The organism is Arthrobacter dokdonellae (assembly GCF_003268655.1).
In the GTDB taxonomy this organism is placed as follows: domain Bacteria; phylum Actinomycetota; class Actinomycetes; order Actinomycetales; family Micrococcaceae; genus Specibacter; species Specibacter dokdonellae.
Genome location: NZ_CP029643.1, coordinates 1 through 57671, shown reverse-complemented (window position 1 = coordinate 57671; position 57671 = coordinate 1). Strand labels below are relative to the sequence as shown.

General features: G+C 62.7%; 50 protein-coding genes and 1 pseudogene (1 of these 51 running past the window's edge). 23 read left to right on the top strand and 28 right to left on the bottom strand.

Translation table 11 applies throughout. The features are described from left to right. Both DMB86_RS19700 and DMB86_RS19690 read left to right on the top strand, forming a co-directional pair. Nucleotides 1-345, top strand: the end of a protein-coding gene (locus DMB86_RS19700; protein ID WP_113719754.1) for a transglycosylase SLT domain-containing protein. Its footprint begins 741 nt before the window's first position; the window shows 345 of its 1086 coding nt (coding positions 742-1086); the start codon falls outside the window, past its left edge; it ends in the stop codon at nt 343-345. Nucleotides 346-1150: 805 nt separating this feature from the next. Further along, nucleotides 1151-1994 (top strand): IS5 family transposase gene (locus DMB86_RS19690; RefSeq protein WP_418202341.1). Its coding sequence is split into 2 segments (ribosomal slippage): nt 1151-1477 and nt 1479-1994, totalling 843 coding nucleotides; the frame shifts between segments, so codons are not numbered across the junction. A gap of 362 nt (nt 1995-2356) precedes the next feature. Here the strand turns inward: DMB86_RS19690 and DMB86_RS19685 are convergent. The 5 genes from DMB86_RS19685 to DMB86_RS19665 all read right to left on the bottom strand — a co-directional run bounded on the left by DMB86_RS19685 (nt 2357) and on the right by DMB86_RS19665 (nt 7209). Then, nucleotides 2357-3475 carry an NAD(P)/FAD-dependent oxidoreductase gene (locus tag DMB86_RS19685; RefSeq protein ID WP_113719752.1) on the bottom strand — a complete coding sequence of 373 codons (1119 nt, stop codon included), beginning with the start codon at nt 3473-3475 and terminating at the stop codon, nt 2357-2359. A 137-nt stretch (nt 3476-3612) separates the two neighbouring features. Beyond that, entirely contained in the window at nt 3613-4668 is a 1056-nt protein-coding gene (locus DMB86_RS19680; RefSeq protein WP_113719751.1) for a Gfo/Idh/MocA family protein, read from the bottom strand. Continuing rightward, nucleotides 4668-5438 carry an amino acid ABC transporter ATP-binding protein gene (locus DMB86_RS19675; protein ID WP_113719750.1) on the bottom strand — a complete coding sequence of 257 codons (771 nt, stop codon included), beginning with the start codon at nt 5436-5438 and terminating at the stop codon, nt 4668-4670. Before DMB86_RS19675 ends, DMB86_RS19680 begins: the two co-directional genes overlap by 1 nt. Continuing rightward, nucleotides 5435-6220, bottom strand: coding sequence for an amino acid ABC transporter permease (locus DMB86_RS19670; protein WP_113719749.1), 786 nt, complete (start codon nt 6218-6220; stop codon nt 5435-5437). Before DMB86_RS19670 ends, DMB86_RS19675 begins: the two co-directional genes overlap by 4 nt. A gap of 116 nt (nt 6221-6336) precedes the next feature. Beyond that, complete coding sequence (locus DMB86_RS19665) at nt 6337-7209, bottom strand: ABC transporter substrate-binding protein (protein ID WP_113719748.1); 873 nt, start codon at nt 7207-7209, stop codon at nt 6337-6339. Nucleotides 7210-7386: 177 nt separating this feature from the next. On the opposite strand from DMB86_RS19665, the gene DMB86_RS19660 reads away from it, so the two are divergent. Continuing rightward, entirely contained in the window at nt 7387-8493 is a 1107-nt protein-coding gene (locus DMB86_RS19660; RefSeq protein WP_113719747.1) for a LacI family DNA-binding transcriptional regulator, read from the top strand. Between the two features lie 354 nt (nt 8494-8847). On the opposite strand, the gene DMB86_RS19655 is transcribed toward DMB86_RS19660, so the two are convergent. Both DMB86_RS19655 and DMB86_RS19650 read right to left on the bottom strand, forming a co-directional pair. After that, on the bottom strand, nt 8848-9168 hold the full coding sequence (locus DMB86_RS19655) for a hypothetical protein (RefSeq protein WP_113719746.1): 321 nt from the start codon (nt 9166-9168) through the stop codon (nt 8848-8850). Nucleotides 9169-9319: 151 nt separating this feature from the next. Further along, nucleotides 9320-9649 carry a LapA family protein gene (locus tag DMB86_RS19650; protein WP_113719745.1) on the bottom strand — a complete coding sequence of 110 codons (330 nt, stop codon included), beginning with the start codon at nt 9647-9649 and terminating at the stop codon, nt 9320-9322. A gap of 319 nt (nt 9650-9968) precedes the next feature. Between DMB86_RS19650 and DMB86_RS19645 the strand changes: the two genes are divergently transcribed. Then, complete coding sequence (locus tag DMB86_RS19645) at nt 9969-10145, top strand: CsbD family protein (RefSeq protein WP_113719744.1); 177 nt, start codon at nt 9969-9971, stop codon at nt 10143-10145. A 490-nt stretch (nt 10146-10635) separates the two neighbouring features. Here the strand turns inward: DMB86_RS19645 and DMB86_RS19640 are convergent, their stop codons facing one another. The 4 genes from DMB86_RS19640 to mobF all read right to left on the bottom strand — a co-directional run bounded on the left by DMB86_RS19640 (nt 10636) and on the right by mobF (nt 16685). Next, the gene (locus DMB86_RS19640) at nt 10636-10857 is read right to left on the bottom strand and encodes a cold shock domain-containing protein (protein WP_113719743.1); all 222 of its coding nucleotides are present in this window, start codon (nt 10855-10857) and stop codon (nt 10636-10638) included. A 12-nt stretch (nt 10858-10869) separates the two neighbouring features. Further along, nucleotides 10870-11706, bottom strand: a complete 837-nt coding sequence (locus DMB86_RS20420) for a hypothetical protein (RefSeq protein ID WP_129545608.1) — start codon at nt 11704-11706, stop codon at nt 10870-10872. Nucleotides 11707-11832: 126 nt separating this feature from the next. Continuing rightward, on the bottom strand, nt 11833-12144 hold the full coding sequence (locus DMB86_RS19630) for a hypothetical protein (RefSeq protein ID WP_129545607.1): 312 nt from the start codon (nt 12142-12144) through the stop codon (nt 11833-11835). A gap of 50 nt (nt 12145-12194) precedes the next feature. Beyond that, nucleotides 12195-16685 (bottom strand): MobF family relaxase, encoded by a 4491-nt coding sequence (mobF, locus tag DMB86_RS19625; RefSeq protein ID WP_113719740.1) that lies wholly within the window; start codon nt 16683-16685, stop codon nt 12195-12197. 429 nt (nt 16686-17114) lie between these two features. On the opposite strand from mobF, the gene DMB86_RS19620 reads away from it, so the two are divergent. After that, entirely contained in the window at nt 17115-17513 is a 399-nt protein-coding gene (locus tag DMB86_RS19620; RefSeq protein ID WP_113719739.1) for a hypothetical protein, read from the top strand. Here DMB86_RS19620 and DMB86_RS19615 read toward each other — a convergent pair. From DMB86_RS19615 to DMB86_RS19595, 6 genes are all read right to left on the bottom strand, one after another. Continuing rightward, nucleotides 17510-17986 carry a hypothetical protein gene (locus DMB86_RS19615; protein WP_113719738.1) on the bottom strand — a complete coding sequence of 159 codons (477 nt, stop codon included), beginning with the start codon at nt 17984-17986 and terminating at the stop codon, nt 17510-17512. The genes DMB86_RS19620 and DMB86_RS19615 overlap by 4 nt on opposite strands. 2 nt (nt 17987-17988) lie before the next feature. Beyond that, on the bottom strand, nt 17989-18276 hold the full coding sequence (locus DMB86_RS19610) for a hypothetical protein (RefSeq protein ID WP_113719737.1): 288 nt from the start codon (nt 18274-18276) through the stop codon (nt 17989-17991). A 40-nt stretch (nt 18277-18316) separates the two neighbouring features. Then, nucleotides 18317-18541: a hypothetical protein gene (locus DMB86_RS19605; protein WP_113719736.1), complete on the bottom strand. Its 225-nt coding sequence runs from the start codon at nt 18539-18541 to the stop codon at nt 18317-18319. A 31-nt stretch (nt 18542-18572) separates the two neighbouring features. Then, complete coding sequence (locus tag DMB86_RS20690; RefSeq protein ID WP_171814621.1) at nt 18573-18731, bottom strand: hypothetical protein; 159 nt, start codon at nt 18729-18731, stop codon at nt 18573-18575. Between the two features lie 175 nt (nt 18732-18906). Further along, nucleotides 18907-19932 carry a DUF4192 domain-containing protein gene (locus DMB86_RS19600; RefSeq protein ID WP_113719735.1) on the bottom strand — a complete coding sequence of 342 codons (1026 nt, stop codon included), beginning with the start codon at nt 19930-19932 and terminating at the stop codon, nt 18907-18909. Nucleotides 19933-20426: 494 nt separating this feature from the next. Continuing rightward, nucleotides 20427-20855 (bottom strand): hypothetical protein, encoded by a 429-nt coding sequence (locus tag DMB86_RS19595; RefSeq protein ID WP_113719734.1) that lies wholly within the window; start codon nt 20853-20855, stop codon nt 20427-20429. A 712-nt stretch (nt 20856-21567) separates the two neighbouring features. On the opposite strand from DMB86_RS19595, the gene istA reads away from it, so the two are divergent. From istA to DMB86_RS19580, 3 genes are all read left to right on the top strand, one after another. Then, nucleotides 21568-23124: an IS21 family transposase gene (gene istA / locus DMB86_RS19590; RefSeq protein WP_113718971.1), complete on the top strand. Its 1557-nt coding sequence runs from the start codon at nt 21568-21570 to the stop codon at nt 23122-23124. Then, nucleotides 23121-23912 (top strand): ATP-binding protein, encoded by a 792-nt coding sequence (locus tag DMB86_RS19585; RefSeq protein WP_113718970.1) that lies wholly within the window; start codon nt 23121-23123, stop codon nt 23910-23912. The genes istA and DMB86_RS19585 overlap by 4 nt, the downstream gene beginning before the upstream one ends. A 681-nt stretch (nt 23913-24593) precedes the next feature. Continuing rightward, on the top strand, nt 24594-25247 hold the full coding sequence (locus tag DMB86_RS19580; protein WP_129545606.1) for a hypothetical protein: 654 nt from the start codon (nt 24594-24596) through the stop codon (nt 25245-25247). Between the two features lie 1335 nt (nt 25248-26582). Here the strand turns inward: DMB86_RS19580 and pntB are convergent. The 7 genes from pntB to DMB86_RS19540 all read right to left on the bottom strand — a co-directional run bounded on the left by pntB (nt 26583) and on the right by DMB86_RS19540 (nt 35256). Further along, nucleotides 26583-28070 (bottom strand): Re/Si-specific NAD(P)(+) transhydrogenase subunit beta, encoded by a 1488-nt coding sequence (gene pntB / locus DMB86_RS19570; protein WP_418202340.1) that lies wholly within the window; start codon nt 28068-28070, stop codon nt 26583-26585. Next, nucleotides 28067-29626, bottom strand: coding sequence for a Re/Si-specific NAD(P)(+) transhydrogenase subunit alpha (locus DMB86_RS19565; RefSeq protein ID WP_113719732.1), 1560 nt, complete (start codon nt 29624-29626; stop codon nt 28067-28069). The genes pntB and DMB86_RS19565 overlap by 4 nt, the downstream gene beginning before the upstream one ends. 339 nt (nt 29627-29965) lie before the next feature. After that, nucleotides 29966-30913 (bottom strand): 1,4-dihydroxy-2-naphthoyl-CoA synthase, encoded by a 948-nt coding sequence (locus tag DMB86_RS19560; protein WP_113719731.1) that lies wholly within the window; start codon nt 30911-30913, stop codon nt 29966-29968. Nucleotides 30914-31023: 110 nt separating this feature from the next. Then, on the bottom strand, nt 31024-31908 hold the full coding sequence (panC, locus tag DMB86_RS19555) for a pantoate--beta-alanine ligase (RefSeq protein WP_113719730.1): 885 nt from the start codon (nt 31906-31908) through the stop codon (nt 31024-31026). Between the two features lie 262 nt (nt 31909-32170). Further along, the gene (locus DMB86_RS19550) at nt 32171-32944 is read right to left on the bottom strand and encodes a FadR/GntR family transcriptional regulator (protein WP_113719729.1); all 774 of its coding nucleotides are present in this window, start codon (nt 32942-32944) and stop codon (nt 32171-32173) included. A 63-nt stretch (nt 32945-33007) separates the two neighbouring features. Next, on the bottom strand, nt 33008-33790 hold the full coding sequence (locus tag DMB86_RS19545; RefSeq protein WP_113719728.1) for an SDR family NAD(P)-dependent oxidoreductase: 783 nt from the start codon (nt 33788-33790) through the stop codon (nt 33008-33010). Then, the gene (locus tag DMB86_RS19540; protein ID WP_113719727.1) at nt 33787-35256 is read right to left on the bottom strand and encodes an aldehyde dehydrogenase family protein; all 1470 of its coding nucleotides are present in this window, start codon (nt 35254-35256) and stop codon (nt 33787-33789) included. Before DMB86_RS19540 ends, DMB86_RS19545 begins: the two co-directional genes overlap by 4 nt. Before the next feature lie 397 nt (nt 35257-35653). On the opposite strand from DMB86_RS19540, the gene DMB86_RS19535 reads away from it, so the two are divergent. Further along, nucleotides 35654-36772 (top strand): 3-isopropylmalate dehydrogenase, encoded by a 1119-nt coding sequence (locus DMB86_RS19535; protein ID WP_113719726.1) that lies wholly within the window; start codon nt 35654-35656, stop codon nt 36770-36772. A 128-nt stretch (nt 36773-36900) separates the two neighbouring features. Here DMB86_RS19535 and DMB86_RS19530 read toward each other — a convergent pair whose 3' ends face one another. Further along, on the bottom strand, nt 36901-37557 hold the full coding sequence (locus DMB86_RS19530) for a GntR family transcriptional regulator (protein WP_113719819.1): 657 nt from the start codon (nt 37555-37557) through the stop codon (nt 36901-36903). A gap of 617 nt (nt 37558-38174) precedes the next feature. Between DMB86_RS19530 and DMB86_RS19525 the strand changes: the two genes are divergently transcribed. Beyond that, entirely contained in the window at nt 38175-39089 is a 915-nt protein-coding gene (locus DMB86_RS19525; protein WP_113719725.1) for a Rossmann-like and DUF2520 domain-containing protein, read from the top strand. Nucleotides 39090-39814: 725 nt separating this feature from the next. Here the strand turns inward: DMB86_RS19525 and DMB86_RS19520 are convergent. Further along, the gene (locus tag DMB86_RS19520) at nt 39815-40318 is read right to left on the bottom strand and encodes an Lrp/AsnC family transcriptional regulator (RefSeq protein WP_066281375.1); all 504 of its coding nucleotides are present in this window, start codon (nt 40316-40318) and stop codon (nt 39815-39817) included. 427 nt (nt 40319-40745) lie between these two features. Here DMB86_RS19520 and DMB86_RS19515 point away from each other — a divergent pair, with 427 nt between their 5' ends. From DMB86_RS19515 to DMB86_RS20685, 13 genes are all read left to right on the top strand, one after another. Beyond that, nucleotides 40746-42071, top strand: coding sequence for a dihydrolipoamide acetyltransferase family protein (locus DMB86_RS19515; protein ID WP_113719724.1), 1326 nt, complete (start codon nt 40746-40748; stop codon nt 42069-42071). Between the two features lie 339 nt (nt 42072-42410). Then, nucleotides 42411-43625: an acyl-CoA dehydrogenase family protein gene (locus DMB86_RS19510; protein ID WP_113719723.1), complete on the top strand. Its 1215-nt coding sequence runs from the start codon at nt 42411-42413 to the stop codon at nt 43623-43625. 87 nt (nt 43626-43712) lie between these two features. Continuing rightward, nucleotides 43713-44468 carry an SDR family NAD(P)-dependent oxidoreductase gene (locus DMB86_RS19505; protein ID WP_113719722.1) on the top strand — a complete coding sequence of 252 codons (756 nt, stop codon included), beginning with the start codon at nt 43713-43715 and terminating at the stop codon, nt 44466-44468. A gap of 35 nt (nt 44469-44503) precedes the next feature. After that, entirely contained in the window at nt 44504-45721 is a 1218-nt protein-coding gene (locus DMB86_RS19500) for an acetyl-CoA C-acetyltransferase (protein ID WP_113719721.1), read from the top strand. Between the two features lie 85 nt (nt 45722-45806). After that, the gene (locus DMB86_RS19495; protein WP_113719720.1) at nt 45807-47327 is read left to right on the top strand and encodes an MmgE/PrpD family protein; all 1521 of its coding nucleotides are present in this window, start codon (nt 45807-45809) and stop codon (nt 47325-47327) included. After that, nucleotides 47328-48233 carry a methylisocitrate lyase gene (gene prpB, locus DMB86_RS19490; RefSeq protein WP_113719719.1) on the top strand — a complete coding sequence of 302 codons (906 nt, stop codon included), beginning with the start codon at nt 47328-47330 and terminating at the stop codon, nt 48231-48233. Between the two features lie 28 nt (nt 48234-48261). After that, the gene (locus DMB86_RS19485) at nt 48262-49422 is read left to right on the top strand and encodes a bifunctional 2-methylcitrate synthase/citrate synthase (RefSeq protein WP_113719718.1); all 1161 of its coding nucleotides are present in this window, start codon (nt 48262-48264) and stop codon (nt 49420-49422) included. A gap of 31 nt (nt 49423-49453) precedes the next feature. Continuing rightward, nucleotides 49454-50227, top strand: a complete 774-nt coding sequence (locus DMB86_RS19480; RefSeq protein ID WP_227878808.1) for an enoyl-CoA hydratase — start codon at nt 49454-49456, stop codon at nt 50225-50227. Nucleotides 50228-52021: 1794 nt separating this feature from the next. After that, complete coding sequence (locus tag DMB86_RS21275; protein ID WP_227878807.1) at nt 52022-52300, top strand: hypothetical protein; 279 nt, start codon at nt 52022-52024, stop codon at nt 52298-52300. After that, entirely contained in the window at nt 52297-52479 is a 183-nt protein-coding gene (locus DMB86_RS21270) for a hypothetical protein (RefSeq protein WP_227878809.1), read from the top strand. The genes DMB86_RS21275 and DMB86_RS21270 overlap by 4 nt, the downstream gene beginning before the upstream one ends. Before the next feature lie 359 nt (nt 52480-52838). Next, nucleotides 52839-53372, top strand: a complete 534-nt coding sequence (locus DMB86_RS21715) for a transposase (protein WP_193926282.1) — start codon at nt 52839-52841, stop codon at nt 53370-53372. Nucleotides 53373-53689: 317 nt separating this feature from the next. Then, on the top strand, nt 53690-54019 hold the full coding sequence (locus DMB86_RS21265) for a transposase family protein (RefSeq protein ID WP_227878815.1): 330 nt from the start codon (nt 53690-53692) through the stop codon (nt 54017-54019). A 218-nt stretch (nt 54020-54237) separates the two neighbouring features. Further along, entirely contained in the window at nt 54238-54924 is a 687-nt protein-coding gene (locus DMB86_RS20685) for a transposase (RefSeq protein WP_171814620.1), read from the top strand. 389 nt (nt 54925-55313) lie between these two features. Here DMB86_RS20685 and DMB86_RS21560 read toward each other — a convergent pair. Next, nucleotides 55314-56414 (bottom strand): annotated as a pseudogene (locus DMB86_RS21560) (MFS transporter). Between the two features lie 193 nt (nt 56415-56607). Next, nucleotides 56608-57423, bottom strand: coding sequence for a hydroxymethylglutaryl-CoA lyase (locus DMB86_RS19455; RefSeq protein ID WP_236783395.1), 816 nt, complete (start codon nt 57421-57423; stop codon nt 56608-56610). Nucleotides 57424-57671: the final 248 nt, after the last annotated feature.

Here is a 57671-nt window from a genome sequence, read left to right as displayed (position 1 = left end):
TTCCGGTTCATGCAGCAGATCGGCACCCCGAAGCCGCCGTTCAAACTCGACGCTGCCGTGTTGCAGATGGGTTCTGCCGCGCAGTGGGGCCCGGCGTGGCAGAGGGCAGGTTGGCAGTCAGGTCACACACCAGTGGTCGGTGCGATCATTTGGTACCGCCCCGGGGCGGGAGGGGCCGGCAGTGACGGCCACGTCGCCGTCGTCAAGTCCATCTACCGTGATGGCTCCGTTCTCGAGGAAGGGTACAACATGTTCCCTAACGCCGATCATGCCTACTACACGCGACGGATCCTCGCCGCGTCCCCGTCGGCCTATCTATACATTCCAGGAGGCGCGAAGCCATGAGAAAACCATCAGCAATCGCCGCAGCCTCCCTGTTGGTCCTGGCCCTGGCCGGGTGTGCCAGCCAAGGTGCCGGAAGCATTCCGGCACCGGCCGCCACGACTTCAACGGCCGGCACCCTCCCGGCCACCGGTCTGGCCACCGCCTCGCCGTCATGTGTGCTCTCCTGCGGTGGCCAGGCCCAGTACAACGGACCTGCAGCGCTGCCCGCCCCGTCGTGGGCGCCAGGGGATAGGGCAGCGGCACTGGCCGCGGCCGTCGCAGTCATGGAAGCCTACATCCGGCCCGGAACGGACCACGCCACGTGGTTCACTGGCATCCGGCCACGGGTCACCGACCAGTTCGCGGCCGAACTGGGCAAGTTCGATCCCACCTATCTGACGGTCTCAAAAATGACGGGTCCGGCCACGGCGTCCCCCGACGCGAAGGATTCGTTTCAACTCGATGTCAGTGTCCCCACTGATGACGGCGTCTACCAGGTGACGATGCTCCGGGGCACGCAGTCCGCGCCCTGGCTGGCGAACTCAATCATCCCTCCCCTTCCCGGTGACAAGTATGGGCGGCATCATGTTCAGTCTCACTTGTCCTCTCGTGCTCGGCACGCCACGGATCGACCATGCGACCGATTGACATGCGACCGCCTGGATTATCTGGTGGTCGCTGACCGGCATCTCCGTGGCCTTGTACCTGGTCGGAGTCAACTAGGGCGTGTCTCCTAATGCCTGGTTCCGGGCTTTGACATAATTTTCGGGTGTCTTCTCGTTACTCTGTTTTGTCTGATGCCCAGTGGGAGTTCATTGCCCCGTTGATGCCGAGCTCGTCGGGGAAGGCTGGGCGGCCGTTCAATGACCACCGGCTCACGACGGAAGGCATCATTTACCGGTACCGGGCCGGGATTCCCTGGCGGGATCTGCCACCACATTTTGGTGCGTGGCAGTCGGTGTGGAAGCGTCACCGCCGCTACAGCCTGGACGGCACGTGGGACCAGGTCCTGGCCGCCTTGCTGACCCGTGCCGATGCGGTCGGGCTGATCAGCTGGGAAGTCTCGGTGGATTCCACGGTCAACCGCGCCCACCAGCACGGCACGAACCTGCCCCGCCACACAGGGGGACCTGTCGAATTACAAGAACCTGCTGGATGAGCCCGCCGACCATGCCATCGGCAAGTCCCGCGGCGGACTGACCACCAAGATCCACGCCTTGGTCGACGGCAACAAACGCCCGCTGGTGTTGCTGCTTGGCCCCGGCCAGGGCGGGGACGCGCCCATGTTTGAAAACCTCATGGAAGCGTTGAGAGTAGAGCGGGCAGGTCCCGGGCGGGCGCGAACCCGCCCGGACCGTGCCATGGCCGACAAGGCCTACTCCTCCAAAGGGATCCGCAGCTACCTGCGCACCCACGGCATCCAATGCGTGATCCCCGAGAAGGAAGACCAGAAAGCCAACCGCAAGCGCAAGGGATCCGTCGGCGGCCGGCCCGTCACCTACGACAAGGAAGCCTACAAACGCCGCAACGTCGTCGAGCGCAGCTTCAACACCCTGAAGCAATGGCGCGGACTGGCCACACGCTACGACAAACTCGCCCAAACCTACCGATCAGCCGCCGTCCTGCAAGCCGTCGTCATCTGGACCGCAGCATTAGGAGACACGCCCTAGGGGTGGCTTGTGAAAAAGTGAAATATCCGACGCTGGCGCGATACTTCACCCGAAACGATCAGCCGTGGTGGCCTGGCAACCGGGCCCGTTCGTCGCCACCAGGATGCGTTGGGCTTCACAGGCTTAGTTGTATCGCGAAGGGAGCTACCCGTTTCGTTGGTGCGTACGCGGCAACCGTTACACGACGAGCCCGTGTATTCCCTGGGTCGGAAAGAACCTCAAACGGTGTCTTACCAACGATCGTTATCCGATACTCCTAAAGGGGCCAAACAGCCTTAGCGCCAGTTTCCAGAGCATTGGTTCAAGACCCTTCCTGCCCGGAAAATCAAAGATCCCGGCCAGGAGGGTACCGTAACTTCGGGTCAGGAGAAGCGTTCGGGCCGGAAGGTGGCGAGCATTGGGTGCTTTTCTCGGGTGAGTATTTCGCCTGCCAGGAGTTCGCCGGCGATGAGTCCGAGGGTGGCGCCGGAGTGGGTGAAGGCGACGTAGCAGCCGGGGGCTTTGGTCAATTCTCCGAAGACGGGTTCGCCGTCGCCGGGGATGGGCTTGTAGCCGATCTTCCAGGAGGCGGGCTTGAGATTGGGGTTGCCGGTGAGGAGCTTGCTGGCTTCATCGGCGAGTTCCTGCACCACGTCGTCGAGGATGCTGAAGGTTCCGTCGGCGTGTTCGGTGATGCTGTCCTCATACCAGTCGTGGTCCAGGGCCAGGGTGTTGCCGGGGTTGGGGCGGATGGCGACGCGAGGGGTGTTCATGACCGCGGTGATACCGTGTTCCAGCGGTTTGGTGATGACGAGCATGGAGAGCGGGGAGGCATTGCCGATCTGGACGCCGAGCGGGGCGACGACGGCTGGGGTGGCGGCTCCGCAGGCGACCAAGACTGCGTCGGCGCTGTAAACCTTTCCTGACTCGTCGGTGACGCCGGTGGCGTGTCCATTGTCGAAGGCAACGGCGGCCTTGCCGGCGTTGAGTACCAGGCGTCCGCCGCGGTCGTGGAATTCCGCCATCAGGAACTCCACCAAGTCCGGCAGGCTGACCCAGCCCTCGGCGGGATTGAAGATCGCGGCGGGCGGGACGGTGCCCGCGTCGATGGATGGCGCCACGGCCGCCAGGGTTCCGGGCTCGAGGAGCTGTGAGTCGTAGCCGTGGGATTTCTCGTAGTCGTGGCGGGCACGAGTGTCGGCTTCTTTGCCGGCGGCGTTCCAGAAGATGCCGCCGCCGAACTGCAACCACTGGCGGGTGGGGTCGGCTGCGAAGAGGGTCCGGTACCGGTCGATGCCGGCCATCCGGAGCTCGTGGTAGGGGCCTGAGCGTTCCCCGGCGGAGTTCAGCCAGGACAGGGAGCGGCCGGTGGCTTCGCTGGCCAGCTGGGTTTCAGTCAGCAGGGTCACGGAGGCGCCTGCGCGCAGCAGGTGGACGGCGGTGGAGACGCCCATGATGCCGCCCCCGATGATGGCGACGTGCTTGGCGGGAACAATAGGCATGGTGTGCTCTCTTTCTCAATCAAATTTTTTGTTCGATGGAACCGCTGTCGCGCTTAGGCCAGTGGACAGCGTCCGGGCGCAAGCGCGCCTCGGGGATAGCCGGAATTGCGGGGATGGGGAATATCGAGGGGGGAGAATCAGGAGAGTTGGTGGATTGTCTCGATGATCTGCAGCACCTCGAGGGAGTCCGCCGGGTCGACGGGCAGTGAGGCTTCGCCGGTCAGGGTCCCGGATAGTTGCCGGTAGAAGTCGGGGTAGGCCCCGCGCTCGGCCGGGATCGCTGTCGTCGAGCCGTCAATGCCGACGCGCCCCCAGGTGCTTTCCGCTTCCACGCCGTAGGACGGGTCAGTGGGGAAGGTGCCGGCGTCAAGGGCGCTTTCCTGCCCGTCCAGTCCCCATTTGGTGTAGCCGGCGGTGGAGCCGAGCAGGTGGAAGCGGGGACCGAGCTGGGCCGCGGTGCCGTTCATCCACAGCCGTGAGCGGACGCCGCCCTCATGCAGCAGGGAGACGAAGGCCTCGGTGTCGGCTCCGTCCGGGTCCGGGCCGTTGTTGGCGGTTTCCCCGTAGCTTTCGGCTACCGGGCCGAAGAGCTGGATGGCCTGGTCGATCAGGTGCGCGCCGAGGTCGTGTAGGATCCCGCCGGCCTCCGTGATCGGGGTGGTGTCGCGCCAGTTGCCGAAGCCCTCCGGACGCCACCATTCAAAGCGTGACTCGAAGCTGCGCACCGCACCGAGCGCTCCTTCGCGGAGGAGTTTTTGGAGGGTCAGGAAGTCAGCGTCCCAGCGGCGGTTCTGAAAGACCGTCAGGCTGACACCTGATTGTGCGGCGAGGCGGATCAGCTCCCCGCCCTGCGCGGAGCTCGTGGCGAAAGGCTTGTCCACCACCAGGTGCAGTCCCGCGGCAATGGCGGCCGCGGCCAGTTCGAAGTGGGTCACCGGTGGGGTGCCCAGGACCACCAGGTCCAGGTTGGCAGCCAGTGCGAACAGGTCTTCCGGTGTGGGAACGATTCGGGTCCCGGGGTAGCGGGCAGCAGCCTCACGGGCCCGTTGCGGGTCCGAGGTGACGATGGCGTCCAGCGAATAGGCCGGGTCCGCGGCAATCAGCGGGGTGTGGAAGACGCGTCCGGAGATGCCGTAGCCGACGACGGCGGTGCGCAGCGGCGTGTACGGTGTGGCCGGGTTGGGGCGGGGCATCAGAGGACCTCGGAGAGGAAGCGCTGCAGGCGTTCGCTTTGCGGGTTGTCGAAGAGGTCTTCAGGCCGGCCGGATTCGATGACTTCTCCCTCGTCCATGAACACGACCTGGTCGGCGACTTTGCGGGCGAAGCCCATTTCGTGGGTGACCACGGCCATCGTCATTCCCCGTCCGGCCAGGCTGGCCATCAGGTTCAGCACGCCCTTGACGAGTTCGGGGTCCAGGGCGCTGGTGGCTTCGTCGAAGAGCATGACTTCGGGTTCCATGGCGAGGGCGCGGGCGATGGCGACGCGCTGCTGCTGTCCACCGGAGAGGTCCCGTGGCCGGTGGTCGGCCCGTTCGGCGAGGCCGACCTCGGCCAGGCGCCGGCGGGCGCGTTCAGTGGCTTCAGCCCGGGACATGCCCTTGACCCTGCGCAGGGACAGAGCAACGTTGTCCAGGGCGGTGTGGTCCGGGAAGAGGTTGAAGTGCTGGAAGACCATGCCGATGCGGCGGCGCAGGACGTCGGGTTTGAGTGCGAGGGCGCTTTCACCGTCCAGGATCACGTCACCGCTTTTGGGTTCGTGCAGGCGGTTGATACCGCGCAGCAGCGTGGACTTTCCGGACCCGGAAGGTCCGATGATACAAGTCGTGGTTCCCGGGGCGATGGCCAGGCTGACGTTGCGCAGGACCTCAATGTCTCCGAAGGCCATGGTGAGGTTCTTCAGCTGGAGGCTGGAGCCACGGAAGGTCTCGATATCTGCGGTTGGGCTGGTGGTGGTGGCGCTCATGTGTTGCTCCCGGTGATCAGCGGCGAGGCCGCGTCGAGTTCATTGACTTCGTTCAGCCCGCTGCTGGGGGCGGCGGGGCGCCGGCCGGTGCGGAAACGGTTGTCGAAGTAGTTCACCAGGTGGGTCAGGGGCACCGTGATGATGAGGTAGAAGACGCCAGCCATGACCAGCGGCGAGAGGTTGCCGGAGAGGACCGCTGCGTCCTGCCCGACCCGGAACAGCTCGCGTTCACCGACCAGCAGGCCCAGGAAGTACACCAGGGAGGAGTCCTTGACGATGGCGATGAACTGGTTTACTAGGGCAGGGAGCACCCGGCGGATGCCCTGCGGGACGACGACCAGGGCCATCCCCTTGGCGTAGCTCATGCCCAGGGCCCGGCACGCTTCGAGCTGGCCGCGTTCGACACTCATGATGCCGGCGCGGAAGATTTCCCCGATGTAGGAGCTGGCGATCAGGCTCAGTGCGATGATGCCCAGCGGGTAGGGTGAGGGTCCGAAAATGGACTGGCTGAGCCTGGCGAAGCCCTGGCCGATCAGCAGGATGGTCAAGATGGCGGGCAGGCCGCGGAACAGGTCGGTGTAGATGCGGGCGGGCAGGCGCAGCCATTTGGAGGGCGAGATGCCCATGACGGCGACGACCATGCCGAGCACGACGCCGATGATGGTGGCGGCGACGGAGATGATCAGGGTGTTCTTCAGGCCGACGGCAAGGAGCTGGGGGAGCACCTGGCCCATTGCCGGGAAGTCGAAGAAGGTGCGGATGATGGTGTTGAGCCAGTCCATGGGTTGCTCTCAGAGATAGGGGTTGTCGAATACGAAGGGGTGCGGGACAAGGGGTGCGCGGGCCGGTCCCGGGTTTGGTGCCGGCCCGCGCGGATGTCCCCTCGTGCGCGCCGATCCTACTGGGTTGGGGCTGCGCTGGGGGACGGGGCCGGGCTGGAGGTCTGCTCCGCCTTGGGCAGGTACTGCTCGGGCATCGGCGAGCCCGGGAACCACTTCTGGTACAGCTTCTTCCAGGTCCCGTCCTCCATCGCTGCGGCCAGGGCCTTGTTCAGGGCGGTCAGCAGGGCCGGCTTGTCCTTGGCGACGGCGAAACCGGCCGGGGCGTCAAAGGAGGGGATGTCCGCGGCGCTGACTAGACCAAATTGCTTCTCGTAGGTCTTGGCGGCCTCGTAGTCCAGGAAATGGGCATCCACGGATCCGCTGTTGACTGCCGAGATCGCCGTGTTGTTATCCGGAAAGCGGACCAGGTTCGCATTGGGGAAGTTCTTCACCGCATAGGCTTCCTGCAGTGATCCCTGCACCACACCCAAGCGCTTGCCGGCCAGGTCCTTGGCGCTCTTGATCCCCGAGGTCTTGGTGGTGATGACGGTCAGGTAGCCGGCCAGGTAGCCGTTGGAGAAATCCACCGTCTGCTTACGCGCGGGGGTGATGCCGATCGCGGCTACCCCGACGTCGAACTGCCCGTTCGCAACGGCAGGCAGGATGGAGGAGAAGTCCTGTCCGGTAAAGACGACCTTGTCCACGCCGGCGCGGTGTGCGACGTCTGTGAACAGTTCGACGTCGAAACCGGTGAAGTTCCCCTGCGCGTCGGTGAAGGTATAGGGCTTGGAGTCTCCCACACTGGCCACCCTGATGGTGCCCGGCTGGATCAGCCCATACGGGTTATTGCTGACGGCGGCAGAGGAGCCGCCGCAGGCCGAGAGGGCCAGGACCGCGGCAAGCGCAGCGCCCAGCAGGGCGGCGGGGCGGAGCCTGAAGGATTTTTTCACTTACGTGTTCCAATCGGGTGTGGGCGGCAAGGTGTCTGGGGTAGGGCCGCGTGTGAATTTGGGTGATTCTCTTGTGGAGTCCGGTCTCACAACCTATGATTGAGACCGGACTCACATCGATTGCTAGAACTGTAATTCATGACACACCCATCGGTCAAGAGCTAAAGAAAGTGGAAAATGAGCAATCCTTCAGCAAGGAGACGTGACGCGACGGTCGCCGATGTCGCAAGGGAAGCCCGTCTGTCGAAAGCACAGGCCGCCCGTGCGCTGGGCGGCTATGGCGCTGTCAGCGATGACGTCAGGGAACGGGTGCTCGCTGCCGCCGAGCTGTTGAACTACCGGCCCAACGAACTGGCCCGGACCATGAACACCGGCAAGTCCAACACCATCGGAGTGGTAGTGGGTGATATTGAAAATCCGCACTTCGGCCTCGCCATGCGTGGAATCTCCGACACGGCCAAGAAGAGCGGAGTCAATGTCATCCTGATCAACACCGACGAGGAAACGACCGCGGAAGTCGACGCCGTCCAGGTCCTTTTGGACAAAAGGGTGGACGGCCTCATCGTGGCCCCCGCATCGTCAGTGGAAACCGAACATTTACAGCGTGTTTACGACTCCGGCCGTCCTCTGGTCCTGCTGGACCGCAGGGCCGAGGGGCTCGCCGTTGAGACCATCGCGGCGGACATTACCGGCATTTCCTACGACTCCACCCTGTACCTGCTCGAAAGGGGGCACCGTCGGATCGCTTTCATCTCCACCCTGAAAGCCGACACCCCGTACATCGAAGGGGCGCAGCTGGATTCCTCGCAGATCATGGACCGCCTGGAGGGCATGCGGCGGGCGTTCTTGGAAACCGGATTGTACTTCCCTGAGGACCTGGTGCGGCTGAATGCCGGCAACGGCGAATCCATCAAGACCATCACGCGTGAAGTCCTCCTCATGTCCGACCCGGCCACCGCCGTCGTCGCCTCCGACGGACTCATCGCGCTCAGCGTCCTCGAGGGCATCCAGGAACTCGGCCTCTCCATCCCGGGGGACGTTTCGTTCCTTATGTACGACGACTTCGCGTGGACCCGCCTGACCACACCGCCACTGACGGTCATAGCCCAGCCCGTCTACGACATGGGCGTGGCAGCCGCCAATGCCCTCATCCGGCAGATTGAGGGACAGAAGCAGGAGGCCACAACACCGGCCTTTACGGCCAGCCTGGTCCGGCGGGGCTCCGTCGGTACGCCCCGCACCGCAGAGGACAAGCGGGAACGGAACCCTGGGGTTTACGTCTGACCAGATCGGTGTTGTTTTCGCCACGGGCGCGCTGAGACGGGGCGCACCATGCTTGGTGGGTGCCGTCTTGTGCCCACCACGCCCTTCCTTGAAGAGCTCGAGGGCAGCCAACCGCTGTGCAGCGGTCAAGGAACTTCGCGGATACATGGAAAGATCCTCGGAAGCATGGAACAGAATCAATCAGGCCAACGTCCGAGAAGCAGTTCAGGTTCCGCCGGAGCGTTCATCGTCGGGCTGACATGGTGGCCGTCATCGGTGACGGCGGCTTTTTCTCGCTGTTCTCGATGATCGCGGACTGGGCCGCGGAGAGGTCCACGATCCTGACAAAACCTTAGCGTCGCATATTTCACTTTTTCACAAGCCATCCCTAATAACGAGAGCGAGGGCGCCCAGGGGCTGAACAACCGTCAGCGGTGCCAGGTACAGGCTGAAAAGTTGCAAGAGGATGGCCACGCCGAGCATCAGCGTCCCAGCCAACCATGCGGGCCGGCGCACCAGGGTCAGTAGATCCTTGATGTTCAGCCCTGTTTTAGTGGCGTTCGTCTCGGCGGTTTCACCCTCTGACACCCCGCGGTGCTGGAACTGTGCGCCCAGGGCCAGGAAAACGGAACCGACAAGGGCCACCGGGATACCCAGGGCCTGCATTGGGGTCAGCGAGATCAGTTCGATGGCCATGGCGCCACATTACCGGTGGTGAGGGGCGCGGCGGTAGCGGTGGCCCGGGCAAGAGTCGGTCGATGATGTGATGGTGGGCGCGTCGGACACCGCAGCAGCGGGCCTCACCAATTCCTGGAAAGTTGGATGGTTTTCACGCAGGATGCCAGCCTCAGGGCCTGGGCTTGTTGCGGCGGACCCGGGTGCGCAGCTGGATGATTCGAACCGTGCCGGCAATGGCGACGATGATGCCGCCGCCTACCGCTCCAATGAACAGTCCCACGCCAATTGACACGGTGCCGTTGAGTCCGAAGTAGTGCAGCGTGACGGATTCCTGGTTCTGCAGGATAAAGATGATCAGGAGCACCAGAACCAGCAGGCCCGCGGCCGTCGCCACCCACATCATGCTCGCACGCGTCACGACGCTGTTGGTCGTGGGTCGTGCCGGGCCGCCGGTGAGTTGCGGCGGGGTACTTTCCTGGGGGTTCCTCTCCTCAGTCATGGGGGCACTGTCCTCTCTGATGAACTCGCGGGTGGTTTGGTCGAATTTTACGCACCGATTGTTCGTCTTCGCCCTCAGCCTACGCCCGGGCTGAAGAGCGGCAACAGTAGCGCGGGCAGGTGTCCAGACCGCCGCAGTTGGCTGGTTTGTGCCCTCACAGAGGGCGGTCCGGCCCCCGGCGACAGTCGCCGTGGAAGGACGTTTCGGCATTTTCCCAGTTCGTCATTCAGCCCCCTGCCGACCCCGTGTTTCCGGGGTTATGCTGAAGGAATCCTGCCGACAAGGACCGGCAGGCCTAGCACAGGGGAGGGGCAGCATCATGGGTTTGGGTGACAAGATCAAGCACGCCGCCGAGAAGGCCGGCGGCAAGGGCAAGGAAACCGCCGGCGAAGCGACCGACAACGACCGGTTGAAAGCTGAAGGCAAAGCAGACCAGGTCAAGGCCGACATGAAGAAAGCCGGGGATAAAGTCAGGGACGCCTTCAAGAAGCACTGACCCGCCGTCAGCGCCCATCGCAGGCCTCTGCCTTCCCCCGAGGCACGGCCCGGTCCTCTTCGGAGCCTGGCGCCGACAATAACAGTCCCGTGACTGCCTGGGAGGCCGGGCAAAGTTCATCGCCATGAACGGTGCCGTAACGGGGGTGGCCATCGGCCAGATAAGAGTTCCAAGGGGCCTGAATCCGTCCTCATTGACGCCGATACAGCAGGAACCGCCACTCCCATCATCACCGGCGCTCCCGCGTGGTCCATCCATCTGGCCAAATGAGTCGTGGAGCAAGCCATCAGGATCATGAAGACCAGGCCCCCGACTGCGCCTGGCCAACCTCCGGTTCCCCCGATCCTTTCATGCCACTCCCAGCCCGCCAGCGGTTCCAAAGAAACCGCACGGAAAGCATAAGGGACCCTTTCCGGACATGTCAGGGAAGGTGGCCTATACAAAATACGGCGCGGTCCTGGCCACTATGTTTTGCAACCATTGCTGCACGTCAACAATGGCCGCCAGGGCGGAATCTCGGTCCCAGTGGGCGGATGTTTTCTGCCTGCGGGCCTTTGGAGCCTTGGACAATCTCGAACCGGGCCTTCTGGTTCTCATCCAGGGACCAGTAGCCGTCGCTGGTGATGGCAGTGTAATGGGCGAAGACGTCGGCGGACCCGTCATCGGTGGCGATGAAGCCAGGCGCGAGACATGCATGGGACTCCCGGCCCATGTTGCCATGTCGTTAGTCAATAAGGTCGGGGACGGCTGCCTCAGCTAACTTTGCGAAGCCTAGATATAGATGCGTCAGGCCGATTTGAGCAGATTGGAATTGAAGCTCCAGGAGGGCCCCTGCCGCAGGATTCTGGAATATAGCCGCGTGGTCCTGGCGGCGCCCGTCCCAATGTATGTACTCACCATACTGGAACAGATCAATGAGCACTTGGGGGGTGTAGGTGCTTTCAGGTTGTGGGACGGGTACGCCTCTGGGCCAGGTGGCCTCAAGGACTTTCCTCTGAGCTAGATCCTGTAGCGAAGTTGCTAGCAGTCTTGCCCGAGCTGACTGCCACAGCTTTATGGTACGGCGCCCGCTGGTGGCGGTCGCGCCGCCTTCGGCAATTACCGCGTCCCGAAGGTGGTTTTTGACCACGCCAAAGCTGGCCGTGTCGTCGGTACTGAGCTGTCGGAACAGCGTTACGAACCCACGAATAATCTCGTCCGACGGCATCTCAAGGGTCATGGCGATGCGCGCTGAAGGAGATTCCCTCCTGAGCCTCAAGCTGCGATCCGCAACCAGGAGCGAGTACCCGGCAATTAATCGGCAGGCCTGAATGTATCTGTGAATTGCAGAGCGCACCTCAGTTGGCAGTGGGCGCGAGAGAGCCGAAAATAGGGACGGATCCGGCAACGCAAAGACCTCATTCAGAAGCTTCCATTGGAACTCAAACGCGTCCGGTCTCGTGGACAGTTCAGCGTAGGGTGCCGGGAACGGCAATCGAAGCTGTGATGGCTCGGGGCCGACGGATTCAAGGTGGAGATTTATCAGGGATGGCTGCTCGTCATTTGGCGTGTCAAACGTCATACCATGATCGTAAAGGCGGCCCCTTCTAGCGTTCGCGCCTGTCCTGAGCGATCTGGTTGAGCCTTCAGGACATTGAACCCCGAAACCCGAGGTATTGCCCCTTCAGGCATATCCTGTCCCACCCCTTTAGGCTCGGGGCCGTCCTGGTCTTTCGCGGCCGCTGTCGAAAAGCGCGCGGATCTGTGCCAAGGCGGTGACCTTCGTCGGCGAATCGCCCCGGTTGAGCAGTGCGGCGTGTTTTGACTGGCGTTCCAGCACACGCCGGCGCTCCGCGTCCTGCTGCCGGCATTGTTCGGCCTGGCATACGGCGGCCTGCTGATCGCGGGAGCGCAGCGGTTCACGGCAGGACCCATCGATATAGGCGACCGGGCTCTTCGTAGGCGTGTAGAGGGTACTCAGGACCGGGTCGGTGAGCCCGAACCCGTGCATTCCACTCATCAGTGCGCCCGCCAGATCCGGCAGTCGCCGGGAATTGGCATGTGCCGGGCCTACCGGGTGTGGCCGGGGCCGCGGTCGGGCCGCGGCGCCGGGTCGTCCTCGGGCCGGGATTGTCCGCGCCGTGTGTCTTCTGCGGCCCGACGGGCCCGGATGTTCTCCATGGCTTCCTTGACTGCTTCGGCGTTCTCCTGCGGGCCTGGCCCGTTCTGCCCGGCGGGGCGCCAGTTCGCGCGCACCTTCCGTGCCAGGGCCGCTGCCCTCTCGGCACGTTCCTGGGCAGGGCCCAACGTGGCCTGCACCTCGGTGGCTCGTGTCTGGCGCAGCTGGTCCACGACCTGTTCGGCCGGCGTGGGGGTTTCCTTCACCAGTGCTTCGACCTGGGCGGCCTCGGCCATGAGCCCGGCGTCGGCCGGTGCGAGTGGTTCCTTGCGGGTTTGGGCGCTGTACTTGTGCATGGCCGTGACCCGGGCGGCCAGTTGGGCGCCGATTCCTTTGCCCTGGTGGTTGGCGGGGATGGGTGTGCTCTCGCTGGCCGGGATCCGGTAACTGTCCCGGTAGGTGGAGATTTCCACGGCGAGCTGACGCCACTGCTCCTGATGACCGATATGGGAGGGCACGGGCCCCAGGGGTGCAGCCCAGGCCGGGGGTTCCGCGGCGAGCTGCGCGCCGAGCCGTGTTGCCTCGGCGGCCATCAGCTCGCGCCGGGCTGCCAGTTCCTGCCGCCAGAGGGCCGGCGTGTCCGGGTGGGTCAGGACGTCGTGGGGGGCGATCCAGGCTGGCAGCCCGTCCGGGGTCGGAGTCGCGGTCACCGGTGTTGGCAGGTGCCGGCGGGCCTCGATTTCGGTGCGGATCCGCTGGTGGATCTGGGCCGCGGCCTGGACCCGGGGAGCGTTCCCTTCCCGCCGGTCGTTGGACACGGCCCCGCGCTGGTAGGCCTCATCCGCACGGGCCTCCGGGTGCATCAATTCCCGCAGTGCTTGTTCCTTCTGCAGGGAGGAGGCCCGCCAGCGGGCCTTGCCCGCGGCCGCGGGGTCGTTGATGGTCGTATCGGTGCGGGCCTTCTGCTCCGCGGCACTGATCCTGGTGACCAGCTCGTCGTCACTGAGGTGGCCGTGGAGGCGCCGCTGCCAGGGCGTTTCCTTCCGCTCGGCCCGCCAGCCGCGCACCAGCTCCGCCCGAGCCGGCGTCTCGGTCCCTGGCTCCTGTCCGGCATTGGCCTTGGCGCGCATCAGTTCCCCGGCGGCGACACGTTCGAGCCGGGCCAGGGCCGTATCGCTCACTGCTTCAAGGGGGCGGTGCCCCTGCTGGCTGGCTTGGGCACGCCAGTGCTCCAGCCGGTTCTCTACCCGCCAGGCCATGACGGCGCCAACGTCATCGGCTGACCCGAGCTCACGGTCGGCGAAGGATTCGGTGAGCAGGTTTCTCAGGTTGAAGCCTTCGGCCTCGGCGGCACGCAGGTGGGTGGCGATGGCCCCCCACGCGTCGGAGCCAGTAAACCGCCCGGCCACTCCTTCGCCGAGGATGCGGGCGGCAGTGTTGGCCATGCGCAGTTCGTTCGCCTGGGCGTCGATGTCCCGGTACACCTCGGACATCTGGGGCAGGGCGCGTGCCTGGGCGCGGGCGGCGTCCATCTGTTCGTGGGCGGTGAGGTTTCCGTCATGGCTGGCGGCGACGGCCACCAGCACGTCCTCGAGGGTTTCCCCTTCGCCCAGCACGCCGTACAGCCGGTTGGTTTCGCGCCCGCGGGAGGCTGCGACGTAGGCCAGGGCGCGCGGGAGTGTGGAGCTGATCAGGGCGTGGGTGGTGTCGCAGGTGATGCCTTGGGTGCGGTGGATGGTGGCGGCGTAGCCGAGCATCGTCTGCTCACGCACGTACTTGGACGGGAGGGTGATGATTCCGCCGTGCTGGTCGTGGCGGACGGTCAGGGACCCGTCGTCGTGGACTTCGCGGACGTGCCAGACGTCGTTGTTTTTGACGAAGTCCTTGCCGCGGTTCAGGCTCAGCCGCCGGTTGTTCTCGCGGGTCACGATGACGTCGCCGGCGCGGGCGGCCAGCCCGTCCCGGAGTATTGCGGACGGCCCGTCAGTGTCCAGGGCTCCGGTGGCGATCCGGTAGGTCTGGGCGCGGGCGTTCAGTTCCGTCACGGTGGCGTTGTCGAAGGCCATCATGACCGAGTGTTTCTCGGCGTTGGTGTCCTTCTGCCACGCCTGGAAGGCCTGTGAGGTCATGGTTTCGGCGTCGCCGCCGACGACGCGCCGGTTTTCCCGGTAGAACGTCCAGGGGTCATCCTCACCGGCGCTCGGGGGTTCCCGCAGGGCCAGGGTGGCGGCCGCTTCGGCGTCGTTGGGGGTGCCGTCCGGGTTGCGGAAGCGGTGCAGGTCTTCCAGGTGCACGGCCCCGATGGTGTTCTTCAACAGCCGCAGCGCCCCTCCCGATCCAACAGCGGAGAGCTGCTGGTCATCGCCCAGGGCGCGGACGACTGCACCGTATTGGTCCGCGATGGTGACGGCCGCGGCGAACAGCCCGGTGCCCACCATGCCGGCCTCGTCGATGATGATGACATCCCCTGGCGTCGGGATGACCCGGCGCGGATCCTCCACCTGGTGGCTGAGGACGAAGGAGTCGATGGTGGTGGCCTTCGCCCCCAGTTCGGTGCCCATGACGGCGGCGGCCGCGGCCGTGGGCGCGAGGCCGATCACGTGCCCGCCGGCTTCCCGGACGGTATCGGCGGCCAGCCTTAGAGCTGTCGTTTTCCCCGCCCCGGCGGGGCCGACACCGACCAGAAGCAGCCGGTCGCTGCACGCAAATTCCTTTGCCATGCGCAGCTGCTCGGCATCGAACGTTGTGCCCTGCCGGGCCAGGGCTGTGTCGAAGGATTCACCGGTGGCCGCAGGGATCACGGCGCGGCCGGCGGCCGTGAGAAGACGGTCCTCGCTGTGCAGGATTCCGGAGGAGGTGTAGAGGGCCCGGTGGGCTTTCCCGTACTTGCTTTGCCCGTTCTTCAGGCGCAGGGCGCCGATGTTTTCGGCGGGTGTTTCGGGGGTGATGCGCAGGGAGAACTGGTCGATGGCACGGGCCTTGACCTGCTCCAACAGGGCTGGCGGGATCGGCAGTTCGCCGAAGCGTGAGCCGAGCCGGCGCCGGGTTTCGGCTTCAATGTGGTGCTCTCCCCACACGCCGCGGCTGCGCTCCAGCGTCGCGATCACCTCCACTGCCTCCTGGGCGGGGTCGATCTCATCGGCGTGCGCAACCATCCACGGGTTATCGTCCCTGCCGTCCTGGTCGCGGGCGTCGTGTCGGTGTGCCCGGGCCTTCTCGAGGGCGGCGGGCCCGACCACCACTCCGGGAATCGTTCCGAGGTCTTCCATCCATTCATGGACCAGGGCGGCCAGTTGGCGGGCTTCCTTTTTGGCCGGACGGGTGGCCAGGGTGGCGCGCTGGGCCAGGTCGATCATCTGCTTGGCGTTGGGGGCGTAGCCGTGCTTGTCGATGAACTCGGCGGCGAGTTCATCCAGGACCGGTTTGATGCCTTCGCGACGGGAGGAGGCCGCCTCGATGGCGGCCACGTCCACGCCCGCGATCTCGGTCACGGGTCGTTTTCCCGCCACCTTGCGTTCAATCAGGCCGACACCGAGCCGGGCGCAGATCTTTTCCATGACGGCGCGGTTGTAGAACTCGGACGCGGCCACGTTGAACTGGTACAACAGCCCGCCGTCGAGGCTGGACCACTTCCCGTCGACGCCGCGGACCTTGTTGGAGACCACCACATGATCATGCAATTGAGGGTCTCCATTGCGGGAGTCGTAGTGGCGGAACTTGGTGTAGACCAGGCCGCCGTCAACGTCTTCCTGGCGGACGCCGTTGCGTCCGCGTCGGGTGTAGGTCGCCTCCTTTTCCAGGAACTCCATGGCCTCGGTGATGGCTTCCTGGTGGGCGGCTTCAATCTCCTTCCGGGCCTCGTCTCCGCCGATGGCCCACAGCACGGAGGCCGATTTGGCCGGGGCGAACACCAGGTCGTAGCCGGCGACGGCCTGGGAGCCGGGTGTGGTTTCGGCGGTGACGAAACGGCCCAGCTCTTCTTTGTCGCTGGGGTTGCGGCCGTTCACTTCACGGAAGTACCGGGCGCCTTCCTTCATGCGGATCTTGCGGCGGGTGTCGGCGTCAGGTTCCGTGTGGTTCATGCGTTCGTAGTCGCCCAGAGCGGTGGTGATCCGCCCGGCCAGCTCAGCATTCTTTTGTGCGTAGCGGCGGTAGCGCTGGCCCAGTCGGACGTCCTTGAGGTCCTTTCCGGCGGCCAGCATGGCCTCCGCGTCGGGGTGCAGGCCCTGCCCGTAGAGGGCGGCCATTTGGGCCTCGGTGACCTCACCGGAGACACCCAAATGGGTGATCCCTCCGCCGCCCCACTGGCCGGGAGGGTTGCCGTCCACGGTGTAGTAGTCACCGAGCTCACGCCCGGCCGCACGCAGCTCATCAGCACTGGCGACCTCACGGGTGTAGTACGTGTATCCGTCGCCGGCACTGAGCTTGTGCACGGTCATCATGACAGCAATCGTACCGCCAAACTGCCTCACTGATCGATGATGCATGAGGTGTGACAGATCGTGGTGTTTTGGGTGGTGTGGAATCGGTGGGTGTGACGGAGGAGCGAACTCGATGGAGCGGCGCACAAAACGGTAGGATTGGGCCATCAAGTTCTTGATGCGGTTCTGCACATGAGAATGGGCGGTGGGTAACATGCTTTTCGTTATCCACGGTGCGTTCGATTGTGTGGAACCGTCGCCCGGGTTATCCCCAGGTGGGCAGCGAAGAGACCGCCGCAATCTCGGAGCTGTCCACCTGGGGATAACCCGGGCACAGCCAGCCCGAGCGTCAGCGAGGTCCGTTGGGGTGGCGAATCCGCCCCGCCTGTGGACCGGCGGTTGCGCTAGCCGTTAGGTTCTCGTCCGGTACGACAGTGAAGGAGTCTCAAGATGGCAGCACCACGGAAATCATCGGCCCAGCTCGCGGCGCGGGAGAAGGCGATGTTGAAAGCGCAGGCCATGACGGCCCGCCATGAAAAGCTCATCGAGCAGGCGGTGGAATTCTTCCTCTTCCAGGACCAGGCCGAACAGGTCCGCCGCGATGCCCAGGTGAAAGCGGATGCGATCCTGGCGCTGGCGGAGCGGGACGCCGAGGGGGCCCGGCTCGACGCGGCTAAGGTGGTTCAGAACATGTTGGCTACCGGTGAAAGCAAGTCCGCCGTGGCCGCCCGGCTCGGCCTCAGTGGAGCGGAGTTGAAGAGGCTCCTCGATACTTTGCCGGCACCCGCGACAGCCGTTGAGGCGAACGATTCCCTTGCCCCGGACCAGGAGCAGGCGCCCGCCGCTTAGAACAGGGTGGGCGCGTCCGGATCCGTGCCGGCAATGAGTGCGGCGATGCGCTCCGGACGGGTCCACCCGTGGGCGCGGACTTCATTTCGCAACGCGCGGGAGCGGGCGGTGAAATGTTCTCTGGCAAGCCCGCGCCACGCAAAGCCTGTGCCGTTGGCGTCGCGGCCCTTCCGGCGTCGGTCCAGCATGTTCGCCCGCGTGGTTCCCTCGACCACATGGGTGTCCGGGCCGGTCGTGGCGCGGACACAGATCGGCACGTCACACTCGTGCATCAGCATCCCGAGGCCGGCCATGGGACGGCCGGTCGCCAGGTGAAAGGCGTAGCGGTGGGGACGGACCGCCACGGTGCGTCTGTTGGCGTTGAGCGTGTACCTGCCGTATCCGTCATCGGCGACGGCGGCGCTCCACAGCCAGTGGTCCCGAGGTTCCGGGCCTTTGACGACTTTGGTCCAAAAGCGCTCTTCCGGGCTCACAGTCAGTCGAGCTTCTTTTGGAACGTCACCATCAAAATGGCTGACGCCACAAAGTACGTCACCATCGTGTCCTCAGAGGAAGCACGGCCGGCTGTTCGGTTCTCCGTCACGATCATGGGAGTGACGGTGTGTGAGGCTGACTCCGCATTCCAGAGTTGGTCCCCGCTGGCTTCGAATACTTGCTGGATGCCGCGGACGCTCTCGTCCAGCCGGTTGGCCAGCTGCCTTACGGCGGCCTCGACGGTCGGCTTCGGATCACTGACCGCGTAGACGGTTTCCATGGTGCTCATCGGTGTCTGCCTTTCCTCGATGGTGACAGCTGTTACGTGGTTAGCGTTCGACGCGGATGCTGATCAGGCGTGTTCCCTCTTGGAGGGTGCGCTGCATGGCGTGGAAGCCCTGGTCGTAGCTGTCGCAGTCTGTTTCGGTCCGGGCGATGGTCCTGTCTCGATGGTTTCGACGGTGCCGGTGATCCTCATTCGAGCAGCCTAGCGGGATGGTCGGACGCTGAAGGGCCGGCACGTGTGCCGGCCCTTCAGCGTTTTTCCTCTGCATTGGAAAATCTTTGGTGGTCCTGGGTCCGAGTCTAGTCGGGGAGCTCATCCATTGCCGCGTCGTGGGTGAGGTCAATGGGGCCGAGGTCGTGGGTGGCCTGGGCGAGTTGTTCGGCTGCCTGGCGCTCGAGGGGCGAGGGTCGCTCGTAGGTCATGGTGTGGGGGCCGTGCTGGTAGTCGGTTGCGCTCATGGTGTTCTCCCGGTGCCGTGGTCCTTCTTTCACTGTACCGGCCCGGTGGCGGGTTGTCCGCCGGTCTTGGGGTCGCGCAGCGTTGCCGGCGGCCGGAGGAGCGCAGCGGGGGAGGCCGCCGGCCGACACCCAAAAGGCTGGCGGGGCACTTGGTGGGTGCCCCGCCAGTTGGTCGCTATTCCGGCTTGTAGCTGGTGGCCTCGCCCTTCGCTACGGGGGCGACGTACCCGGCGGCCGCGAGCCGGTCGAGGAGCTCGGCCAGCCGGTACCCGCGGTCTTCCTGCAGGGCGGCTGTGTAGTACTGGCTGGCGATTGTTCCCCGTCCCTTGAGCCAGTGAATCCACCCTGTCACGGCCAGCAGCGGGGCCCGGTAGGCTTCCGGGGTTTCGGTGAGCAGTTGGGACAGCGTCGCCTCGGCCGCGTCGACGCGGCGCCAGTTCGGGGCTTCGGTCAGGTCGCCCATCAGGGCGTTGGCGTAGTCCTCGGCGCTGGTGGAGGCATCGAGGATGTCAGCCATGAGGCGGTCACGAATCATGACGTCTTGGAAGGCTGCGATCAACGCCGTGTTGTCGGTTCCGCGGCCGCAGGTGTTGATCGCGGTTTGCCATGTGGCCCGGGCGGTGGCCATCGGCCCTGCCTCGGTGTCGAACGCGTCGGTCATCTCCTCGGGGACCAGCGCGGCGATGCGGGCGGCCGCGGCCGGTGCGTCGCCGGTGAACTCGGGGATGGTGGCCGTGGCCGTGGGCGCGTAGCTGGAGCCGCGGAACGTCAGTTCCGCGTTGGCGACGCTGTCCGTGACCTCCGCCAGCGGTCGCATCTGCGCGTCAAGGTCGAGGTAGCTCATCCATCCCTCGGGGCCGACGAGCCATCCGTCACGGGCGGGGACGCCGCCCTTGTCGAGCTCGCGCATGAGCGCTTCCACCAATGCTTCGCGGGGCTGGGCGCCGGTGCCGGTCTCGGCGGTGAAGACGATGAACAGCGAGCCGTCGGCTTCAACATCGTTGAGCATGTGGGTGGTGGCCACCGTGGCGATGGTCTCGTTTCCTACCCCGGGGCGGGGCAGGTCGATGCGGAGCGTGGCGCGCATGCGGTTGCCTGCCATGCCGAGGATGACCAGCGACTCGGCGGGCATGTAGCCCAGCGTGTGCAGGACCATGGCAATGATGCCTGCACCGCTGGAAATCTTGATCTTGTCGTTCATGGTTTGTGTTCCTTTGCAGAGGGTGTGGGTGAGGGGGCGGCGTAACCTGGCCAGCTGCTCTCTCTTTTCCCCGTTGTTTTTTGGTTGCTGGCGAAGCTTGCGGAGCTGTGGCCGACGGAGGCCTGTCTACCCTTTAGGGCCAGGCCGGGAAAATGTGTGGAGGAAATAAGCGACGCAGGAGCGCCGGAGCATGTTTTCCCGGGCGCAGGCCCCGACGAAGGAGGGGCTAGACAGGGTGGAGCGGCCACGTAAAATCCGAAGGACAGCAACCAAAAAACGCGAAGCGTAAAAACAGGCGGTCGGGTCGGGCGGAGCTTGCGGAGCCCGGACCGACCGCCCCACAGCCGGCCGCGCAGCGGACGCCCATTAACCTGGTGCGAGCCTGCGAGTACCAGGTCCTCGGTTCACGGACGCGCAGCGGCCGCGAACCAGCACAAAAGGGCCCGGCGCGCCAGCGCCGGCGGCCGCCGGGGGTTTTCCCGGCGGCCTGGGCTCTATCTGACGGGTTCGCCGTAGGGGCGCTTCCATTCGAGCGGCATCTTTTCCGCCGTTGCGGGGAGCGTGTCCGGGCCGTCTGCCTGTCCGCTTTGCCAGTAGAAATGGGCGTGGTGGCTGATGGCTTCCCAGTGGGCGGCTTGGGTGCGGTGCCAGGTGGTGGTGACGTCGCCCTCGCAGTAGTTCGCCATGCCCCACAAGTCGCCGGTCTCGTCGCGGGTCCGGAACCCGGCGACTATGATGTAGGGCCAGCTCCCCAGGTCCCAGCCGTCACAGCCCCAGCTGCCGATGACGTGCCAGCCGCGGGCCTCGATGCGGCCCATCCACTCGTAGCCGTCGCCGCCGTACCAGTCGCCGAGGACGGGCAGGTTTTCGATGACCTCCTTGGTGTCGGCGGTGGTCACGGTCGTGGTGTGCAATGCGTTCATGGTTTGTGTTCCTTTGCAGAGGGTGGGGTGAGGGGCGGCGTAACCTGGCCAGCTGCTCTTTCTTTTCCCCGTTGTTTTTTGGTTGCTGGCGAAGCTTGCGGAGCTGTGGCCGACGGAGCGCTGTCTACCCGCCAGGGCAAGGGAGGGAATGTTTGCGGAGGAAATAAGCGACGCAGGAGCGCCGGAGTTAAGATTCCCTCCCGCAGGCCCCGACGAAGGAGGGGCTAGACAGGGTGGAGCGGCCACGTATGATCCGAAGGACAGCAACCAAAAAACGCGAAGCGTAAAAGCAGGCGGTCGGGTCGGGCGGAGCTTGCGGAGCCTGGACCGGACGCCCCGCAGCCGGCCGCGCAGCGGACGCCCCGCAGCCGGCCGCGCAGCGGACGCCCCGCAGCCGGCCGCGCAGCGGACGCCCGATAACCTGGTGCGAGCCTGCGAATACCAGGTCCTCACGGGATGTATGGACTGGTGTTAGCGGCAACTCTAAACTGACCGGAGACGGAAAATTTGATTGACCGTTCGCGGCAAGGCGTTGACCGCTGGCGGCAGGTATTTTTGACCATTTCTACGCCGCCGGCCGGCGGCGGGGTTTGCCGGGATTCCCTTGTCCATTCCCTCGTGTCGTTACGGGGAGAGCCCCTTCCTTCCGGGTGAAGATGGCGATGCCAATCGTTGATCATTCACCTGCATTGCGGGAAGGAAGGGGCTCGTTGTGAAGTCTCCAGGAGAGTTCATGGAAATTTTAGCTGCTTATGATTTAACCCGGTCGTACCGAGACGCCGCGAAGATCTGCGGCGTCTCGCACAACACGGTCCGGTCGTATGTGAAGGCCCGCGACGGGGGCGCCGCGGCGCCGGTGGCCCGCCAGCGCGGGCGGCTCACCGACCCGTACCTGGGACAGATGATTTCCTGGGTCGACCAGTCCCGCGGGAAGATCCGCGCCGACGTGGTCCACGAAAAGCTCCTCGCCCTGGGGTTCACCGGCTGTGAGCGCACGACCCGGACCACCGTGGCGGAGTTGAAGGCGAAATACCGGGCGCAGAACGTGCGCGTGCACCGTCCCTGGTCCCCGGAGCCGGGCCTATGGGTCGAATATGATTACGGGGACGGCCCCGTCGTGGACGGTGTCAAGACCGTCTTGTTCGTGGCCTGGCTGGCGTTCTCACGCTTCCGGATCGTCATCGCCTTGCGCGATAAGACCATGCCCAGCGTGTTCGCCGCCCTGGATCGGACGTTCCGGCTCATCGGGGGCGTCACGACCCACGTGCTCACCGACAACGAAAAGACCGTCACCATCGAGCACATCGCCGGGATCCCGGTCCGCAACCCGCAAATCGTCGCGTTCGCCCGCCACTACTCCACGTCCATCCAGACCTGCATGCCGGCGGACCCTGCCTCGAAGGGCGGGGTGGAAAACGCGGTCAAGATCGCCAAGGCCGACCTCGTCCCGAAGGACACCAACCTGCTGCCCGAGTACGCTTCCTTCGCCGAGCTGGAAGCGGCGTGTGAGGCGTTCATGGAGGACGTGAATTCCTCGGTGCACCGGGCGACCCTGGAAATTCCCAAGGACATGCTCCGCCTCCATGAACAGCCCCGCCTGCACCCCGTCCCGGCGGTGCCGGTGACGGCCAGTTTCGGCCATGCCCGCCAGGTCCCGCCGAACACGCCCATGGTCACCTACGAACACTCCCGCTACTCCGTCCCGCACACCCTCATGGGCGACCGGGTCTGGGTCCGCGGCACCGAGGACGAGGTCGTCATCGTCCACGTCGGGCCCGCCGGCCCGGTCGAGGTCGCCCGGCACGCCCGCACCCGCCCCGGCACCCCGGCGATCAACGACGACCACTTCCCGCCAGCCCCGGCCGGGGCCCTGGAAAGGGTCATCCGGCCCACGAACAGGGCAGAGGCAGAGTTCCTGGCCCTCGGCGCGGGTGCGGCGCTCTGGCTCAAGGAGGCCGCCGCGGCCGGGACCAACAAGATCCGCCACAAAATGGAACGCGCCGCCACCCTGGCCAAGGTGATGGGCAACGATGTCGTCGACCAGGGCCTGGGGGCCGCCGCCGTGCACCAGCGCTTCACCCACGAGGACCTGGTCTCCATCATCACCAACACCGCCACCGGCGAACCCCCCAGCACCATCGGCGCGACCCACACCGTCACCGAACCGGGCCGGTGGCTGAGCCAGGGCACCAGCGCCTGGTCCGGCTTTGGCACCACCGCGGAGCCGGGCACCAGCGATGACACCGACCTTGAAGGAGCCACCGAATGACCGCCACCACCCTCACCCCCGCCCCGCGGGCCGACCAAGGGGTGGAACATGTCATCGCACTGATGCGCACCACCCGCATGCCGCACGCCCGCGCCGTCGTCGCCGACGTCCTCGCCACCGCCAAGGCCCAGCGCTGGGATCCCACCGAAGTCGTCCGCGTGCTCCTCGAAGCCGAAGCAACAGGCCGGAACCGGTCCATGCTCGCCACCCGGCGCAAACGCGCCGGATTCCCCACCGGGAAAACCTTCGACATCTGGGACGAGGCGCTCTCGACCCTGCCGGCGGCGACCACCTCGTTCCTGCGGACCCTGGAATGGGTGCGGCGTCGGGAGAACCTCATCGCGTGCGGGCCCTCCGGCACCGGCAAAACCCTGCTGCTGGAGGCCCTGGGCCAGCAGGCCATCAACGAGGGCATGTCCGTGTCCTGGCTGAGCATGGAGGACCTCGGCGCGCTCGTGCGCCGCCACCGCATCGACGACAGCGTCAACAAGGCCATCACCCGCGCCACCAGCGTGGATTTGATCTGCATCGACGACATCGGCCTTTTGCCCGTCTCCGCCGACGCCGCCGAGGGCTTCTACCGGGTTGTGGAGGCCTCCTACGAGAAACGCTCCCTGGCCATCAGCTCCAACATCCACCCCTCCGGTTTCGACGAGCTCATGCCCAAATCCATAGCCACCGCCACCGTGGACCGGCTCCTCCACCACGCACACCTGTGCCAAACCAGCGGCGAGTCAGTCCGGCTCATGCAAGCCCAAAACGGGAAAGGAACCCACCCCATGAACTAACCCGCATCGCGGTCAGGCGCCCACCAACCCGGCACACCCCGGGCGCCTGACCCTGTCCAAAAATACCTGCCGCCAGCGGTCAACGCCTTGCCGCCACCGGGCAAACCAACATGCCGCCACCGGTCAGTTTAAAGTTGCTGTTGACATACTAGTCCAAAATGCTCAAAATTGATTCGAGTTCCAACTCATCCTCATGTTTATTGCGGTCTGCAACTCGTGCCGTCACCTCTGCAAGTTCCTGTTCTCGGTCAGCAACTTGCGTATCGTCGGCGTAATCTAGCAACGTTTCCTCGATTCATAGGTAGCACCGAAATCCGGTCCTACAGATGCACGGATTATATAACGCGCATCTCCAATTTTCCCCAAGTTCCAGTACGAAGTGTCCGCGTTTCAAAGACCGCGCGGAACTGCTCTTTGAAGGCACGCACCCTCCTGTGTGGACGGCACCGAACGAGCGAGCCCATCCTGCGCAGGAAACGAAGACGTGACACGCGAGACCGGGCAGGGTCGGATCCAGATCCCGTGGAGCCGGCGCGGTGATGGTTAGTTTCTTTCGCTGGTCATTGCCTGATGTGTGCGGAACATGGGATCTTGGTCACCGCCCGAACGCGTGATGCTTACCTTGTCGTCCGGTCATGTCCGGGCGTATGGTCTTGTTGCTCTAGCGGGAAAAGACCACGCATGGCGGAGACAGATGCAGCGACTACATCGAAAGCCAGCGAATCTCGCTGGCGCTGGTTGAGGAAAGATGCCGCAAACTTTAGAAGCCTGGCCTGGAAGGTTGTCCTCACTTCTGTTGCTATGGGGCTTTTTGCGATGGCTGCCTTCTTTTTTCTCAGGATAGAAAACGGCCGCAACTTCCTGCTGTGCATCCTGTTGGTCACGTTGGGATTGGCTCTGTTGCTCTTGGCCTGGGTCATTCTGGTCCATGGAGACTTAAAGCAACGAACTGACGGCTCGGTGGCGGTCATCTCGTCGTTCGCTTTGCTGGCGCTGGCACTGGAGGCACTGCGAAGGTACAACCTTGACTTCGAAATCTCGGCGGAATGCCAAGAAAGACCAACCGGCCAAATCTGCAGCGACAGCATCGCGATGACTCAGCACAGCCAGAATGCCGCCACCCTCCTGCAGATCTGGTCGTTGATGGTTTTCGGTCAGATCATCCCTCTGTTATCCATCTTGAAGGACACGCTGTATTGCTGGCTCAAGCCAACGCCCTGGCAGGAGATTTCTCTGGCATGGGCAGACAATAGGGCCATTCGACGCGACAATCAGCGCCGGACTCAGCAGCCAGACGACACTGTTGAACCAGAAACAGCGGCTACCGTGGAGTGATCGCAGGCTCCTTGGTTTCCTTGTTTTCCGGCTCTGACATACTCACGGCGGGTCACCTGGTCGCGGAACCTTTTCGCGTCGGGCACCAAGGTGTTCCTGCATCGCGGCTTAGCCAGGGAACCACGACCTCAGCGAAAAGCACCCCGCCCAACAGCATCGCGGCAGCCCTCAAGTCCGAATTAGAACCCTCCCGGTTGCGGGATTCATAAGCCGCGTACTCCGCCTCATCGTAGGCGTTTGCCTCGTTCTGCTGGGAGGGGGCTACAGGAACTACCTTTCAGACCCTATTCTGGCGGCCGCTTCCTGGTTGCCTGACGTCAGGTTGGGGTGTAGCTCATAGCTAGGGCGAGCCGCTCATCGCGCTGAGATCTGATTCTTAAATCTAGTCTGAGAGCCTGCCGAAATCGAGGGCAGGTCTTTTTTCTCAGCGCGCAACTAGGTTCTTGTAATTCACCTTCGCAGGACCTCTAAAGGCGGGACTCCTGAATTGTGCCGCATGGCACTTCGGGGTCTACTCGAACGGTGTACTTTCCGTAATCGCGTTGTATGACGAGGATTCCCTGCCTGCGTTCCAAAGCTGCGGGTATCAGTCTGTTGACGGCACGGCCAAGCATTTCGTCCGTCCTCTGGGGTTGCTCCACAGTGTTGATTTCAAGAGAAAGAGGAAGCCCAGTGCCCGGAATAAGGTCGCCGCCCGTTATTGGGAAGGTAGCGCCGGTTACCAATGGATGCGAACTGTTGGACACGAGTCCTCCTTTACTAGGTCGATCGGCATGCACGGTCGCATATCGCGTTGGGTCGCAACCCACACATGTCGGGTTAAATTCTGAAGCTTGAACCCAATGACTTTTAGATCTTTGGTCGAGGGGGCGTCAAATTAGGCTGTAGCCAACCTGACAAAGACCGATCCAGGCAAAGGCATGTCTTACAACTAACGAACTCTCCGAGGTTCGCCGGTGAAATGCCTTCCGACTGTCGTTCACCTATAAGGGCTCGCCAGGCTTCAAAACCGAGAGGATCAGGGTCGCTGCGGTGGGGTCCTCACCTGTGACGACTCGTTTTCTTTTGCAAAACTCCACACGAACGCCCTTCCGCGTGAGCTTCTCAGTCCCTCGGGTTGCGGCTAACAGTTCGTGCTGTGATGGAGCAGAAACTCATGGCGGTAGTGGAGGCCGACCCATGTGGACGCGGAAACCTCGTCAATGTTGACATTTCGTCGGGGTGTTGGTGTTTCCTCTGCGCAGGAAGCCCGGTTCCTGCACGCCCGAGGGCGACGCCTTCTGACCGATGCCATTGGGAAGAACCCCGCGTCGGCACATATATTCTCTTCTCTCGTTAAAATGCGCGGAGGATGTCCTCGACACGTTGTTTGGCGTCGCCGAAGAGCATTTGTGAGTTCTCGCGGTAGAAGAGCGGGTTTTGGACGCCGGCGTAACCGGCGGCCATGGAGCGTTTGAAGACGATGACGTTCTCGGCTTCCCAGACTTTGAGGACGGGCATCCCGGCGATGGGGCTGCCGGGGTCTTCGGCGGCGGAGGGGTTGACGGTGTCGTTGGCGCCGATGACGAGGACCACGGAGGTGTCGCCGAGGTCGTCGTTGATTTCGTCCATTTCCAGGACGATATCGTAGGGGACTTTGGCTTCGGCGAGGAGGACGTTCATGTGTCCGGGCAGGCGCCCGGCGACCGGGTGGATCCCGAACCTGACATTGACTCCGCGTTCGCGGAGCTGGTGGGCGAGTTCGGCGACGGGGTATTGGGCCTGGGCCACTGCCATGCCGTAGCCGGGGGTGATGACCACGGACGAGGCGTTGGTCAGCATCTCGGCGGTGGCTTCGGCGGTGATTTCCCGGTGTTCGCCCTGGTCTGTGTCCCCCTTGCTGGCGGGTGCTGCGATGCCGAAGCCGCCGGCGATCACGGAGATGAAGGACCGGTTCATGGCCTTGCACATGATGTAGGACAGGTAGGCACCGGAGGAGCCGACGAGGGCGCCGGTGATGATGAGCAGGTCGTTGTTGAGCAGGAACCCGGCCGCGGCGGCGGCCCAGCCGGAGTAGCTGTTGAGCATGGAGACCACCACGGGCATGTCGCCGCCGCCGATGGAGGCGACCAGGTGCCAGCCCAGCCCCAGAGCCAGCGCCGTGACAACAACCAGTAGCCACAGCTGGGAGTCATTGACGTACCAGACAGTGAGTGTCACAAACGCGGCCAGCGCGCCGAGGTTGATCGCGTTCTTGCCCGGCAGCATCAGCGGCGCCGACCTCATCCGGGCCGACAGTTTCAGGAACGCCACGATCGAACCGGTGAACGTCACCGCGCCGATGAACACGCCGATGAACACCTCAGCGTGGTGAATCGCCATCAGGTCTGAAGACAGCGCGGGGGCTTCGAGATGCCCGTTCCAGCCGACCAGGACCGCGGCGAGGCCCACGAAGCTGTGCAGCAGTGCAATGAGTTCGGGCATGCCCGTCATCTCCACGACCCGGGCGCGCCAGAGCCCGATGGCGCCGCCGACGATCACCGCTACCAGGAGCAGGCCCAGGCCGGTGAGGCCGTGGCCGGTACCCCAGGCGTCCTGCAGGGTCAGCCACACGGTCGCGGCGAGGGCGATGACCATCCCGGTGATGCCGTAGACCACGCCCGCTTTGGCCTTTTCGTGTTTGCTCAGCCCGGCCAGGCTGAGGATGAACAGCAGGGCCGCGACGATGTAGGCGGCGCCGGCGATGGAGTCGGCGGTCAATGGACCGGAGACGGTGTCGGACACGGTAAGGCTCCTCGATAGAATTCCTGCTGCTCCTGCGGCTGTTTCGGTGGCGGCGCTCATGAACGTGCCTTCTCACCGCGGGAGAACATGGCGAGCATGCGCCGGGTGACGGCGAAGCCGCCGAAGATGTTAATGCTGGCCAGCAGGACCGCGACGGCGGCGAGCACCTGCATGAGGATGTTGTCCGAGGTGACCTGCAGCAGGGCGCCGACGACGATGATCCCGGAGATGGCGTTGGTGACGGACATTAGCGGGGTGTGCAGGGCGTGGTGGACTTTGCCGATGACGTAGAAGCCGACCACGATGGAGAGCATCAGCACCGTGAAGTGCTGGGGCAGCGGCGCCGGGGCGACCGCGTTGATCCCGAACAGTGCCGCGATGCCGGCGGCGAAGAGCCCTGCCTTGCCGGCAGCGCTAAGGCCCTGTTTCTTCTTCGGTGCCGTACTTTCGGCGGCCGTTCCGGCATCCGTCTTCACTGCGGGTGCGGCGGAGACTTGGACCGGGGGCGGCGGCCAGGTCTTCTCACCCTCACGCACCACCGTCACCGACCGCTGCACCACATCATCAAAATCGATCCGCAACACCCCGTCCTTCTCCGGGGTCAGGAGCTTGAGCAGGTTCAGCATGTTCGTCCCGTACAGCTGGGAGGCCTGGGCCGGCAGCCGGGCCGGAAGATCCGTATAACCCAGGATCACCACACCGTTGTCCGTGACCACCCGTTCGCCGGCGACCGAGCCTTCAACGTTCCCGCCCTGCCCGGCTGCCATGTCAACGATCACGCTGCCGGACTTCATACCCGCGACATCGTCGGCGGTGAGCAGCTTCGGCGCCGGCCGCCCGGGGATCAGGGCGGTGGTGATGATGATGTCCACATCCGCGGCCTGCTCCGAGTAAATCTCCGCAGCGCGGGCGTTATACGCCTCGGACGTGGCTTTCGCGTACCCGTCCGTGGACTTCATCTCCTCGGCGACCTCGACCTTGAGGTAGGTCCCACCGATGGACTTCACCTGGTCAGCGACCTCGGGACGCGGGTCCGTCGCCCGGACAATCGCGCCCAGGCTGGACGCCGCACCGATCGCCGCCAAACCGGCGACACCGGCACCGGCCACCAGGACCTTCGCCGGCGGGACCTTGCCCGCCGCCGTCACCTGACCGGTGAAGAACCGCCCGAACTCATGCGCGGCCTCAATTACGGCCCGGTACCCGGCGATGTTCGCCATCGAACTGAGCACATCCATGGACTGCGCCCGGGAAATACGGGGGACCGCGTCCAACGCCAGCGCTGTGATTGGACGGGCCGCCAGAGCCTCCACCAGTTCCGGCCGCAATCCGGGGCTCAACATCCCGATCAGCGTCGCACCTTCGGCCAGACGGCCGATCTCATCCTCGGTAGGCGGGTTGATTCGCAGCACCACGTCGCTGCCCCACGCCTCATCAGCACCCACGATCATGGCACCGGCCTCGGTATACGCCTCATCACGGAACGCCGCGGACTCCCCGGCGCCCTTCTCGACCACAATTTCGTAGCCCAACCCAAACAACTGCTTCACCGTGGTGGGCGTCGCCGCCACCCTCGTCTCGCGACCTAACTCGGCCACAATGCCAATACGTGTCACTTATTGCTCTCTCTAAGATGTGGTGCCGGGCCAATTCGATTTCGATTGCCGGGAGACAAGCCGGGGTCACTGTTTCCTAATGAAGCAGCGCCCGTAATGGATCCGTCGCCGGGGCCGGCCCGGATTTCGGGGTGCCTGTTGCGAAGGGCATGCGTACCCGGCGACGGAATCTTTTGAAGTCCTAAACGGTGGCGAGCTCTTTGGGGTTGTCTTCCCGCGGGCCTCGGTGAGGTAGCGAGGCGGACTGACATCTTCGCAACCCTTTCCCCGCTTCATACCAGGAGCGCTCCCACCGCCCGGCTCAAGGCATGCAGCTACATTGCGAAGACGTCGCCTGCCTTAGAAGTAGTGGGGGAAGCGGGACCAGTCGGGGTCGCGTTTCTCAAGGAAAGCCTCCTTGCCTTCCACCGCCTCGTCCGTCATGTAGGCCAGCCTGGTGGCTTCGCCGGCGAAGACCTGTTGGCCGGCCAGTCCGTCGTCGGCGAGGTTGAAGGCGAACTTGAGCATCCGGATGGCCTGCGGTGACTGCCGGGCGATGTCAGCCGCGTATTCCAGGGCCACTTCTTCGAGCCGTTCGTGGTCCACGGCCTCGTTCACGGCACCCACGCGGACCATGTCCTCAGTGGAATACTCACGGGCCAGGAAGAAGATTTCCCGGGCGGACTTCTGGCCGATCTGCCGCGCGAGCAGCGCCGAGCCGTATCCGGCGTCAAAGCTTCCCACTGTGGCGTCGGTCTGCTTGAACTTGCCGTGCTGCCGGGAAGCGATGGTGAGGTCTGCAACCACGTGCAACGAGTGCCCTCCGCCGGCCGCCCAGCCGTTGACCACCGCGATGACCACCTTGGGCATGGTCCGCATCAGCCGCTGGACTTCCATGATGTGAAGCCGGCCGGCCCTCGCGGGGTCGATGGTTTCCTGGGTCTCGCCGTCGGCATAGCGGTACCCGTCGCGGCCCCGGATGCGCTGGTCTCCGCCCGCACAGAAGGAGTGGCCGCCGTCCTTGGGGGAGGGGCCGTTCCCGGTGAGCAGGACGGTGGCTACATCCGGCGTCATCCGGGCGTGGTCTAGTGCCCGGTACAGCTCGTCTACGGTGATGGGGCGGAACGCGTTGCGGACCTCGGGGCGGTTGAACGCGATCCGGACCGCGGGCAGGTCCTTGATGGTGCCGTCCGCGGAACGTTTCACCTGGCGATGGTAGGTCACGTCCTGAAAATCGAAACCCGAGACCTCGCGCCACTGGGCGGGATCGAAGACGTCAGATACTTTGGCGGGGATTTCGTTACTCATAGGTCCTTGGTTGTGTTGATCATGTTGATGGCGTTGGGCTGCCACGTAGATTTCGGGCAGCTGATATGAAGCCGTAAGATTCAGCTTTTGCCTTTTCCAAATGCCCGTGGCTAGGAGGTCTCAGGGAAACTGAGATGAGCATTGTCGATGAGGCGAGTAGTGCCGACTCTCGCTGCGATCAGGAGTCGTGCATCCGTACCGCCGCTGTACGGAGCGAGGCTGGCCGTTCGTAGTTCCACGTAATCGGGAACCACCTCTGGTTGCGCAGCCAGCGCTTCATAAGCGGCTTCCAACGAGGCGCGGGGTCCTCCGCCGGCGGCTGCTGCTGCCGCTTTCAGGGCTTGGGAGAGAGCGAGTGCAGCGGTGCGCTGCTCGAAAGTAAGGTAGCGATTGCGTGAGGACAAGGCCAACCCATCGGCGTCACGCCGAGTGGGCACGCCTACCACTTCTACGCCCATATTGAGGTCGGAAGACATCGATCGGACCAGGACCAATTGCTGGTAGTCCTTCTCGCCGAAGTAAATTCGGTCTGGCCTTACGATGTTTAGGAACTTTGCCACAACGGTGAGAACACCTGCGAAATGTCCCGGCCGGGTTCTACCTTCCAGCGCGTCGCCGAGCGGCCCAGGGACGATGGTCACTACGCCTGCACCACCTGACGGGTACATCTCGTCCACGCTGGGTGCGAAAATGAGATCAGCACCCGCCTCGCGGCTTTTAGCGACGTCAGCCTCCAGATCACGGGGGTAGCGGGCGAAGTCTTCATGGGGCCCGAACTGCAGCGGATTGACGAAGATCGACACCACCACGGAAGTCCGACCGTCGGAGCCGGCTTGGCGTATTAGTTCCTGATGACCGCTGTGGAGGGCGCCCATGGTCGTAACCAGCGCGACTGACCGACCTGCAGCGCGAAGCCGGGCTACGGCGGCGGCGAGAGAAGAGGAACTTTCGTGAACGGTGATGTGCCCCTCACTAGGTGATGCGTGCTGTTGCATTTTGGGGGTTTCCTTAAAGTGGTCGCGCCTGTTCCCTTCATCGCCTCAGCACCGTTGGTGCGATCCCTACAGCAGTGGGAATCAGGTCTGGCAACTATTTAGTTCAGGGTTGGATGTACCCGTCAAACTCATGCCCGCAGGCAGGGGTCTTTGACGGTGCCACTCGCTATTCCTGACGGGCGAACTGAGCAAGTGGACAGCAGAATACGCGGCTCTTGGCATCCCCTGGCAGGAGTCCCGCAAGGGCAGGCAGGGCAGCCGGTTAGTTGCCGGCGTTCTCTGCCGGACGAACTTCATCGGCCAGAGACCGGAGCCCAGGCCGCTCCTTTTCCTCCACGTAATCGTAGTAGTACCAAAACAAGCCATCCCGGGTGAGCCACGATGCTAGGCGGCCATCTCGATGCCGAATCGCATGCAGTAATTCGTCATGATGCCGGATCGAAGCCAACATCTGTCCCCGGCTGTCTCCGGAATCGATGATGCGTTGCTGGATGAGGTTAAGGACGGATTCACGGACGGCCTCCCCGGAAAGCTCCAACAAAGGGTTGCCGCTTGCACGCGCCACGATGCGGTGAAAATCGAAGTCAGCCGCGCTGAAATCCTCATAACCTAACTCAACGCTGGCCCGCATGCGTGCGTTCGCGCGTTCCAGTTCCAGGAGTTCCGACTCGCTTCGATTGGTTGCGGCGAGCACAACTGCAGCGCTCTCGATAATCATGCGGAACTGCAGCAAAGAAGCGAAGCCGACAATGTCTCCGGAAGTGAGCCTCGTCAATGATTTTTGTAAGGAGTGGGAACTGGCCGGGAGGACGATGGGCCCGCGGCGGTCGCCCAGGCGCGATTTGACCAGATGGTTGCTTTCAAGCAACCGGAGGGCTTCCCTGACCGTTGGGCGGCTGACGCCATATTGCTCCACGAGTTCCCGCTCGCTTGGGAGACGGTCTCCGGGTTTCAATTCGCCCGACAAGATAGCGCTCTCTACGCGGCCAGCGATCACCTGATAGGCGCGGCCGGGCTGCGATGGCTCGGTGTTCACGCTTCCGCACCTTCCTTTCTTTCCACCTTGTGTTCTCAGACCTCCCGGTCTTGGGACTCTGCCCTATGAGGTTGGGGGATCAAACCGGCCGTCCACTGCTGTCCATCCGCCGTCAACATACAGTACCGTTCCGGTCACGTAGCTGGACGCGTCAGAGGCCAGGTAAACGACTGCGCCCGTTAGTTCGCTCGGCTGGGACCAGCGCCCCAGCGCCCCCTTGGTGGCATAAGCGTTGTACCATTCAGGGTTTGCCTTGATGGAATCGGTCAAAGGCGTGTCAACACATCCTGGTGCTACAGCATTTGCCCGGACGCCGGCCGGGCCAAACTCTGCAGCCGCTGTCCGGAGCAGTTGCACCGTTGCTGCCTTGGTGGCGGCGTAGACGCCTTGTCCGGGTTCGACCACCAAGTGGCGCACTGAAGAGAACCCGATGATACTCCCCTTCTGCTGGCGGACCATGTTGGCGCCAAAGGCGCGGATAAGGTCAAAGCTGGACCGGACATTGAGGTTTACGACGCGGTCGTACTCTTCAGAGGAGTAGTCGAGCAGCCTCTTGCGCACGTTGGTTGCCGCGGTGAAGAGCAGTGTTTCCACATCTGGGTGATCGGCAGCGGCAGCGAAGACGGCATCGGTATCGAGAACATCGAGTTCGTACGCTTGGGCGTGCCCCCCTTCGTTCGCGATCAACTTTGCTGTGTGCTTGGCCGCATCTAAGTCTCGATCGGCGCAGATAACGTGGGCGCCATGGGCGGCCAACGCCAGCGAGGATTCACGGCCGATGCCGCTTCCGGCTCCCAGTACGAAGGACTTGCGGTCATCAAGTCGAAAAAGGTTGCTGTAGTTCACTTTGCGGTTCTCCTGTCAGGGCGAATAACGGCCATGCGGGTTACGGTCAGTTCTTCCATTGCGAAGCGGGGCCCTTCACGTCCTGTTCCTGAATCCTTGACCCCGCCATAGGGCATCGTGTCATTCCGGTAGCCGGGGACCTCGTTGACGATCACCCCGCCGACGTCGAGCCCGTCTATTGCCTGGTAGGCCTTGGCAAGCGAGGCTGTAAAAACGCTCGCTTGCAGCCCGTAGCGGGATTTGTTGACGAGGTCTATGGCTGCATCAAAATCGGGCGCGGAGCGAATACACACAACTGGCCCGAAGATTTCCTCATCCCAAACCTTTACGCCGGACGGGACGTCAACGAGGACGGTGGGTTCGAGAAGTCCATCCTTGGTTCCGCCGCCGAAGGCGATCTCGGCACCGTTGCTGACAGCTTCGTCAATCCATTCTGTTACCCGCCGGGTTGAGTCTTCGTTGATGAGTTTGGCTACCCGAGTTTGTTCATTTCTGGGGTCCCCGACTACCACCTCTCCCATTCGCTCCACCACCCGTTTGGAAAGATCAGTGATGATGCTTTCGTCAGCAACAATGCGTTGGATTGATATGCATGCCTGCCCGTTGCCGTAGAAGCCGCCGCGGATGACGGCATCGGCTGCTGCATCCAGATCAGCATCCGGTGCCACAATCAGTGCAGCATTGGATCCGAGCTCAAGTAGTACCTTGCGCGGGGCGCAGTCCCGCGCAATCTGGTGTCCGACAGCTGCAGAACCTGTGAAACTGACAGCACCGATCCGGGGATCGCTGGTAAGGACGCTCCCGACTTCTGGGCCGCCGGTGATCATCTGAACAATGTCCTCGGTGACATTCAGGGCCTGGGCAGACTGACGAATCAGGTGGACCAACCATAAGGTCGACAAGGGCGTGTTGGGTGCCGGCTTGCAGATCACAGCGCATCCAGCGGCGATGCTCGGTGCGATCTTGTGGGTGGCCAGTAGCAGGGGATAGTTGAACCCGGCGATACCGATAACCAGGCCAATGGGCTTGCGTGTCCAGTACCCGATCAGCCCTTCGCCGCCCGCCTGAATATCCAGCGGTACCGTCTCCCCATGGAGGGCGGAGATGGCCTCGGCCGCCGCGGCCCAGGTGAACAGGGTGCGGCTTACTTCCGTTCGGCAATCCACAAGCGGCTTGCCCGTTTCTGTCACCAGGAGCTGTTCGAATTCGGAGCGGCGCTGCTCAATGGCATGGCGGACATCCAACAACAGCTGGCGGCGGGTGGATGCAGGCAGCGCTGCGACCAGCGGCTGAGCGGTGAGGCCGGCATCCAGTGCTTTTCTGGCGTGGTCGGTTGTGCCGACCGGGGCTTGCGCCACCTCGGAGCCGTCGTAGGGAAACGAAATGGTGGACGTACCGACGCCGTCGGTAACCCATTCTCCGGCAATAGGTAGTCCATTGGGGTAAGGGGGTTTAAAGAGGCCCACTGTTCGGTCCACTCCTTCGGGGGTTCGTTTAGTAGCCACTGGTAAGGCCGGTAGCTCCTAACAGGATGCGCTAGTGAGCAGTCTCACGTCAAGCGCAGCAGTTAAAAACCGAATCGCGCACGCCATCAAACTGCGCTTAGACCTTGGATTCGTAGCTGCAACGGTCACCGAAATGGCAAGAACTGTTGACGCAAGTCGTTCATCTCGGGATAATGGAGCCTCTGGATCCAAAGAAGCCGTGAGTCCTCGGATGTGCGAAAAGTCCGAGCAGGGCGCTTCTTTAATTGCTGAATCTCCTTGCTGTCGAACACCGACGGAGCATCACCAAGAGATGTCGTCCCACGGGGACGACGAGCTTCGGCCCGACTCTAACCTCACTAATTAGGACGCGATATTCTTGACTACTTATGACTTGGCCATAATTCACGGCGACGGCATCGGCCCGGAGGTCAACAGGGAGGCTGTCAAAGCGCTCCACGCCGCGGCCAGCCGCTTCGGTTTTGGTCTGCAGACGACGGAATATCCGCTGGGTGCACAGGCATATCTCGAGACGGGAACACTCATCGACCCAGGCACCATGGACAGTCTCCGGGCCCACGACGCCATAATGTTCGGGGCCATGGGAGATCCTAGGGTAACCCCGGGGATCCTCGAACGGGGTTTGATCCTGAGGATGCGCCGCGAGCTTCGCCAGCAGGTCAACCTTCGACCTGTCCGCCTCTATCCCGGAGTCCCGACCCCAATCAAAGATCTCGACCCGGGGCGTTGCGATTTCGTGGTCGTTCGTGAGAACACCGAGGGCATGTATGTGGGCGGAGGTTCGACAGTCCATGCCGGGACCAGAAACGCCGTAGCTCTCCAGGAATCGGTTAACACGGCCCAGGCCATCTCTGACGTCGTCGATTACGCCTTCCGGCTGGCACGGGCACGCCGCGGTAAGCTGACGCTCTGCCACAAGAAGAATGTCCTCGTCCACGCCGGCGAGCTGTGGCAAAGCGTCGTCAACGAGCACGCTGCCCAGTACGATGACGTCGAAGTTGACTACATCCATGCTGATGCAATGTGCCAGCACATGCCGATGAATCCTGAGCGATTCGACGTAATCGTGACCGACAACCTCTTTGGCGACATCATTTCAGACTTGGGCGCCACCATCCAAGGGGGCCTCGGCGTTGCGGCCAGCGCCAACCTTAACTTGGATGGCACCGCACCCAGCATGTTTGAACCCGTCCACGGGTCCGCACCTGATATTGCCGGAAAGGGATGGGCGAATCCGGCAGCGGCTGTACTCTCCGCCGCGCTATGCCTGGCATCCTTGGGCGAAGGCAAGGCAGCGCTGGCTCTGGAGAACGCAGCGGCTTCGGTACTCGGTGAACTCCCGGCCTTGGCCGGAGCAGGTATGGGGGCCACGACCGAGCAGATCGGCGATCGGATCGCTGAGCGAATCACGGACGAAACGGGCATAAGTTCCCAGATCGAGGAGACATCCATCATGACGGCGATGGCCGCGATCTGACCCCACCTGTACAGCAGGGACCCAGTCAAGATTTGGCGTTCCTGCTGTACAGGACCAAAAGAACCAATCCGACGGGTCAAGCCGTTTGGCCAGTCCGGCTACTACTCCGCAACCCAAGGCGCTGTCAGCTAGGCAGGCGCTCGTAAATATCCTGCTGTGGACTCCCGGGGAGCGCCGCTGCGGAGCTGATGGATCGTTTTCTCGATATGGTCCCTGGCGAGGCGCTCGGCCGTGACTCCATCCGCCAATTCGATCGCGTCGACAATTGCTGTGTGCTCATCGATGGCGCGAAGTGCACTGCTGGGCTCGATCATCGCAACGGGGGCAAATACCTGAGCTGTCATCCGAATAATGGAGGTCTGGGCAATCACAAACTCGTTGTTGGTCATTTGCGCGATCATTTCGTGGAAATCAACATTGAGCTTTGAATACCCCCGCGGGTTCCATGGTTCGACAGCCTTGCGCTGCGCAGCAATGACTTGTCTAAGGTCACGCAGGCGTGCAACCGAGACGGTCGCCGCAGCCAATCGCGCCGCTAAGCCATCGATCACAGCCCGCAGTTCGTAGGCCGCGAGCAAAGTCTGGACATCACCTGAAATGACTCTGACTCCCCGGCGCGCGTCAGACTTGATCAGACCTTCCTGTTCCAGCCGCCGCAGAGCTTCGCGCAGAGGCGTACGGCTTACGCCCAGTTCCTCGGAGAGCTCCTCCTGCTTTAGCCAGGCCCCTGTAGGATACTGCTGCGAATAAATTCGCTCGCGCAGAAGCGCAGTGACTTCATCCACCAAAGGGACCTTGCGCCGAGCAGGAGCATCAACGAGGCCGTCACCGCGACCGCGCTGCATTGACTGTGAACCGCCCACCACCCACAACCTTTCGTTAATACAACCTTAGTCGAGCCAGAAGCGTGCCGACCGAGCATGAAACCAGTTACTGCTCCGCGACCAGTAAACCAGCAACCGCCCTGCCATTTCGCCACAACGTGCCCGACCAGGAAATTCACCGGCCTTACCTCTGGGATGTGCGGTGTTTCATGTCTTGATCCTGCAGTATTGCATGTGGCACGGCGATTCCAGCGACTATTGACATGTTTCGCTTGCCGCGGCACAGTGGAACGTACGTCTTGTGAATCGTCTGGATCCAAAGTGTTCCAATTTTCGCATTTGAGGGCTCTAGCCCGAGACGCTGCACCGCTGGAGGATCGCCGCGATGGCGCCTCCCTGACATAGCCATGAGCTGGCTGATGGGCTGAAACGCGCCCGCCAACAACGAAAGAAGGTAACAGTGGCACTGATCACTGCCGCCGGTGTCCTCGACGGGACGCCGGAACTCGAACGAAGCATTATGCGCCCTATGACCGGGCGCGTTCAGGAAAACTCACGCAAGTCCGAAGAGAACCCCCGTGCATAGTGGTCACCAGCACTCAATCGGTCTGGTTGGGGCTGGCAAAGTCGGCATAGTTCTCGCAACGGCGTTGGTTCGCGCTGGCCACACTGTGGTTTCCGTGTGGGACCCGTCGCCAACTGCCGTAGACGGGGCGCGGGAAACACTGGGGGACTTCCAGGCGGCGTCAACGGTTGCTGAAGCTACCGCCGGAGCCGATCTGGTACTTCTCGCCGTGCCCGATGACGTTCTGCAAGGCCTCGTCGAGACCTTGGCCGCGGAGGGAAACGACTGGCACGGCGTCAATGTCGTTCACGTCAGCGGAAGATATGGGGCCGTTGTGCTTGGCCCCCTGAGCGAGCAGGGAGCCGCGGCGATAGCGCTGCACCCGGCAATGGCTTTCAGCGGAGACCGGGACACCGAACTGAGCCGTATAACCGGTGCCCGTTTTGCCGTGACTGCAGAGGACCGGATGACCGCAGAGAACCTCGTCCAGGACATGGGCGGGATCCCCTTCAAGGTCGACGAATCAGACCGCATCATGTACCACGCAGCTATGACCCATGCCAGCAATCACCTGGTAACCCTGATTGTTCAGTCATCGGCCATGCTCGCAAGCATCTCGATTAAGGACACATCTGAAGTGCTTCGCCCGGCGCTGGCGGCAGCGCTGGAAAACGCACTCGTGCGAGGCGCCGCCGGAGCTACCGGGCCAGTGGTACGCGGTGACATCGGAACGGTGACTGAGCATATCCGCGCCCTCTCGGAACGAATGCCTGAAATCCTCCCCGTGTATGGGGTAATGTCCCAAGCCGGAGCGGATATTGCCCTAACCGCCGGACGAATCTCCGAAGACGTAAGACAGCGGGTTGGGCAGGCAGTGGGCGCTCCCTCCAACGGTTCCGAGCCACAGCATGCCAGTGGTGGGTCATAAATCTGTGGCGTTTTTCTCGCCGATCGTCCGGCGCCGGGCGACTCTATGACTTCCGGTCGGCATTGCAGCTAACTTTTAGGCAAAACCGGGCGGAATGGGGATCCAGAGATGGAAGCTCTGGGAGCCGACCAGTTCGGTTCGCAGGTCACGGTTACAACGGCCCTGCCTCGATCGCCCACCCCTGCCGTATTACCTAGCAGCCCTGTGGACGGATGTGAAAACAAACCCGAAAAAGTTTGGCGGCACTCGTTCTGCTTCCCGGCGCAGCGACGGCCGGGCGCCCCACTGCAAGGGCGCCTGGCCGCCCGAGCACTAAGAACAGTGCACACCGATGCTCGCCACCTAGCCCGGTCGGCGTAGCGAGCACATCGATCCTGTATCACCCTGGTCTCATTAGGTGGTCCGCGCCGCGGCCGGCTTCGTCGTCGAAACGGAGATTTTGACCTGATAGGTCGGCGGCCACGGGAAACTGCCTTACTGCGGCTCAGGGCCTTCCCGCAGACGGGCCATGAAAGCTGGCTTTCAGCAGGCAGAGATTCAAACATCAAACCCCTGAAAGTCCCGACTGCTGGGCACCGCAGAGATACGGACAGGGGGCCGCGAACGGCTCAGCAGGCGTTGGCATTAGAGGCTTGCGGAAGGCCTTGAAAACGGCGGACTCTTGGCATGCCCACCCTTGCTGCAATAACCGCATCTGCGCGCCTCGGCCCGGCAGTAGAGCCGGGTCAGTCGGGGAGTGGAGTAGAACGTCCCCAACCTAAATCCTTCGTTAAATGGTCAAGCAGCGGCTGGACACGATAGGGGAGGGGGGTCGACACCGTGAGGGTTGTATTCGTGTGCCTGACGCCGGGAATATCGACCATCCGCGCTGCGGCGGCTTGAAGCTCCTGGAGTGTTGCGGATGCCACTCTTACCAGGAGGTCTTCCCTGCCCGCCTGGGTCGTTACCTCAAGGACCTCCGGGATCTGGCTGAGTGCTATGACGACGTTGCGCAGCTGCCGCTGATCGAGTTCCAGACCAACGAATGCCTGCACCGGGATTCCGGCTGCTTCGAGGTCTACAACCGGTCTGAATTTTTGGAGCACACCGCGCTTCTCCAAACGTTGGAGTCGGGCCAGAACCGTGTTGCGGGAGATGCCCAACTGGGCGGCAAGGTCTGCGACACCAGCACGGGCGTTGCTGTCGAGCCTCTTCAGGAGCTCCGAGTCGAGCCTATCGATACTAATCATTTCGTCCAGCTGAATCCCGCAAAGTTTCCCTCATCTACATCTGATGCTTAGTTAAGTGCTTATAAGTTGACCATAGCCGCAGGCACATCTCAAGGTTAGGTATCAGATCAATCAGCACTACTACCGATTAGATGAGGAGGCACCCATGTGTGAGGTTTTGGTAATCGCCCCCGACGTGAATCAGTTCCGTAGAGCGGACGAGGCGGTTAGCGGTGGCTCACGGGGCCTCCCGTTGCGCAGGAATCGGAGGAGAGATCCCGCCCCTGGTGAATAGCGCGGCAACCATTCTTTGGAGGCCCCAGTAATCAGAGTCACCGGCACGTCACGCCCACCCTCAAGCAGGCTGGAAGAAGAGTGGCTTCCCGGGCTGGACAGAATCCTTGATGCGGTTGACCGCAGCTCCAACTACTAACGGACGAGATGAACCATGATCGTAAAACAATTCGCCCTGCCGGACGTGGGTGAAGGCCTCACCGAGGCAGAAATCATCACCTGGCTTGTCAAACAAGGCGACCAAGTCACGGTTAACCAAGCCATCGTAGAAATCGAGACAGCAAAATCGCTGGTTGAACTCCCTTGCCCATTTGCAGGTGAAGTCAGCGAATTGCTGGCCGAACAAGGGGAAACGGTTGATGTAGGACGGCCAATCATCAGCATCGCGACTTCATCACCTGAGCCTGCTGACGGATCCGACAGGTCAGGAACGTCCCAAGAGTCAACAGCCACCGCGGATGAGGAAGATCCCAAACTCCTGGTCGGCTATGGAGCACGTGAAGTTCAAAGTAAGCGACGTCGCTCCCGAACGGTCCCAAGCGAAGTTCAGGAAAGTTCAGCGGTTCAGCCACCTGCCGAAACCCGGCGCCCAAAGGCGAGCCCGCCGGTCAGAAAGCTGGCAAAAGACCTTGGCCTCAATCTGCATGCCGTAGAACCCACCGGGCCTGGCGGCATATGCACCCGCGAAGACGTGCTCCGGGCACGCGCCAGCGACAATGGTTCCAGCGACACCCCGGTTGGTGCCCTGAAGGCACAAGTAAACCCGGTCGCTGGCGGCGATATCCGTATTCCTATCAAGGGGGTGCGAAAACACACTGCGGCTGCCATGGTGCAGTCTGCGTTTACAGCACCGCACGTCACGGAATTCGTTACAGTCGACATTTCACGGACGCTGGCATTGAAATCCGAAATAGGCCGCCGCAGGGAGTTTGCGGACGTTAAGCTCACACCGCTTGCCTTCGTGGCAGGCGCCTTCCTGAAGGCCATTCAGCGGACGCCCGAGGCGAACTCGAAGTGGGATGAAGCCGCGCAGGAAATCATCCAGTACCGCGAAGTCAACCTGGGCATCGCGGCGGCCACCCCGAGAGGGCTGATCGTGCCCAACATCAAGGGTGCCCAGTACCTGAGTCTCGCTGAACTAGCGACGGCGATCGGCGACCTGGCCTCGACAGCCAGGTCGGGCAAGACCGAACAAGCGGCGATGACCAACGGCACAGTCACGATCACGAATATCGGCGTTTTCGGAATTGACACCGGCACACCAATCTTGAACCCAGGGGAGGCCGCGATCCTGGCGGTAGGAACAGTTCGTCGGGCCCCCTGGGTCGTAGAGGACGAAAAAGGCGAAAGAATCGAGCCGCGATCCGTCCTCCAGCTGGCACTGTCCTTTGACCACCGGATCATGGATGGACAGCAGGGCTCACAGCTATTAGCAGACACAGCCGCGCTCCTCAGAGAACCCGGCCTGGCGCTGCTCTAAACCACCACAGGTAACAACCTAAATCCCGAGTACGGCCGCCATGATAAGGCCGCTCCCTAGTGGCAGATGACCGGCCATCCCGATCGGATCGTGGGTTGAAGTCAGCCAACATCGGCCCTCCCTCCAAAGGGGTGTGACAGCGGGCCAAATAGTGTTGCCGACGGCAGCATCCGTTGGCTCCCAAGGCGAAGGACTCAGCCGGCAGCTCGTAAACCAAGATTCGGGCTAGAAGCGCTTCATCCCATCGAACTTTCAAGTCCATAGGCAAGCTCCCCATAAACGTGGCCGGGCTTGAACCAGACCGTCAAACAACAAACCGAACGTCAGAGAAGAGGAACCATGCCGGTGCTCCAGAAAGGGCCGGGGCCTGCATCCGCAGCGCCAGAAGTTCAGGATGACTTGCCGCCCTACCCCGAGGCCGATCTTCTTTACCTTTCGGGCCTTCTCACCGCAGCCGAGCAGACCCAGCTCGCCCAGGCCCGCAACTTCTTCCAGCAAGAAGTACGTCCAATCGCCGTTGATTTTTGGAATCGAGCGGAATTCCCATTTGAGCTCCTACCCAAACTGGGCAAGCAGCAACTGACCGGATTGAATAGCCGTGGGCATCTGTTGGCCGGTCTGATTCAGATGGAATTCGCACGCGCGGATACCTCTGTGTCCACGTTTTTTGGCGTCCATGACGAACTGTTCACCACAGCAATCCGCGAATTGGGCTCCGATGAGCATCGTCAGACCATGCTTCCAGACCTGCTATCGCTCAAGAAAGTAGGAGCCTTCGCCCTTACGGAGCCCCTGCACGGGTCCGACATTTCCAGGCAGATGGAAACCACCGCAACCCGAAGCGGAGATGAATGGATTCTGAATGGCCACAAACGATGGATCGGCAACGGTACCTTCGCGGATTACGTCCTGGTCTGGGCCCGCGATACAGCCGACGACCAGATCAAAGGGTTCATCGTCGAGAAAGGCACCGAGGGCTTCCGCACTGAAGCCATATCGAACAAGACAGCTGTCCGCATCATTCAGAACGCCAATATCACCCTGAATAACGTCAGAATCCCGTTCACCAACTGGCTGCCAGGAACACGAACGTTCCGGGATGCCAACTCCCTCCTCCTGCACTCAAGGGTGTGGGTCAGCTGGCAGGCCGTAGGCCAGCAGTTTGCAGCATTCGACGTTGCGAGGGCATACGCACTCCAGCGCAAGCAATTCGGCAAACCAATCGCTTCCTTCCAGCTCATTCAGGACCAACTGGCGCGAATGATCGGAAACGCCACGATGTCCCTTTCCCTGATGATCCAACTCGCACGCCTAACAGAGTCGGGCCTTCTCACCATGGACCATGCTGCGCTGGCAAAAGCAAGCTGCACAGAGCGGATGCGCAAGACCGTGGCGCTCGGCAGGTCAATCGTCGGAGGCAATGGAATCAGCACCGACTTCGAGATGGCGAAAATTTTCGCGGACGCAGAAGCGATCTACTCCTATGAGGGCAGCTACGAAATAAACGCTCTCTTAGTCGGGCGGGCACTGACCGGGATCTCGGCGTTCGCCTGATTCAATGCCGCTGCCATCCACACCAATAACGGCCGCATCATCACATGCACTGTCACGGGACCAAACGCCCCACGGAGGAGCAATCAAATGGAGCTCAGCAATACTGCAGCAATCGTTACCGGTGGCGCGTCAGGCCTTGGCGCAGCCACCGCCCGGGTTCTCGCCGAACAGGGCGCATACGTGTTTGCCGTCGACCTCGGCGACTCCATCGGACAGAGTCAGCCGGTAAACGGCGTGGAGTACCTCGAGGCCGATGTAACCGACGTTGCCCAGATCCGTGACGTCGTCCTAAAAGCCTCGGCCGACAAGCCCCTGCGGACAGTAATCAATTGCGCAGGGATTCTCCCGACGATGCGAATCCTCGGCAAAAGAGGTGTGCATGACCTCTCACTCTTCGCAAAGGTCATCGAAGTCAACCTCGTCGGATCCTTCAACGTTCTCGCCTCCGCGGCTGAAGCCATCTCGCGCACGGCCGCGGATGAACACGGTCAACGCGGTGTAATTATTAACACCGCCTCCATCGCTGCCTTCGAAGGCCAGATCGGCCAAGCCGCCTACGCCTCGTCAAAAGCCGGCATAGTAGGCCTCACCCTTCCTGCCGCCAGGGACCTAGCCCAGTATGGAATACGGGTAAATGCCATTGCACCGGGCATTGTGGAGACCCCCATGATGGCCTCCGTGAGCGACGAAGTCCGCCGAGGACTTGCCGCCGGCGTCACATTCCCCAAACGCCTAGCCCGTCCCGGGGAATTCGCTCAACTGGCACTGTCGATCATCGAACACGACTATCTCAACGGGGAAATCATCCGAATGGATGGGGCGCTGCGAATGGCCTCCCGGTAGCCCCGCAGATCAGCACTGATTTCAAAGGACAAAGCATGCACAACAATCCAGCACATGAAATTCCCTCCCATCCGGAGGATGTAGTGATTATCGGTGGTGCCCGAACTCCCCAGGGCAAGCTCAACGGCCAGTTGGCGGGATTGACCGCGGTAGAACTCGGTGCAGCAGCAGTAAGCGGAGCACTTGAAAAGGCCGGCATCGATCCGGGCCTGGTAGATGCCGTCGTGATCGGCCAGGTCGTGCAGGCGGGCTCCGGACAGAATCCGGCCCGCCAGACCGCACTAAAAGCCGGAATCAGCGGGACGGTACCTGCGACCACAATAAACAAAGTCTGCCTGTCCGGGCTTACCGCCGTCATAGATGCTGCCCGCCTCATCCGCGCCGGTGATGCGGAAGTAGTTGTTGCCGGGGGGCAGGAATCCATGAGTCATAGTCCGCACCTGCTGCCTGGCTCGCGCCAAGGATGGCTATACGGCGGCGGCAACATGATCGATTCACTCGTCAGCGACGGACTCAGCGACGCGCAAGAAGGTGTCTCTATGGGCCTTCTGACTGAACGAGGCAACCAGGTGCACAGCATAGGGAGACGCCAACAGGACGAGGTGGCAGCAGCGTCCCATCGGCGAGCTGCTCAGGCAGCCGACGAAGGAGTGTTCAAGGACGAAATCGTACCCATCACTGTTCACGGTAGGAAGGGACAGTCCCTGGTTCTTGACAGGGACGAACAAATAAGACCGGGCACGGACCTCGAGGTCCTGTCCCAATTACGTCCCGCATTTGCCGCGGATGGCAGCATCACGGCAGGAAACGCCTCGCCCCTCTCCGATGGAGCTGCAGCCCTTGTCCTCACTAGCCGCGCCAACGCCGAACGACTCCAACTTGAGATACTTGCCGTCGTCAGCGCCCCGGGCCAAGTAGCTGGTCCCGACAATTCACTGCATTCACAGCCCTCGAACGCTACCCGTGCGGCGCTGGCACGGGCCGGGTGGACCGCAGAAGATCTCGACTTCATCGAGATCAATGAGGCTTTCGGCGCCGTCGCGGTTCAGTCGTTGAACGAGTTGGGAATCCCCTTGGACCGCTGCAACATACACGGCGGGGCCATCGCTTTGGGCCATCCCATCGGAGCTTCCGGTGCGCGCCTAGCACTTCATGCCGCCAACGAACTGCTCCGCCGGGGAGCGGGCCGCGCGGCGGTCGCCCTCTGCGGGGGCGGTGGACAGGGCGAAGCGCTGCTGCTCTACCGGAACTAGCTCCACCTCCTCCTCAACCACATCGCGAAGTGTCACACCTGCGCGGTCCATAAGCCGTCATCCGCAATCCTTTGAAAGAATCAACGTGAAAAATAAACATTCCGTCCGTGTCTACAAGAGCGAAGAGAACCTCGCCCGTGAAGACCAGCTGGCCCACAAGATCGCAGCAGTGGCCGCCGACGCCGTCGAGGTCACACCGGACGTTACCGAGATGGTCATCAACCGGGTCATCGACAACGCTTCGGTTGCCATCGCTTCCCTGAACCGCGGGCCCATTGTCGCCGCCCGCGCCCAGGCTCTGACCCATGCACCGACCACTAACGGCAAGGGTGCCGGTGTTTTTGGCATCACCGACAGGGTTTCGCCTGAATGGGCTGCCTGGGCCAACGGCGTAGCGGTCCGCGAACTCGATTACCACGACACGTTCCTCGCGGCGGACTACTCGCACCCCGGGGACAACATTCCGCCTATCCTGGCAGTCGCGCAGCACGTTGGCGCCAGCGGCAAGGACCTGATCCGCGGCATCGCTACCGGCTACGAAATCCAGGTCAACCTGGTCAAGGCCATCTGCCTGCACAAGCACAAGATTGACCACGTGGCGCACCTCGGCCCGTCCGCCGCAGCCGGCATCGGCACGCTCCTCGGCTTGGATGTGGAGACGATCTTCCAGTCCGTTGGCCAGGCGCTGCACACCACCACCGCCACCCGCCAGTCGCGCAAGGGCGAGATTTCCACCTGGAAGGCCCACGCTCCGGCGTTCGCTGGCAAGATGGCCGTTGAGGCCGTGGACCGCTCCATGCGCGGCCAGACCTCTCCGGTGCCGATCTACGAAGGCGAAGACGGCGTCATTGCCTGGATGCTGGATGGCCCCGAGGCCTCGTACGAGGTTCCGCTGCCCGAAGCGGGCGAGGCAAAGCGCGCCATCATGGACACGTACACCAAGGAACACTCCGCCGAGTACCAGGCCCAGGCCTGGATCGATCTGGCCCGCAAGCTGCACAAGGAGCACCCGGAAGCCACCGACTCCGCGAACGTGAAGTCGGTCCTGATCAAAACGAGCCACCACACGCACTACGTCATCGGTTCCGGGGCCAACGATCCGCAGAAGTACAGCCCCACGGCCAGCCGCGAAACTCTGGACCACTCCATCCCGTACATCTTCACCGTCGCCCTGCAGGACGGCTCCTGGCACCACGTTGATTCCTACGCCCCGGAGCGTGCCGGCCGGGCCGACACCGTCGAGCTGTGGAACAAGGTCAGCACCGTTGAGGATGCCGAATGGACCCGCCGCTACCACTCGCTGGACATCGCCGAAAAGGCCTTCGGCGGCTCCGTGGAGATCACCCTGAACGATGGCACAGTCATCACCGATGAGATCTCCGTGGCCGACGCCCACCCCCTCGGCGCCCGGCCCTTCGCCCGCCAGCAGTACATCAACAAGTTCCGCACCCTCGCCGCCGGACTCGTCGCCGAGCAGGAAATCGAACGTTTCCTCGCCGCCGCCGAAAGCCTCCCGGACCTGGGCCCGGGCGAGCTTGACCAGCTGAACATCACCGCCGCCCCCGGCGTCATCGACCTCGATGCCGCCCCACAGGGACTGTTCTAAATGCTGTATTCAAGAACAACGCCCGAGTGGAAACGCGTTAAACTGCGGGAAATCCTGTCCTCGGGAACCATCGTCCAGTTCCCCGGCGCTTTCAGCCCGCTCTCGGCGCGGCTGATCGAGGAAAAAGGCTTCGCCGGCGTGTACATCTCCGGTGCCGTGCTGGCCAATGACCTTGGCCTGCCGGACATCGGCCTGACCACCCTCACCGAAGTTGCCACCCGTGCCGGGCAGATCGCCCGCATGACTGACCTGCCCTGCCTGATGGACGCCGACACCGGATTCGGCGAACCCATGAACGTGGCCCGCACCGTCCAGGAACTCGAAAACGCCGGCGTGGCCGGCTGCCACATCGAGGACCAGTTCAACCCCAAGCGCTGCGGCCACCTGGACGGCAAGAACGTAGTGGACCTGGACACAGCCACCAAACGCATCCGTGCTGCAGCGGATGCGCGCCGGGACCCGAACTTCCTCATCATGGCCCGCACCGACATCCGGGCCGTGGACGGACTCCAAGCCGCCAAAGACCGGGCAAAGGAACTGGTCGACGCCGGGGCTGACGCCATCTTCCCCGAAGCCATGCGTGACCTGCACGAGTTCCGGGCCATCCGTGACGCCGTCGACGTGCCCATCCTCGCCAACATGACCGAGTTCGGCAAAAGCGACCTGTTCACCGTGGACCAACTGCAGAACGTGGGCGTCAACATGGTGATCTACCCGGTGACCCTACTCCGCAGCGCCCTGGGCGCCGCTGAACGGGTCCTGGACACGCTCAGGAGCCTCGGAACACAGCAAGTGAGCGTGCCCGAAATGCTCACGCGGGCGCGTCTCTATGACCTCGTGGACTACGAGGCCTACAACAAATTCGATTCCGACGTCTTCAACTTCGAGATCCCTGACATCCGCTAATTCACGTACTGCAACGAAGGAGTTCAGCATGACTGACACAAACATCAGAAAAGGCCTCACCGGAGTCGTGGTGGACTACACCGCCATTTCCAAGGTCAACCCGGATACCAACTCCCTGCTGTTCCGCGGCTACCCTGTTCAGGAACTCGCCGCCCGGTGCAGCTTCGAAGAGGTCGCCTACCTCCTCTGGAACGGTGAGCTTCCCTCAGAAAGCGAACTAGCGGAATTCACCGCTCGCGAGCGTGCAGGCAGGAGCCTCGAACCGGCTCTCAAAATGATCATTGATGCCCTGCCGAAGACGGCTCATCCCATGGACGTCTGCCGCACCGCAGCATCCGTCCTCGGCGCGCGTCACCCTCTGGCCGAGCACTCCTCACCCGAAGCGAACATGACAAAGGCCATTGACCTGTTCGCGGCCATGCCCGCCGTGGTTGCCTACGACCAGCGCCGTCGCCGCGGGCAGGATGTCGTGAACCCCCGGGATGATCTGGGCTACTCGGCCAACTTCCTCTGGATGAGCTTCGGTGAACAACCCGCGGACGAGGTCGTCGAGGCCTTCAATGTGTCCTTGATCCTCTATGCGGAGCACTCCTTCAATGCCTCCACGTTCACCGCGCGTGTAGTTACGTCCACGCTTTCGGACCTGCATTCCGCCGTTACAGCCGGGATCGGGGCCCTTAAAGGTCACCTGCACGGCGGCGCCAATGAAGCAGTCATGCACACCTTCAATGAAATTGGCATACGCCCGGAGGAGTCCCTCGACGAAGCCGCGGCCCGGGCCAAATCCTGGATGGAGCAAGCCCTGGCGCAGAAGAAAAAGGTCATGGGCTTCGGACACCGGGTCTATAAGAACGGCGATTCCCGGGTGCCCACCATGAAGACGGCCCTGGACAAGCTGATCGACCACTACGGCAGGCCGGAAATTCTGGGACTGTACAACGGCCTCGAACAGGCCATGGACGAGGCCAAAGCCATCAAACCAAACCTTGACTACCCTTCAGGTCCGGCTTATCACCTGATCGGCTTCGACACCCCAATGTTCACACCAATCTTCGTCGCCAGCCGCATCCCCGGCATGACAGCCCACATCATGGAGCAGGCCGCCTCCAACGCCCTCATCCGCCCGCTAAGCGCCTACAACGGGCCCGAAGAGCGGCCGGTACCAGTTGGAAACCACACCCACTCCTAGTTGCCTAGCGCAGCCTCCTTCGAGGAAGATCATGAATTTGCGAACCATCACCGTAAAGCAAAGTGGACGCGTAGGCGTCATCACACTGAATCGACCGGAGGCCCTAAACGCACTGAACCTTCAACTGATGGAAGAAGTCGTGTCCGCTGCCAGAAGCTTAGACAAGGACCCTGATACAGGTGCCATCCTTCTGACCGGATCCGATCGCGCCTTCGCCGCAGGCGCCGACATCAAGGAGATGTCTTCCCGGACTTACATGGATATGTACTTGGACGATTGGCTGCAGGGCTGGGACGGCCTTGCCGCCGTGCGGACCCCAGTAATTGCTGCCGTCGCTGGCCACGCGCTGGGCGGAGGCTGTGAACTGGCAATGATGTGCGACTTCATCATCGCAGCTGACTCAGCGCGATTTGGCCAGCCGGAAATCAAACTGGGCGTGATACCTGGCATGGGCGGTTCGCAGCGCCTGACGCGCGCCGTTGGAAAGGCAAAGGCTATGGAGATGATCCTCACGGGCCGCACCATAGACGCGGCCGAGGCTGAACGCATCGGTCTCGTAGCAAGGGTCGTCCCTCACGACAGGCTCTTGGAAGATGCCTTGGAAACTGCGAAGGCGATCTCCGAGAAGTCCGCGCCAATCGTAATGCTGGCAAAAGAGGCAGTGAATGCTGCATTTCAAATGCCACTGGACAGCGGCGTCCTCTTCGAACGCAGGATTTTTCATTCTGTGTTCGCCAGCTCGGACCAAAAAGAAGGTATGCGCGCCTTCGTCGAAAAGAGACAGCCCAACTTTACCCACGCCTGACGCCCTGCCAGCTGCGGGGCGACGCGCACACTGCATCGTCCCAGCAGCCCGCGACAACAAACCTGTCAAAAATTCCCGGCGCGGCAAGAAGAAGCGCAACGCACACACCCGACGGCCGGGTGCCGCGCCGGGATCCCTTACCTACAAACAGTCCGCGCGACTCGAGGCCAGCTCACCCTTCGGGACCCCAACCATGAAATCACCTCGTCACCACGCCGCCTCGGTAGACAAAGGCCAAGCTACGCAGTTCGGACGCGGCGCGGCCGAGCCCGGTGGTCAGGTATTTGTGGTCGGGCGCAATTTCCTGGGCACTCAGAATTGCAATCTGGTCGGCGCCGGTATGTGTCCCGACGGAGCATGTAGGGGGTGGGCCGGAGTCCGCTTTCACGACATAGCCTGCGGCCGCAGATATCGGCCCCCTCGTGCCGCTGTGGTCTTGTCGGTGGCGGCCGAAAAGTGAGCCCCCATTACGGCGGCGAAATGGCTCACTTTTGGACCATTGCTTACAGGGTTACACGCCGCACTGCGTAATCCCCGCCGAATGGGAACTATTCGTCGATTGGTGCACCAGCGATGAAGCTAATCCTCTACGGGCATCGACGGTCACTCTGGTCGAATCTTTGGACGACAATCTCCGGCGAAGACCAGCCGGATGGCTGTCCCGGGCTGAGCTTGTCGCTGCCACACACCACGCGGTCTGCGAAGCATTTCGGCTGCCCGGCCCCGGCCCTTGACCTGCTGGAAGTGTTCTGCTGAGTCTCTGTCATGGCCTGGTTCGCCAACTAGACTCCATATCCCACCACTGCCAGCCGAGCAAACAATCCCCGGACACAGCAATCAGACAGCACCATGAACCCACATAGATCCAGCGACTTGGATCCGGTCATGGACCTCCCAGGTAACCGGGATCCGGGGTGCAATAACTCCAACACCACGCCGGGCTCCGCCGGAAAGAACGGGCCGTGCCAAAAGAAACAAACCCTCCTTGAGAGCCGGTGCTCAAAAGCCAGCCACGGAACGCGTCCAGCTCCACCCGCCGGCTCACATCCGGACGCTCTCGAGCTCGGCTCGCCCCGCAACCCCAACAGCGGCACTGCTGCTTACGGGCAGCCGTTCGTACACACGGTTGGTCCTAAAACCCGCTTTCGCGGCCCTTCCGGAACGCTGTGGAGGGAGCGATCGGGACGATTTCCCCGCCTGCCGCCAGCCTAAAAGCCATGTCCCGACTCCAGCCTATATCGATGCGCTCCCGGTGCAGCCACCGCTATTTTCAACCTGCCCGATTTCCACGTCGCCGGCGCTGAGGTGCATCCCTTTGGGCAAGAGTCGCTATGAGGACTTGTGGCGGCGGCAGACATACACCCGAATACAGCCCAAGTCGGCTTGTATCTCTTAAGTACCCCTGTTGACGTGGGGTGGTCGTCGTTTACGGTGGCCTTGGGAGGGGCCGGGGTGGTTCCGGTTTTCGGCTGGGCGTCATGGCTCGTGAAAGAGATCGTCGCCCCCGGCCTGTCTTCCAAGCAGACCCGATTGAGGGAATTGGTGGCCGGAAGAGAACGGTGCGCAGCACCGGGTTTCGTCCGGGCGGGCACCGGATGACTCACAGCGCGGGAACTGTATCCGACGCTTCCTCAGCAGTTGCGGGCGTGTGAGGGAGGTCGCCGCGGGCGCTCAGAACAGTGCATGACGGTTCTCCCCAAGGATGGGGAAGCCCCGGCCTGGTGACTCGGCTGGTGGACCGGCCAAAGACGGGTTGTCCCATCGCACGTATTCGATGCGAGGAGGAGAACCATCATGCAAAATCAGGATAAACCCGCGGCGATCGTCCGGGCAGTGGCGGGTATCGACGCGGCCATCACGGCACGCCACCATATCGCGGTGCGGGAGTTTTTCGACGACGGAACAGAACACCTAAGCCGTTTCACGGTCGACCCGACACTGGCCGGGTTGGAGAGACTCTCGGCGCGGCTGGCCGCAGTTCCTGCACCTGTGACAGCGGTCGTGGAACCGACGTCGATGACCTGGCTGGCGCTGGCCCTCGCGGTCGAACGGGCCGGCGGCAAGATGGAATGATCGGCGCCCGCCACTCCTCGCGGCTGCGCGGAGCCATCATGGGCAAGAACAAATCCGACGTCATAGACTCCGAAGTCCTCACGCACGTCGGCGAGATCTTCGACCCGCCACCCTTGGTCCTTGCATCTCCGGGACAGTTGGCGCTGCGGCGGGCCGTGGTCCGCCGGGCCGCGCCGTGATTGACGGCAACCGGTACTGGCGGCGGCTGCTGTCACTGCGAGGTGGGCCTTTCCCGATGTGTGGACCGCGTTCGCCGGTTCCGAGTCAACGGCCCTGGCCGTGCTGGGTCGCTGGCCCCACCTCCGGTCCCTGGCATCGGCGCGGGCGGCGACCCTGACGGCTGTGGTCGCCGAGCACACCCGTGATGTCGCCGATACTCCCGCCCGCGCGACAGCGATCAAGACGGCAGCACGGGGATGGGCGGATTCTGGGACGGACATCTGGACCTGGACGCGCTGGCCCGTCGACGTGATGGAACACCTGACTGACCTGCAGGAGTCCCGGGCAAGGTGGATCGCTTCACGTCGCATGCACGGCAGTGGTGGAGCAGCTCTACGGCGATGACCCGCTGATCCTGTCCCTGCCCGGCGTGGGCCCGGCAACCGGTCCCTGCATCCGAGCCTACTTCGGCGACGGATCCGGGTTCGACAGCGCCAAGAAAGCAGCCAACTATGTCGGCATCACCCCTTCAAACTGGTCCTCCGGAACGATGAACCAGTCTCGCCGGGCCATCAGCAAGGAAGGACCGGCACCCCTGCGCCTGGCTTTCTACCAGGCCGGTAGCGTCGCCCGGACCATGGATCCCCAGCTGGCCGCGTTCGATCACCGGCTCATGACCGAACACGGCACTGCCACACCCAGGCCACGATCGCTGTCGCCAGGAAACTGGCCGAAAGGACCTGGAAAACCCTCACCACCGGGCAAATGTATGAGCTCCGGACCTCGAAGGCCAGCCGGTCACCAAACGGGCAGCGAAAGAACTCATAGCCTCCCACTACACGTCACACCCAAGCAACGCAGCCAGTCGCGGTCCCACACGATCGAAGCAAAACGGGCCCGCCTGACACGGTAAATCGCGACCTGCACCATTTGTCCGCCGGCCACTGGCGACCTTCCGCCTCACCAGCCCGGGGGTGCAAACCAGCGGCCCAACGACCGGCCCCGTCCCGATGGACGCACATCCCGTCACAGCGGAACACAGGTGACGGTCCACTCACCCTGCCTGCCGTCCAGAGCCAAAAAAAGCATTGACAAGCGTTAGGGAATCTCTTCGTGGTTCGTGGGAATTGATCTCGTGTCGTAGATGACAGAAGGGCCCGTGCCCTGCTGGATGAGTGTGTCTAGCATTCAACCAGGACAGGACCACGAGCCTTGACTGAGCCTACCGGGGTGGACTCCGACGCTGCCACCAGCATCTTCAACCTGCCCGACTACCGCGTCATTTCCGCCACCGTCCTGGACGACGGGAGCCGCCGGATCATTATCGAAACCGACCAGCCACCTGGCTGCCCGACCTGCGGTGTCGTAGCGACCAGGCGGAAGGAACGACGTGTCCAGCGCATCCGGGACATCCCGGTCGCCGGCGCCGTTGAAGTCTCTGGTCCAAATACCGCTGGCACTGCGAGGAACGACCTGCCCGCGGCTCTCGTTCTTCGAAGCCACAACCCAGGTCCCGCGTCGTGCCCGATCCACCGGCCGGCTCCGGGACCACGTCGTTGACGCGGTGATCCGCTCGGGACGGGCAGTGTCCGAGACCGCTGTGGCATTCGGTGTCTCGTGGTGGATGGTGAGGGCCGCGCTGAATGAAGCCTGCCTGCTCACACTGCCTGATGTCGATGAACTCAGTCGCGGATGCTGGGCATTGATGAACACCGGTTCCGGTCCGTCCGATCTTCCGTGACCCGGAATCCAGCGCCTGGATCCGACAAGAGCCCTGGATGACCACGATCGTGGACCTCGACACAGGGCAGTCCTGGGCATGGTCGATGGGCGGGACCACAAAGGCGTGCGACTGGCTCTTCGCCCGTCCCCTGGACTGGAGACTGGCGTCAAGTCTCGCCATCGACCCCTCGGCCGCGTTCCGCAAAGCGCTACGGATGTGGCTCCCACGCACCGCAGTCGCAGTCGATCATTTCCACCTCGTCTCCCTGGGCAACCAGGCAATGACCGAGACACGCCAGAACCTGTCCCAGCAGGTCAAGGGCCGACGCGGCCGCACCGTGGACAAGGCCTGGGCGCACCGGATGCTGCTCCTGCGCGCCGGCGACACTCTCAGCGACAGCGCAGCCCACCGCCTGGCCGACGTCTTCGCCGTTGACGACCCGACCGGCAAGCTCGAAGCGGTCTGGAAGTCAAAGAACAACTGCGGCACTGCTTCGCACGAGCTCCCTCGCCGACGCAGCCGTCGCGAAAGAAGAACTCCACGTCCTTGTTCAGGCCGCCGCGCGGCCCGAAACGAACAGCTCTACCGCACCGTCTGCAGATGGTCGAACGAGATCGAGGTCCTCATCGTCACCGGCGCCACCACCGGCAAGGTCGAGGCCAACAACACCGCATCAAACACATCAAACGCACCGGCCGCGGCTACCGCAACCCAGGCAATTACAAATCAGTTATTCTCATGAGAAGTGCCGTCCGGACGGCGGCATGACACTCATCAGGGATTCCAATTCCCCATGAACCGCGAAGAGCCCCCAAGTCCTGTGCCCGGCCTGGTCCCACCACCCGATCCGTGATGCTTCGTTGCGCCATGATCGGAGGGGGCGCCGCAGAGACGGTGGCTACGTCAGCAGGCCCTGGGACTCAGCAGCTCTCACTCGCCCTCTCCCGATGTCCATGCCGTCACGTCACGTCACGTCACGTCAACTGGACCAAAGATTCGAGCTGTACGTGTAGTCCGGTTACCGAACTGCCGGCTGCAGGGGGGTGCGGTAGGTTTCCTTCATGAGGGTAGGGCGACTAGAGCAATTACGGCCTCCAATCCGAAAAAGATAACGTACGCCCAAGCGTTGTTTTAAACGCGGCGGCCAAGCTCGAAGCAATCAGAGGTGAGAATCCTGCGCCCAACAGCGTTCCAATCTGTTTTGCAATTGAGAACCCAGAGAAGCGAACCGGCGGTCGGATAGTTCTCGGAAATGAGTGCTCCTTCAACGCCATACATCAGTGCTTGTGCCACCCCAATAGCTACTACCATTCCGCAACCCACAAGCAGAATATTCTGTGACGGCAGTAAGTACAGGAAATAGACCGTAACCGTTACCATGGCGAGCGGAATACCGATGTAGTAGTTGCGTTTTCGTCCTCCCGAGTCGGATAGGCGGCCACTTAGGGGAATAGTAATCAGCGAAACAACGCCCGCGACCATGGTGGCGACGGTTAGTCCGGTCACTGAGAGACCGTAGTTCCGAGGCCCAATCGACAGCGCAAAAGTCGCAACGAGGTGATAGAGAGTGGAAGCAACCATTGCCAGGGCAATCCCCGCAAGAGTAGGCCGCCATGCAGTTCGGAAGACTTCGAGAGCAGGAACCTTTTAATCTGTTGTTTTTTCGCGAAAAGGCGATTCGGTGATACGGCGCCGGATGTAAGCACCGATTACAACTAGGATGACGCTGCCCAGAAATGGCATGCGCCATCCCCAGGAAAGTAGATCGTCCCGCGGCATCAGACTCAGCAGCGCGACGGAGCCAACTGAAAGTATGACCCCGACGCTGGCGGTTGCCATGACGATTGAGCCATACAGGCCGCGTCGGTTATCCGGAGCCGTTTCAAGGGTGAGAAGCGTGCCAGCCCCCGTTTCACCGCCTACGCCAATTCCTTGAATAAATCGAAGCGTGACCAAGAGTATGGGTGCCCATACGCCTATGGTTTCGTAGGTGGGCAGACCAATACCTATCGTTGAAGCCCCCATCAACAGAAGAGTCACCATGAATATCTTCTTCCGACCAACTTTGTCGCCGAAGTGGCCAATACGATACCCCCAATTGGCCGTGCACCATACCCCACGGCCAGTGTTGAGAATACGATGATTGTTCCGACTACAGGATCGAATGTCGGGAAGAACAGTTGATTGAACACGACGGGCGCGAGGAAGCCGTACAGGAGGAAGTCGTACCATTCTATTGTGGTGCCCAGCGCACTTGACACCACTGTTCTTCGACGGTTGGTCCGACTGTCCACTGGCGCGTCATGCTCGGAGTTCGGTCCTGCGTCTGAAGTAGATAGATTGTATTGCGTCATGTCTGTTCCTGACCGTGTTCTAAACGTTTTACATCGCGAAAGTTTTATACGAAAGCCTTGTGTTAGTGGACCTAACTCAGCGATAGGTGTGTAGTGCGCGTCCGCGCATTATTTTCCCCGGGAAGGGAATGTCCCACAATGGATTCGGATTGGAGGGCGACGTCGATAAGGCGGTCAAGGTCGACCCCGGTGTCGATTCCCATTTCATGGCACATGTGCACGAACTCCTCGGTGGCGATGTTCCCGGCGGCGCCGTGGTCCCCACCGAACGGGCATCCGCCCAACCCTGCGACCGAGGCATCGAAGTCACGTGCTCCCAGCTGCATCGCCGCGTAGGCGTTGGCGATACCCATGCCACGGGTATCGTGCAGGTGCATCCGAATGTCGTGTTCGGGCCAACGCTCCCGAACTTCACCGACCGTGCGGCGAATCTGTTCGGGATTGGCCCATCCCATGGTGTCCGCCAAAAGCAAGGTGGGGATATGGACACCTGCGTCCGCTGCTACTGCAAGCGCACGCGTAAAGCGATCGATCACAGCGCCCAGGTCGACGTCTCCTGCGTAGTTACAGCCGAAGGCCGCCGCGACCGACAAGTAGGCCACAGGCACGTTCGCCTCCCGAGCAACCGCGAGAGAATCCGGGATGTCGGCAAGCACCTGCTCGGTGGACCGTCTCATGTTCTTGTGGGAAAACTCCTCGCTGGCCGAGACGATCACCGCGGCCTTGACGTCCAGAGTGTCGACCGCGAGTGCGCGTTCGAGACCCTGCCTGTTCAGGTAAACACAGGTGTATTCGGTGCCCGGCTTCCGAGTGAACCCTGTTGCGACCTGCTCGGCGTCCGCCATTTGCGGAACCCACTTCGGTGAGACGAAAGAGGTAACTTCGATCTCCGGGAAGTTGCACTCGGACAGAAAGGTTCACCAGACGTATCTTCTCCGCGTCGGATTGGTCCCTTCTCGATCTGCATACCCTCACGCGCGCCTACTTCACGCACAACGACAGACTTAGGCAGTGTCATTAGTCATCCTCCTTTGGGACACAGGGGGGCGCCGCTCCTATCAGCACGGGGCATTTTGCTTGATGGGTTTGCAGTCCAGGGACGTCGTTAGACAAGTGATACACAGCACCAACACGC

Coding starts and splice junctions, on each gene's coding strand:
- DMB86_RS19685 (WP_113719752.1), bottom strand. CDS start 3,475: ATGCCTATTGTTCCCGCCAAGCACGTCGCCATCATCGGGGGCGGCATC.
- DMB86_RS19680 (WP_113719751.1), bottom strand. CDS start 4,668: ATGCCCCGCCCCAACCCGGCCACACCGTACACGCCGCTGCGCACCGCC.
- DMB86_RS19675 (WP_113719750.1), bottom strand. CDS start 5,438: ATGAGCGCCACCACCACCAGCCCAACCGCAGATATCGAGACCTTCCGT.
- DMB86_RS19670 (WP_113719749.1), bottom strand. CDS start 6,220: ATGGACTGGCTCAACACCATCATCCGCACCTTCTTCGACTTCCCGGCA.
- DMB86_RS19660 (WP_113719747.1), top strand. CDS start 7,387: ATGAGCAATCCTTCAGCAAGGAGACGTGACGCGACGGTCGCCGATGTC.
- DMB86_RS19655 (WP_113719746.1), bottom strand. CDS start 9,168: ATGGCCATCGAACTGATCTCGCTGACCCCAATGCAGGCCCTGGGTATC.
- DMB86_RS19650 (WP_113719745.1), bottom strand. CDS start 9,649: ATGACTGAGGAGAGGAACCCCCAGGAAAGTACCCCGCCGCAACTCACC.
- DMB86_RS19645 (WP_113719744.1), top strand. CDS start 9,969: ATGGGTTTGGGTGACAAGATCAAGCACGCCGCCGAGAAGGCCGGCGGC.
- DMB86_RS19640 (WP_113719743.1), bottom strand. CDS start 10,857: ATGGGCCGGGAGTCCCATGCATGTCTCGCGCCTGGCTTCATCGCCACC.
- DMB86_RS20420 (WP_129545608.1), bottom strand. CDS start 11,706: ATGACGTTTGACACGCCAAATGACGAGCAGCCATCCCTGATAAATCTC.
- DMB86_RS19630 (WP_129545607.1), bottom strand. CDS start 12,144: ATGAGTGGAATGCACGGGTTCGGGCTCACCGACCCGGTCCTGAGTACC.
- mobF (WP_113719740.1), bottom strand. CDS start 16,685: ATGATGACCGTGCACAAGCTCAGTGCCGGCGACGGATACACGTACTAC.
- DMB86_RS19620 (WP_113719739.1), top strand. CDS start 17,115: ATGGCAGCACCACGGAAATCATCGGCCCAGCTCGCGGCGCGGGAGAAG.
- DMB86_RS19610 (WP_113719737.1), bottom strand. CDS start 18,276: ATGAGCACCATGGAAACCGTCTACGCGGTCAGTGATCCGAAGCCGACC.
- DMB86_RS19605 (WP_113719736.1), bottom strand. CDS start 18,541: ATGCAGAGGAAAAACGCTGAAGGGCCGGCACACGTGCCGGCCCTTCAG.
- DMB86_RS20690 (WP_171814621.1), bottom strand. CDS start 18,731: ATGAGCGCAACCGACTACCAGCACGGCCCCCACACCATGACCTACGAG.
- DMB86_RS19600 (WP_113719735.1), bottom strand. CDS start 19,932: ATGAACGACAAGATCAAGATTTCCAGCGGTGCAGGCATCATTGCCATG.
- DMB86_RS19595 (WP_113719734.1), bottom strand. CDS start 20,855: ATGAACGCATTGCACACCACGACCGTGACCACCGCCGACACCAAGGAG.
- DMB86_RS19585 (WP_113718970.1), top strand. CDS start 23,121: ATGACCGCCACCACCCTCACCCCCGCCCCGCGGGCCGACCAAGGGGTG.
- DMB86_RS19580 (WP_129545606.1), top strand. CDS start 24,594: ATGGCGGAGACAGATGCAGCGACTACATCGAAAGCCAGCGAATCTCGC.
- pntB (WP_418202340.1), bottom strand. CDS start 28,070: ATGAGCGCCGCCACCGAAACAGCCGCAGGAGCAGCAGGAATTCTATCG.
- DMB86_RS19560 (WP_113719731.1), bottom strand. CDS start 30,913: ATGAGTAACGAAATCCCCGCCAAAGTATCTGACGTCTTCGATCCCGCC.
- panC (WP_113719730.1), bottom strand. CDS start 31,908: ATGCAACAGCACGCATCACCTAGTGAGGGGCACATCACCGTTCACGAA.
- DMB86_RS19520 (WP_066281375.1), bottom strand. CDS start 40,318: ATGATTAGTATCGATAGGCTCGACTCGGAGCTCCTGAAGAGGCTCGAC.
- DMB86_RS19515 (WP_113719724.1), top strand. CDS start 40,746: ATGATCGTAAAACAATTCGCCCTGCCGGACGTGGGTGAAGGCCTCACC.
- DMB86_RS19510 (WP_113719723.1), top strand. CDS start 42,411: ATGCCGGTGCTCCAGAAAGGGCCGGGGCCTGCATCCGCAGCGCCAGAA.
- DMB86_RS19505 (WP_113719722.1), top strand. CDS start 43,713: ATGGAGCTCAGCAATACTGCAGCAATCGTTACCGGTGGCGCGTCAGGC.
- DMB86_RS19500 (WP_113719721.1), top strand. CDS start 44,504: ATGCACAACAATCCAGCACATGAAATTCCCTCCCATCCGGAGGATGTA.
- prpB (WP_113719719.1), top strand. CDS start 47,328: ATGCTGTATTCAAGAACAACGCCCGAGTGGAAACGCGTTAAACTGCGG.
- DMB86_RS19485 (WP_113719718.1), top strand. CDS start 48,262: ATGACTGACACAAACATCAGAAAAGGCCTCACCGGAGTCGTGGTGGAC.
- DMB86_RS19480 (WP_227878808.1), top strand. CDS start 49,454: ATGAATTTGCGAACCATCACCGTAAAGCAAAGTGGACGCGTAGGCGTC.
- DMB86_RS21275 (WP_227878807.1), top strand. CDS start 52,022: ATGCAAAATCAGGATAAACCCGCGGCGATCGTCCGGGCAGTGGCGGGT.
- DMB86_RS21270 (WP_227878809.1), top strand. CDS start 52,297: ATGATCGGCGCCCGCCACTCCTCGCGGCTGCGCGGAGCCATCATGGGC.
- DMB86_RS20685 (WP_171814620.1), top strand. CDS start 54,238: ATGACCACGATCGTGGACCTCGACACAGGGCAGTCCTGGGCATGGTCG.